Raw genomic sequence first — 56,274 nt, forward strand, 5'->3', positions numbered from 1 at the left:
TCGGCTCATCGGCTCATCGGCTCATCGGCTCATCGGCTCATCGGCTCATCGGCTCATCGGCTCATCGGCTCATCGGCTCATCGGCTCATCGGCTCAGGTCCGTGGTGTGAGCCCGTCAGACCTCGCGGTGCCGTCTGTCCGCCATCACACCAGCAGAACTTCCTCATCCGTCCCCGTGCCTTGAGATTTATGCGAGGCGCGCAAGCGCGGTGCGAAAATACCCTTGCGCTGCCCCGATCCATCCCCTAGAGAACGCGACATGCGCTGTGCCGACCCATGATGACAGCGCAACCCGGTGGGGTCATAGCTCAGATGGGAGAGCGCTTGAATGGCATTCAAGAGGTCGGGAGTTCGATCCTCCCTGGCTCCACCAATTTTCAGAACCACACTGGCAGGCCCTGAATCCTTGAATGACAAGGTGATATTGGTTCCAATCCCGCTCTCCAGATTTGAATGCAGGCGCAATCATGCTTGGAGGCGGGCCTGAGGCGATGTGTTGCCCCGCACCCTGCCTTCGACGGAGAGATGAGCCTCAAGTCTGCGTGGTGGCCGGTTTCTGCCCCTTTCTGTGACCTGCTTGCCGCAGCCCGGTTCGCGGTGCCTCAGTTTGCGTTGCAGCGGAGCCGACGAACACACCGCGAATCCCTGTTGGAACCGACGCGAACTTCCTTTGCGCAATTTGGTGAGACAGAGGTTGAAGCCTGCAGCCGAAAAGATCCTGAGGCCCGACCCGACTAACGGGCCGAAAAATTCGATGGGCCGAATTGCGGGGCTGGTGAGGTAAGGTCGGAACAAAGTGCGCGCATCGTGCACGGGATTTGTACGAATGTATTCAGATCTGGCGCGTTTGTTCGCGCAATTTTCTGAATTTACACTTGGGGACGCAGATCGAAGGAGCTAGATAATTGTTGAAAATCAATTTGTTGCGTGGTGACCCCGACAGGACTTGAACCTGTAACCTGCCCCTTAGGAGGGGGCTGCTCTATCCAGTTGAGCCACGGGGCCGATCACGCAGGCGGATCGCCCCCTGAATGCGGGGAAAATCCGGCGGGTGCAACAGATTCCAGCGCGGCGGATGCAGGATTTATCGACGGATCGAAGATGGGATCAGTTGCGGAGGGGACGAAATTTGGCCCACGGCCCCTCCGCCGATCCCTCGCGCCGGTTGAGAGCTTGCTGGCGCGGTGGACTATCCTGATAGCGCTAACATTATCAGCATATCTGCCCTTGGACAAGAGATTCCTTTGCCGCTAACAATAGGGGGCACCCAGACAGAAGGCACCACAAGTGACCAAGCCCCCGCTGAACGATCCGCGCCGCACCCTGACCCTCCGCGATGTCTCGGAGGCTTCGGGCGTCAGCGAGATGACGGTCAGCCGGGTGCTGCGCAACCGGGGTGACGTATCGGAAGGCACACGCGAAAAGGTGTTGGCCGCTGCAAGAGCGCTTGGCTATGTGCCCAACAAGATCGCGGGGGCGCTGGCCTCGCAGCGGGTTAATCTGGTCGGCGTCATCATCCCCTCCATGTCAAACATGGTCTTCCCAGAGGTGATGATGGGGATTTCGGAAACGCTGGAAGATACCGGCTTGCAGCCAGTGGTAGGGATTACCAATTACCTGCCCGATCGCGAAGAATCCGTGCTTTATGAGATGCTGAGCTGGCGCCCCTCGGGCGTTATCATCGCGGGGCTCGAACATAGCGAGGCCGCGCAGGCGATGCTGGAAAGCGCGGGCATCCCGATTGTGGAGATCATGGATATCGACGGCACACCCGTCGATAGCGGCGTCGGGATATCGCATCGGCGCGCCGGGCTGCAGATGGCCGAGGCGATCATCGCGGCGGGCTATCGCAAGATCGGCTTCCTTGGCACCAAGATGGCCGATGACCATCGCGCCCGCAAACGGCTGGAAGGCTTCCGCGAAGGGCTGGCCAAGGCGGGCATCACCCTGTCGGATGAGGAATATTACGCTGGGGGATCGGCGCTCTTGAAGGGGCGCGAGATGACCGAGGCGATTCTGCGGCGCAGCCCGGATCTCGATTTCCTGTATTATTCGAACGATATGATCGGCGCGGGCGGGCTGCTCTGGTGTCTGGAAAACGGCATAGATGTGCCGGGTCAGGTTGGCCTTGCCGGGTTTAATGGGGTGGAATTGCTGGACGGGTTGCCGCGCAAGCTGGCCACGATGGATGCCTGCCGCCGCGAGATCGGTATCCACGCCGCAGAGATCATCGCGGGGAAACGCCCGTCGGGTGTGATCGGGGGGGAGCGGATCGAGCTGTTCCCGACCTTGCAGCCGGGGGATACGATCCGCAAGATCTAAGGCCAAAGGCCCGGCATCAGCCGGGCCTTCTGCTGTTGCGGGTCAGTAGACCAGCCCGTCAAACAGGCCGAAGACGCCTGCGGTGGTGCCGAGGCTGCGGCTCTGGCCGCGATCATTGGCATAGCCGACAATCGCGTTATAGGTGCCCGGCCCGAAAGACCCGTCGATGCCGCTGCGATAGTAGCCGCGCGCGGCCAGCTGCTGCTGGATGCGGCGCCGGTCGGTCGGGCCATAGGCGTTGAAGGCCTGCGCTGCCGGGGTCGCATAGATGCTGGTGCGATAGACCGGCTGCGGCTTGGGCCGATGCGGGCGGTATTGCGGCTGCACATAGGCGGCGGGGGGCGCATAGACGGGCGGTGCGGCGTAGACCGGCGGCGGGGCATAGATCGGCTGATGCTGGCGGCGCGGCTGCTGACGGCGCACGTCATCCAGAATGCGGTCCACCACAATGGCGGCGGCCACGCCTTGCAGGAATTTCTGTTCATTCTTGCCAAGCGCCTGTGCCGGGGAGGGGGCCCCGAGCCCGATGGCCAGCGCCAGCGCGCCAAACAGGCCGGTTTTCAGAATGGTTTTCGCGGAGGTGACAGAAGGCAGCATGTCATGTCCTTTCGGTTGCGGGTTTCGCTGCTGCCAAGGTGGGGGATCTGCCCGTTGACAGGCAAAATCGGTCACGTGATATCTGATAACATCCCAATTTTGTTGCCTCACGGTTGCGCAAGTGCGATAGATTTGGCGTGTAACGCGTAACCGGAGTAATGGTGAAATGGCCGTATTTTCATACGAGGGGGGGACTTCTATCCCCAATCTCAAGAATGTTTTCATGGGCTATTTCTCCTGGAGCAAGGTTGCTGCAGGGTCTGCCGATCTTGGTGTTCCGACCGCGTTTCTCGGCTACGATTTTCACTTGCCCGATGCAAAATGGAACAGCGGCTTCGAGAAGACCGCCGTCGACGGCAACACGATTATGACGGCCGGCTTTTACGGCAACGGGCTTAAGCTCGACAAATCGGACAAGCTTAAATCCGGCACGGTGACAGCCCTTTATTTTGCCGAGATCGGCGGCGGTGACAGTTCCCTGCTGTACGATGTGCGGATCTCCGCCTCGACGATCAAGACCGCTGCCGGGACCTCCAGCATGTCGGATGATTACAAGATCATCAGCGACGCTTTCTCGGGTGACGATTTCATCATGCTTCGGGGCAACAGCATCAATGCGAGGAATGGAAACGATCTGATCTTCTGCTCGAATGATGACGAGTATGTCCTGGGCGGTGCCGGGCACGATGTCTTGGCCGGGATGGCGGGCGACGATCGACTTTATGGCGGGAACGGCAATGACGTGCTCTATGGAGATGGCGGCGCGGACAGGCTGTTGGGTGGCAAGGGCAATGACACGATCTGGGCGGGCACCGGCAATGACACGCTAAAGGGAGGGGCGGGCCGCGATGTCTTTCTGTTCGGCGGCAGTTTCGGCCGCGACGTGATCGGTGACTTCCAGGATGGCACAGACCGGATCGCTCTGTTGGGCGCAAGGTCAATGGCCGATGTCAATATCGTCTCGCTTGGCAATGGCCGCAGCCGCATCGAGGTTGATGGAGGTGGCTCCATCCTGATCAATGTCGGACAGGCGAAGCTCGGCAAGGCCGATTTCGTCTTTGGTCTGAAGGCGGCAGCGCTTCATGACGAGGGGCTGGAGACCTTCTTCGATCAATGGGATTATACCTGATTGCAGGATTGGTCGTGCTGGTCCCGATCCTGTGATCCGGACCCGCGCGCCCTGGCGATCGCTGGGCGCAAGGCCCACGGCTCATGGACCATCCATGCCATCAGGGCTATACGCCGGGCCCGTTCTGCTGTAGGGGCTGGCGTAAGGCTCCGATGATTCCGGGCGCGCCGAGGGCAGGGAGGCCCTGCGCGATGGGGAAAAGCAGGGCCGTCACGGGCCCTTCGCCCCATCTTTGGAACAGACATGACCGATATGAATATTGCGGCACCGCTGGCAGCGGCGCTTGCCGAAAAGGGCTATGAAAGCCTGACCCCCGTGCAACAGGCGGTGATTGCGCCCGAACTGGAAGGGCGCGACGCCCTCGTTTCGGCGCAGACCGGCTCGGGCAAGACCGTGGCCTTCGGCCTTGCCATGGCGCCTGAGGTTCTGGGTGGCGATGACATCCTCAAGCCTGCCGAGGCACCGCTGGCGCTGATCATCGCGCCGACGCGCGAATTGGCGCAGCAGGTCGCGCGCGAACTGGAATGGCTTTATGCCAAGGCAGGCGCGCAGATCGCAACCTGCGTGGGCGGCATGGATTACCGCACCGAGCGTCGCGCGCTGTCCTTTGGCGCGCATATCGTGGTCGGCACCCCGGGCCGTCTGCGCGACCATATCGAGCGCGGCAGCCTGGACATGTCGCTCTTGCATGTCGCGGTGCTGGACGAAGCCGACGAGATGCTGGATCTGGGCTTTGCCGAGGATCTGGAATTCATTCTGGGCGCAGCGCCCGCCGAACGCCGCACGTTGATGTTCTCGGCAACGGTGCCGAAAGAGATCGAAAAGCTGGCGGGCACCTTCCAGCGCGATGCCGTGCGCCTGCAAACGCAGGGCGAGGCGCGCCAGCATGGCGATATCGAATACCGCGCGATCAATGTCACCGCGCGGGACAAGGAACACGCGATCTTCAACATCCTGCGTTTCTACGAGGCGCAAACCGCCATCGTGTTCTGCAAGACCCGGATGAACGTGAATCATCTGCTGGCCCGGATGGGCAATCGCGGGTTCCAGGTCGTGGCGCTGTCGGGCGAACTGTCGCAATCCGAGCGGATGCATGCGCTGCAAGCGTTGCGCGATGGTCGGGCACGGGTCTGTATCGCAACCGATGTGGCCGCGCGCGGCATCGATCTGCCGGGGCTGGAACTGGTGGTCCATGCCGATCTGCCCTCGAACAGCGAAACGCTGCTGCACCGTTCGGGCCGAACCGGCCGCGCGGGCAACAAGGGCACCTCGGTGCTGATCGTGCCGCCCGCCGATTTCCGCAAGGCCAACCGTCTGTTGCAAGGCGCAAAGGTCACTGCAGAATGGGCGAAAGCACCCTCCGCAGATGAGGTGCAGGAAAAGGACGACGCCCGCCTGCTGGAACTGCCGCTGCTGTCGGACCGTCCCGGCGAAGAGGTGGCGCTGGCCAAGCAACTGGTGGAGCGTTACGGCGCGGATCATATGGCCGCAGCCTTCGTGCGGTTGTGGCGTGAGGGGCGCTCTGCCCCTGAGGTGCTGCAAGATGCCGTGGCACCTTCGCAGGCGGCCCCCTCCGCGCCGCGCGACCGCAATGCCTTTGGCGAAGCGGAATGGTTCCTGCTGTCGGTCGGCCATGAGGGCCGGGCCGAGGCACGTTGGTTGCTGCCCAAGATCTGTGACGGTTTCGGCATCACCAAGGCCGAAATCGGCGCGATCCGCGTGCAACAGACCGTGACCTTCGTGCAGATCGCCAAGGCCGTTGCCGGCAAGATCGGCGATCAGGTGGAACTGGAACCGGGTCTGACCATCAACCGTGTCGAGGGCGAGCCGCAATTCAACCAACGCCCGGAACGGGCCGAACGTCCGGCGCGGGCCCCGCGCGGTGACCGCCCCGAGCGGGCTGACCGCCCAGTGCGTGCCCCGCGCGCCGACAAGCCGGCCTATACGCCCAAACCTTCGCGCTTTGTCGAGGATGAGGGCGATGCGCCGCGCAAGCCCTATGCCCCGCGCGAGGACGGTGATCGCAAGCCTTACGCCAAGCGCGACGACAGCGAGCGCAAGCCCTATGCCCCGCGCGAGGAGGGTGCGCGCAAACCTTACGCCCCGCGTGAGGCGAGCGAGCGAAAGCCCTATGTGAAACGCGAAGACGGTGACCGTAAGCCTTACGCGCCGCGTGAAGGGGCGGACCGCAAGCCCTATGGCGCGCGTGAAGACGGTCCGCGCAAGCCTTATGCGGCCCGCGAAGATGGCCCGCGCAAGCCCTATGTCAAGCGTGAGGATGGCGACCGCAAGCCCTATGCCCGCCGCGATGGCGATGACGCTGCGGCCCCCCGCAAGCCCTATGTGAAACGGGACGCGGCTCCGGCGCATGACGAGGCCCCCAAGCGCGCCTATGCGCCGCGTGGCACCGGCGCCGAGGGGGGCGACCGTAAACCGCGCTGGAAAGCGGGTGATCGCAGCGAGGCCCCCGCACCGCGTTCCGCTGGCTTCAAATCGCATGGCGGCAGCAGCGACAAGCCGGGGCGTGCCTTCGGTGCCAAGTCGCACAAGACCGAAGGCAAGACCTTTGCCGCGAAGCCGGCCCGCGCCAAGCCCGCGCCAAAGCCGATTGACGCGCGCGACACCTCCAAGCGTTTTGTGCCGCCGAAAAAGAAGTAAGGTCCGACCCTAGCGGGGATGGACAGGAAAACGGGCGGGGTCAGTGGTGACCCCGCCCGTTTGTCGTTCACGCGGTACTTTGTGGTTCGCGCGGTATCGCGCCTGCGTTCCATGCCTGCGCCGATCGGCACCGGGCCCTTAGTCCGGGATCATTGCCTTGATACCCGCGACATGGGCGGCGCTGGCCGCCGTCGCATCCGTTGCGAGGGCCGCAACCTCGGTCATCAGGGTTTCAGGCGGGCAGATGCGGTCGATCAGGCCCCAGGCCAAGGCCTCGGCTGCCTCGATCCGGGCACCCGCCATCAAGATCATCTTGGCGCGGGCAGGTCCGATCAGCGTTGCCAGTCTGCCAGGGTCGGAGGGCTGCGGCAGGAAGCCGAGCTTCATCACCGGATAAAAGAACTTGGCCCCCGGCACCGCGAGCCGCAGATCACAGGCCAGTGCCATGCCCATGGCCCCCCCGGCCAGCGTGCCGTTCAGCGCGGCGATGGTCAGGCAGGGCAGGGCGGCAATCGCCCCCGACAGCCGCTCCCAGACCGGGTCGGTCGCAAGCCCCGCCCGCGCCTCGTCCAGATCGGCCCCGGCAGAAAACACCTTGCCGCTGCCGGTCAGCACGAAGACCCGCGCCGCTTCGCGCGCTGCTGCCTCCGCGGCTTGGGACAGGTCTTCCAGCATGGCGCGTGTCAGCGAATTGGCCTTGTCGGGCCGGTTCAGCGTGACGGTCCAGACCCCGCCATCCTTTGTGATGTCGATCATATCAGCCCTATTTCTTGACGAATATCGGGGTCACGCAGCGATATCTCTTGCCCGCAAAAACGGTCGGCAGCCGGATCACACATCCAGACCAGTGCCCTTGCGGGCCAATCGGCGGGGATGTGATCCTCCCATGCCAGTTGGCTGACAGGGTTGATGCGTGAATTGCGGATCTTCACCTGCATGTCGGTGGCGACGGTTCCGGGCGACAGGCCCATGACGCGCAGCCAGCTGCCTTCTTCTTCATGCAATGCGCGGGTCAGCATCGCCGCCCCGGCCTTGGAGGCGCAATAGGCGCTCCAGCCGTCCAGCGGTCGATGGGCCGCCCCAGATGACAGGGTCAGCACACTGGGGCGCTTCGCCCCGCGCAACAGCGGCAGCGCCGCGCGCATCCCGTGAAACACCCCGGTCAGGTTCACATCGATCAGACGGGCCCATGCGGCAGGGTCGGCCTCCCACAGACGGGCGATTGGATCGATGACGCCCGCATTGTTCACCAGCACATCCAGGCGTCCCCATTCGGCCCTGATCTGCGCAAAGGCGGCCTCGACCGCGGCCCATTCGGTGATGTCACAGGGCAAGGCGAGGATCTGCGGGCCGATTTCCTGCGCCAGTTGTGCAAGGGCTGTCGCATCGCGGGCGATCAGCGCGACCCGCGCCCCCGCATCGGCAAAATACCGCGCAGCAGTCGCGCCAATCCCCCGGCTGGCCCCGGTAATGGCAACAACTTGATCGCGCATCGCTTCGCTCTCCTTCCATCCGTTGCGAAAGGTTGTTACCCCATTGCGCAAGGCCCCGGAAAGCCCCGACAGTGACATGCGCCAGCGACGCGCAAGACATGTCGACATCTTGACCGGGCCAGAACGCTCACGGATGCTTCGCGCGATTTGAAGCAGGAAAGGATTGGATAATGCGTCAGTGGAAAATCTTGTGCACGACGGCTGTCGTGGCGCTGGTATCGGGCAATGCGGCTTTGGCCGATGTGACGCCGGAACAGGTCTGGGAGAACTGGAAGGCCGTCAGCACCTCTTATGGCCAGACGCTGACCACCGCCAGCGAGGCCCGCGAGGGCAATGCGCTGGTCGTGAAGGGCATCACCATGACCTCGAAGCAGGACGGGGCCGAGGCCACGATGCTGCTGGATCAGGCGATCTTCACCGATCAGGGCAATGGCTCGGTTGTCATGACCATGAGCGAAACCTCGAAGATGGAGGTGAAGACCCCGGCTGTTGAAGAGACCCCTGCGACCACCAGCCAGATCTCCATCGCCAATCCGGGCATGACCGTCACCGTTTCGGGCACGCCCGAGGCGATGCGCTATGAATTTGTCGGCCCTTCGGTCACGCTGAGCCTCGATTCCATCGATGGCGGTGGCGAAGTGCCGGACGACATGAAAGTCGAAGCGGTGCTGACCGGGCTGAAAGGCAGCTATGACATTGCCGGCACCACCGACAAGACCATCGCCTCCAACGCGACGCTGGACGGTCTGGCCATCGGTTTCAGCGGCTCTGACCCGGCGGAAGGCAGCAAAGTGAATGGCAGCGTGAACCTTGCCGGGATCGCCGCCACCTCCAATTCCGCGATGTTCGGCGATATGGCCAATATGGCGGCGGCGCTGAAGGCCGGCACCAAGATGGATGGTGACATCACCTATCAAAGCGCCAGCATGGACATCACCGTGGTTGATGCCTCTGGCGAGACCAAGGTGCAGGGCACCAATGCGGGCGGCGCGCTGAACTTTGCGATGGATGCGGCGCGTCTGGCCTATGGCGGCACGGTAAAGGATGCCTCGGTCACGCTGTCGGGCGGGCAACTGCCCTTCCCGCAGGTCAATCTGGCCTATAAGGAAGGTGCCTTCGATCTGGTGATGCCGCTGCAGAAAAGCGACACGCCTGCCGATTTCAGCTTCATGACCAAGATCGCCGATCTGACCATCTCGGACGAGGTCTGGGGCATGTTGGATCCGGCCGCGCAACTGCCGCGTGACCCGATCACCGTGCATCTCGACACGACCGGCAAGGTCAAGCTGAATGCCGATCTTATGGACGAGGCGGCGATGGGCCAGATGGAGGCAAATCCGGGCGAGTTGCACGCGCTGGACCTCAAGGCGCTGGAAGTGAAGTTCGGCGGCGCGCAGGTCACCGGCAACGGTGCGATGACCTTCGACAATACCGACCTTGCCACCTATGGCGGTGTGCCCGCCCCGACCGGCACTGTCGATCTGAAGGCCGTGGGGCTGAATGGCCTCTTGGACAAGCTGATGGCCATGGGTCTGGTCCCTGAGGATCAGATGATGGGCGCACGCATGATGCTGGGGATGTTCGCCAAGATGGTTGAGGGCGAGCCAGATACCATGACCTCCAAGGTGGAGTTCAAGGACAAGCATCTGTTCGTGAACGGGATGCAGCTGCAATGATTGTCATATGTCGTTTCTGCGCAAGCAGGGACGACAAACCGATGTAAGCTGATGACAGACGGGCCGCCCCATCGGGGCGGCCTTTTCCTTGGGATAGGGGTGGATGATGGCAGAAGTTTTCGCGGCATTGCACCGGGCGGTGGTGGACGGGATCGGCGCACGACTGTTCACGCTGTCGGTACAGGACGCGGCGGCGGGGCTGGCGCGGCGGGCCTATACCTCCGATCCGGTGCATTACCCGACCTCGGTCCCCAAGCCGATCCAGCATGATGACTGGAGCCGCCGCGTGCTGGTCGCAGGCGAAACCTTTGTCGCCAATACCACTGCCGAATTTGCGCCCTATTTCTTTGACCATGCCTTGATCAACAGCCTTGGCCTTCAGGCTGCGGTGAACGTGCCGGTGATCGTGGATGGTGCCGTCCTTGGCACGGTGAATGTGCTGGATGTCGAGGGGCATTTCACGCCGGAACGTGTCGCCACGCTTCAGGCACTGATTGATGCCCGGATGGTCGACCTTGCCCCGGCCATGCGGGCGGCGGGGCTGGGTGGCACGATCCATGAGGCCCGACTGGCCCGCCTGCGTGTCCGAATGGTGGAGGCGGGCGTGGATCTGGTGGCCCTGGCCCCCGGCGCGCATCTGCGCTGGCTGACCGGCCACGCGCCCTTCGCCGACGAACGCCCCTGCCTTGCGTTGATCGGGCATCGGATCGCCGGGTTCCTGGTGCCGGGGGTGAACGCATCCGATGTCCGGCAGCACAGCGACTGGCCGTTCTGGGAATGGGCGGATGCCGATGGGCCGGGGCGGGCCTTGGCGCAGGCCTTGGCCGAAATCGGGCCAGTTGCACGGCTGTCGCTGGATGAGACGATGCGCGCCGATCATGCGCTCATGCTGCTGGAGGCCCTGCCGGGTGTCGCGCGCGGCTTTGCAACCGAGACAGTGGGCTATTTGCGGCTGCGCAAGGATGCGGCAGAGATCGCGGCTTTGCGTGAAAATGCCCGCATTGCCGATCTGGCGCAGACCGCCTTGCGCGCGGCGATCCGCCCCGGCGTGACCGAGGCAGAGCTGGCCGACATCGCCCGCGCGGCATTTGCCGCCGAGGGCGCGGTGGCAGAGTTTACCATTGTCGGCACCGGGGCGAACGGGGCCTTCCCGCATCACCACACGGGCATGACACAGGTGCAGACGGGCGATGCCATCGTCTGCGATATCGGCGCGCACAAGGATGGCTATTATTCCGATATCACCCGCATGGCCTGCTGTGGCGCGATGCCCGATGGCTATGCCGAGGTGCATCAGGTGGTCGATGCGGCGGTTGAGGCGGCATTGGCGGCAATCCGCCCCGGTGTGCGGGCACGCGAGGTGGACGCAGCGGCGCGCGATGTCATCACCGCGGCGGGGTATGGGGACTTTTTCACCCATCGCACCGGCCATGGTGTGGGGCAGGAGATCCACGAGCCACCCTATATCACCGCCGTCGCGGATCTGGTGCTGGAACCCGGCATGGTCTTCACCATTGAGCCGGGAATCTATCTGCCCGACCGTTTCGGCATCCGGCTGGAAGAGGTCGCGCTGGTGACCGAGACCGGGCACGAGATCCTGTCGCGCCTCAGCCGCGCGGCCTTTGTGTCATAAGGCTTGCGCAAAGGCCGCGCGCGACTTAGCTCCTTGAACGACAAGGAAGGACGCCGCATGACCGATCTCGCCCAAATCACCGAAGCCATGCTTGATGCCGCCCGAAAGGCGGGGGCCGAATCCGCCGATGCGCTGGTGGTGCAGGGCACCTCGCTGTCGATCGACATCCGGGCGGGCGCGCTGGAACAGGCCGAACGCGCCGAGGGGATCGAACTGGGGCTGCGGGTCCTGATCGGCGGGCGGCAGGCCTGCGTCTCGGTCTCTGACACTTCTGCGCGCACGCTGTCGGATATGGCCGAACGCGCGGTCGCCATGGCGCGTGAGGCGCCGGAAGATCCCTATGCCGGTCTGGCCGATCCGGCCCAGATCGCGCGCGATTGGGATATTTCCGCCTATGATCTGGTCGATCAGGGCCCGGAACCTTCGGCCGAGGCACTGGAACGGGCCGCCCGCGCGGTGGAGGCCGCAGCCCTTGCCCATAAGGGCATCACGCAGGTGCAGGCCTCTGCCGGGTATGGGCGGCGGCAGATGTATCTGGCGGCCAGCAATGGCTTTGCGGGGGGCTATGCGCGCTCGGCGCTGTCGCAATCGGCGGTGGCATTCACCGGCGAAGGCACCGCGATGGAGCGCGATTATGCCGGGGAATCCCGCGTCTATGCCGCAGACATGCCCAAGCCTGAAAGCATCGGTGCCTTGGCTGCCGAACGCGCGCTGGCCCGCGCCGGTGCCCGCAAGCCTGCCACCGGCAGTTTCCCGGTGCTGTTTGACGAACGCATTTCGCAAAGCCTGATCGGGCATCTGCTGTCGGCAATCAACGGTGCCTCCATCGCGCGCGGCTCCAGTTGGTTGCGCGACGCCTTGGGCCAGCAGGTGCTGCCCAAGGGGTTCGACCTGATCGAAGACCCGCATCGCCCGCGCATTTCCGGCTCGCGCCCCTTTGATGCCGAAGGATTGCCGACGCAGCGGCGACTGGTGGTTGAGAATGGCGTGCTGACCGGCTGGACGCTGGATCTGGCCACTGCGCGCAAGCTGGGGCTGCAAAGCACGGCCAATGCCGCGCGCGGCACCACCGCGCCGCCCTCGCCCGCGACCTCGAATATCGACCTGACGCCGGGCACCGCCAGCCGCAAGCAATTGCTGGGCCAGATGGGCACCGGGCTGCTGGTCACCTCGCTGATCGGGTCGACCATCAACCCGACGACCGGCGCCTATTCGCGCGGTGCCTCGGGCTTCTGGGTTGAGGATGGCGAGATTGCCTATCCGGTGAATGAATGCACCATCGCGGGCAGCCTGCCCGAAATGCTGCGCGATTTCGTCGCCGCCAATGACGCCCGCCCGCATCTGGCGACGCGCGTGCCGTCGATTCTGATCGAGGGGATGACGCTTGCCGGAAAGTGATCTGGCCCTTCTGACCGAAGCCGCGCTGCAGGCCGGGCATATCGCGCGCGGCTTCTGGCGGCAGGCGCCGCAGGTCTGGGAAAAGCCGGGCCTCGGGCCGGTGACAGAGGCCGATCTGGCGGTGAACACCCATCTGCGCGGGGTCTTGCGCGCGGCCCGCCCCGATTACGGCTGGCTGTCGGAGGAAGATCCCGATGACACCGAGCGGCTACATGCCGGACGGGTCTTCGTGCTGGATCCGATTGACGGCACCCGCGCCTTCATCGCGGGCGAAGAAAGTTTCGCCATTTCCATCGCCGTGATCGAGGACGGGCTGCCGGTCACCGCGCTGGTCTATCTGCCCGCGCGCGATCGGCTTTACACCGCCACCGCCCATGGCCCGGCGCTTTGTGACGGCCAGCCTATTCAAGCCAGCACCCGCGCCGGGCTGGAAGGGGCCACCCTGCTTGCCACCAGCCCAACCATGGCACCGGACCATTGGCCCGGCGGCGTGCCGGAGGTGAAGCGCAGCTTTCGCGCCTCGCTGGCCTATCGGATGTGTCTGGTGGCAGAGGGGCGCTATGACGCCATGCTGACGCTGCGCCCGGCATGGGAATGGGATATCGCGGCGGGGGCGCTGATTGCGGCCCGCGCCGGTGCCGTGGTCACCGATCGGCAGGGGCACGCCTTGCAGTTCAACAATCCGCATCCGCAATCTGATGGGGTGATCGCCGCTCCTTTGGGCCTGCACAGCGCCTTGCGGGCGGGTCTGGATGGCTGAGGTCCTGAACCTCTATCTGCCGGATCATCTTCGGCAGGATCATGAGGCGGGCAAGGTCAATATCCTGTCGCAGCTTCTGGCGGCCCTGCCGGATTGGCAGCCGGTCTTTCACCCCGAGGCTGAGGGGCTGACCCAACCGCATGGCGGCTTTGGCCTGACCTACATGCAGGAGCCGCGCAGGCTGGCCACGCTGTGTCTGCGGCGGACCTATTGGTATCCGTTCTGGCGGATGGAGCGCACCAATGAACGCTGGAATTTCGAGGTGGCCCACAAGACCCCGAATTATCGCCGCATCCCGCCGCGCGCGCGGGCCTTCCACCAGAGGCTGGCCACACGGATTCTGGACGGGCGCGAGTTCCGGCGCGAGGGGTTTGTCTTCGTGCCGCTGCAAGGGCGGCTGAGCGATCACCGGTCTTTTCAGAGCATGAGCCCGATTGCCATGCTGGAAACCCTGCTGGAACGGCAGCCGCTGCCGCTGAAGGCAAACCTGCACCCGGCCGAGGTCTATACCGAGGCCGATCACGCCGCCCTGGCGCGGCTGGCAGCCCATCCCCGGTTCGAGCTGGTCAGCACCCCGTCCGGCGACCTGCTGGCGGCCTGCGATTTCGTTGCCTGCCAGAACTCATCCCTGGCCTTTCAGGCGATGATCCTTGGCAAAGGGGCCATGCTGTTTGCCGGGATCGATTTCCATCACCCGGCCGGATCGGTGCTGCGCGACGGGCTTGATCTGGCGCTGGAGAGGGGCGCGCTGCCCCCCGAACAGATGACGGAATATCTGTGGTGGTTCCTGAAGCAAGAGGCCATCGACGCGCAGGCCGAGGATGCCCCCGCCCGTATCCGCAGCCTGTTGAGCGCGCGGGGCTGGCCCTAGGCGCGGGGCCTGACCCGATGCGTGAAGCGCAAGCCGGGCAAAGTCGGGTAAGTCTTGCAAGATGTTCAAGCGCAGGCCTTGTGCGGTGCCTGCAATCCGAAAGCCCGGCCAAAAGAAAAGGCGGCCCGCTGCGGGGCCGCCTTTCTTTAGGACCTGTCAACGCCTGCGATCAGATCGCGGAATTGATCCAGTTGGCCAATGCGGCTTTCGGTGCGGCACCTGCCTTGTTGGAAACGACCTCGCCATCCTTGAAGATGAACAGTGCCGGGATCCCGCGCACGCCAAGCGCGGTCATGTTCTCGGGGTTCTCGTCCACGTTCACCTTGACGATCTTCACCTTGCCTTCCAGCTCGGCGGCAAGTTCCTCAAGGGCGGGGCCGATCTGACGGCACGGGCCGCACCATTCGGCCCAGAAATCCACGACGACCGGGATCGTCGACTGGCGCACTTCGGCGTCAAAGGTGGCATCGGTGACGGCAACGGTAGCGGCGCCCATGATCTTTCTCCAAGGCTATCTGTCGGGAAATGAACCTAAGGACGACCCTGCGCCGCGTCAAGCAGCCGCCGCCTGCAGGTCCGCCCCGCGTTTCCTGCATGGCTCGTGCACCGGGGCGCGTGGCGATGCAAGAAGCCCCTCCGCCCGGCTTCGCGGCATCCCCAGGGGAGGGAAGAGGGGCGAAGACGGTCGAAGGGGCGGGGGCCGGGGAGAGGAGGCCCCCCGGCGGCGCAGCTGGGCCTCAGAAGAAGCCGAGCTTGTTGGGCGAATAGCTGACCAACAGGTTCTTCGTCTCCTGATAGTGATCGAGCATCATCTTGTGGGTTTCACGCCCGATGCCGGATTGCTTGTAGCCGCCAAAAGCCGCACCCGCCGGATAGGCGTGGTAGCAGTTGGTCCAGACACGACCCGCCTCGATGCCGCGCCCGGCGCGATAGGCGGTGTTGGTGTCGCGGCTCCAGACGCCCGCGCCAAGGCCGAACACGGTGTCATTGGCGATCTCCAGCGCCTCGTCCAGCGTCTTGAAGGTGGTCACCGACACGACCGGCCCGAAGATCTCCTCCTGGAAGACCCGCATCTTGTTGTTGCCTTCAAAGATGGTGGGCTGGATGTAGAAGCCGTTCGACAGATCGCCGCCAAAGCTGTTGACCGACCCACCTGTCAGCACTTTCGCGCCTTCCTTGCGGCCGATCTCGAGATAGGAGCTGATCTTGTCATATTGCTCCTGGCTGGCCTGCGCGCCGATCATGGTGGAGGTGGCACGCGGGTCACCGGCCACGATGGCCTCAACGCGTTTGATCGCGCGTTCCATGAAGCGATCATAGATCGATTCCTGCACCAGTGCGCGCGACGGGCAGGTGCAGACCTCGCCCTGGTTCAGCGCGAACATCGCAAAGCCTTCCAGCGCCTTGTCGAGAAACGCATCATCCTCGTTCATCACATCGGCGAAAAAGACGTTGGGGGATTTGCCGCCCAGTTCCAGCGTGATGTTGGTCAGGTTGTCGGCGGCGGCCTTCATGATCATCTTGCCGACCGGGGTGGAGCCGGTGAAGGCGATCTTGGCGATCCGCTTGGAAGACGAAAGTGCTGCGCCCGCCTCTTCGCCGATGCCGTTCACGATGTTCAGCACGCCCGGCGGCAGCAGGTCTTCGATGAACTGCATCAGATACAGGATCGAGGCCGGGGTCTGTTCCGCCGGTTTCAGGACCACGCAGTTGCCGGCGGCCAGCGCAGGTGCCAGCTTCCATGCCGCCATCAGGATCGGGAAGTTCCACGGAATGATCTGGCCCACAACGCCCAGCGGCTCATGGAAGTGATAGGCCACGGTGTCATTGTCGATCTGCCCGATCGAGCCCTCCTGCGCGCGGATGGCACCGGCGAAGTAGCGGAAATGGTCGATGGTCAGCGGGATGTCGGCGGCCATGGTCTCGCGCAGCGGCTTGCCATTGTCCCAGGTCTCGGCAATCGCGATGGCCTCGAGGTTCTGCTCGATGCGGTCGGCGATCTTCAGCAGGATGTTGGAGCGTTCGGTGACGCTGGTTTCGCCCCATTTCTTGCGGGCGGCGTGGGCGGCATCCAGCGCGCGTTCGATATCGGCGGCATCCGAACGGGCAACCTCGCAGACCACGGCACCCGTGACCGGCGAGACGTTCTGCATGTAGCGGCCGGATTTCGGCGCGACCCATTCGCCGCCGATGAAGTTGTCATAGCGGGTCTTGAAGGGGGCGGCCTTCAGATCGAAGGTTTCAAGTTTGGTCATGGTTCTCTCCTCCTGAATAGCCGCTCTCCCTTGCGGCTGATGACTGTGATCTTGCGGGGGATCCGCTGCTCGGTCACCCCGGTCGGAACAGGGCAGGGGCGGGGTCTGTCGCAGATTTGAGACAGATCGGCGTGCCCAAAGCCCTGCTAGTTTCGTGCCCCCATCTTGCGATGGAAGGTGGCGCGGCTGATGCCAAGGCTGCGGGCCGCGGCCGAGGCATTGCCCTGATTGCGGGCCAGTGCGCGCAGGATCACGCCGCGTTCGCCGTCCTCCAGCCCGTCGGGGCCAGTCTGTCCCAGAAGGTCGGCGGCAGGCAGGGATTGCCGGCGCAGATCGCCGCGCAGCCCGAAATGCTGGCGCGCGGCACGGCTGGCGCCGATCACCAGATCATCGCCATCCACCGCCAGCAGCGCGCCTGCGCCCCGATCCAGACCCGGCACGAAAACCAGCCGGGCCTGCGGGAAATACGCGCGAAACAGATCGGCCTCGATCCGCCGCGCGGCCTCGGCCACCGACAGCGCGACAAGCTGCATCACCGCATCGGTGCAACCCGGATTGGCGGAAGATACATCCAGCACGGCGGTCAGCTGGCCCTCGGCATCATGGATTGGTGCCGAGCTGCAGCTGAGCCCGATATGGGCGGGCAGGAAATGCTGGTCGCGCAGGATGGTGACGGCGCGCCCTTCGGCGATGCAGGTGCCGATCCCGTTGGTGCCCGCCTCGCGTTCCGACCAGTCGGTGCCGGTCCAGAGACCGGCCTCGGCGAAATCGCGATCCTCGCCGGCATTGCCGCGCCGTTCCACCGGCACACCGTCGCGGTCGCTGAGGACAAGGCAGGTGCCAAGCCCACCCACGGCGCGGAACAGCCGGTCCAGCGTGGGGGCTGCGGTGCGGATCGTGGGTTCCATCGCGCTGCGCAGGCGGGCCAGTTCGGCGTCAGACATTCGGGCCGCGGCGCGGCGTGTGGCGGGGTCCAGCCCGTGCACCCGCACCGAGCGCGACCATGAGGCCGCGATGGGCGAGCGCGCAGCCTCGCCCGCCAGCAATGCCGCCTCGATCCGGGCGACATGTGTTCTGTGATCGGCAGTAATCATGCGTGCCTCCCCTGATCCGCATGGCGGGGATCAGAGTAGCGCAACCACCGGGCGCGTCATTCAGACCTTAGTCTAACATGGCGGAGAACCGCAGGCTCTTTCCTGCATCACGACGGGGGGGGCGAGACAGCGTCCCGCAGCAGAGTGCGGCGTGATCCGAGGGGGCGTCGCGCTTTGGAAGGGACGGGGAACGCAAAATCTGTGCCGTATCATGACGGCATCCGCCGCGCTGTGCCGAAATCGGATGCGGGCGATCCGGGGGACGAAGCCCGACAGGCCCGGGCGGCAAGGCAAAAGAACGGCTTTGAAGCGGAGCACCGGAGCGGATCTGCGCAGTTACCCCATGGCAGACGGGGTGCCGCAAGGCCGCATGTGGCGGCCCTGCGGAAAAGGGGTCATTCCGCTGCGGAATCCCAACCAGAGATCGCCTTGACCTCAAGAAATTCCTCGATCCCCCAATGGCCACCCTCACGCGCGCGGCCCGAGGCCTTGATGCCGCCGAAGGGGCTGCCCGCCGCGCGGGATTTGCCGTTCATCTCGACCATGCCGGCGCGAAGGGCGCGGGCCAGCCGGTTGCGGCGATTGCCGTCCTGGCTTTGGACATAGTTGGTCAGACCGTAAGGCGTGTCATTGGCAAGGCGCACCGCCTCTTCCTCGGTGTCAAAGGGTATGATCGCCAGCACCGGCCCGAAGATCTCTTCGCGCTCGATGGTCATGCCAGGGGTCACATCGGCAAAGACGGTGGGCTGCACATAGAAACCACGATTGAGATGTTCGGGGCGTCCCAAGCCCCCCGCCACTAGCCGCGCGCCCTCATCAATGCCCTTCTGGATATAGGACTGGATCTGGTTCCATTGCCGCTCATTCACCACGGGGCCGATATGGCGGCCATCCTGCGAGGGCGGGCCGACCTCGATGGAACGGGCAATGGCGGCGGCCTTTTCCACGGTCTGGTCATAGATCGACCGTTCCACCAGCATCCGCGAGGGCGCGTTGCAGGATTGGCCCGAATTGTTCATCATATGACGCACGCCGCGTTCTACCGCCTTGTCGTCGGCATCGGCAAAGATCAGGTTGGCCCCCTTGCCGCCCAGCTCCAGCGTGACGCGTTTCATCGTCTCGGCAGCGGCCTTGCTGATGGCGCGGCCCGCGCGGGTCGATCCGGTGAACGAGATCATCTCCACATCCGGGTGCTCCGACAGGCGGCTGCCCACGCCCGCACCATCGCCATTCACCAGATTGAACACGCCGGCAGGCAGACCAGCATCATGGCAGAATTCGGCAAAGAGCAGCGATGAAAGTGGGGCCTCTTCCGAGGGTTTCAGCACGCAGGGGCAGCCCGCCAACAGGGCCGGGATCACCTTCAGCGTGACCTGGTTCATTGGCCAGTTCCATGGCGTGATCAGGCCAACCACGCCAATCGGTTCCAGCGCGATGCGATCATTGGGGGCGTGTGGGCCCAACGGGCGGACCCATTCGATCTGATCGAAGGCGGTCAGGAAGTTCGAAAGATGCCAGGACAGGCTTGGCGCCTGGCTTTCGCGGGCCAGCTTGATCGGGGCGCCCATTTCCAGGCTGATCGCCTGGGCCATTTCCTCGGCCCGTGCCTCATATTGCGCAAGGATCGCTGCGACATAGGCGCGCCGTTCAGCGGGCGGCGTTGCGGCCCATGCCGGGAAGGCGGCTTTTGCTGCCGCCACCGCGCGGTCGCAATCGGCGGCCGACCCCAGCGAGATCACCGCGCAGGGCTCTTCCGTGGCCGGATCGATCACCGGATAATCGCGGGGCGCGAGCGGGGCCACCCATGCGCCGTTGATATAGAAGTCGCGTTTCTCGATCATGCTCTGGTCTCCGTCATGCCGCCACGTTCACGGCGCGCGCATGGTGACAGGCCGGATCGCGAGAGACAAGCCGCGTTTGATCAAATTGCGCTGCGCTGGCCAAAGACCTGCGGATCAGTAATTGACCCAGCTTTCGGGGTCATAGCCGAAGCGTTCCAGATCCTTGCCGCAAAGCGGGCGGGCAAGGGCTGCAAGCTCTGGCGTATAGATGCGGGCGGCGGTCTTGCTCGGGTTGCGCGGGCGTTCCAGCTGCGACATCACCCAGTCCTCGGGAAAGCCAAGCGGACGGGTCAGCGCCAGAAAGCCTTCCTGCAACTGATCCTCGATCCGCCAGATCGCGCTGTAATTCAGCCGGTCGACCATCAGCACTTGCGACTGGCTATCCCAATGATGGTCGCGCCGCCCCTCGGGGATGGTCGCGACATAGCGCAGGAAGGTGTCGAAGGGCACCAGCGTGCCGGCATCGCCCCCCGGCAGGCCATGCGCGCGCGCAAAGGCGCGCAGCGGCTTGAGCCGGGATTGCCGGATCGATCGCGGATAGGCGGAATCGCGACCATCGGGGCTTTTCAGATGGCCGTCATGGAACTTGTTCTTCCAGGCCGAGGCCAGCCGCCCATAGGGATTGCGCACGAAACCATAGGTTTCGTAGCGGTCGGGATGACGCAGGAAGTCGATGTAATCGCCCATTGGGGCCACCGGAAAGCGCCGCGCGATCTTCAGCATAGGCCAGCGCCCTTCTGACGGATCATCGCGCCCCAGATGCAGCCGGAAGCCTTCGGTCAAAAGCGCCCGGGTGAAGGTGGTCAGCACCTTGGGGTTCAGCATCACGGCCACATGCGCCGGGCGATGCAGGAACAGCTTGAACGGGCTGAAATGACGGTTGGGCAGCAGCATCTGATCTTTGTCCGACAGGGTGCTGTGTCGTTAGCATCGGGACAGCGGCCCGTCCAATGGCCTTCGCGCAGTCAGGAGATTTTCCGCGCAGGCCTGAAATCGGAGAAAACTTCTGCATTGCGCAAGCCGGATGGAGTTTCGGCCTTCTTTTGCCATCAAGCGGGTGCAGGGGGGTTCCAAATGCCGGATGAGGGTTTATGTTCCCTGCGAAACCCTGAGGAGCTGACGCAATGTCCATCCGTATCAACGATATCGCCCCTGATTTCACCGCGGATTCGACCGCCGGACAGATCAATTTCCATGACTGGCTTGGCGACAGCTACGCGATCATCTTCTCGCATCCGCGTGACTTTACGCCGGTCTGCACCACCGAATTTGGTGCCGTGGCGCAACTGGCCCCCGAATTTGCCAAGCGCAAGACCAAGGTGATCGGCGTCTCCGTCGACTCGGTCGAGGATCACGGCAAGTGGAAGCGCGATATCGAGGCCTTCGCGGGCAGCCCCGCCGACTTCCCGATCATCGACGATACCTCGCTGACGGTGGCCAAGGCCTATGACATGCTGCCGGCCGAATACTACCTGCCGACCGAGGGCCGCGCCCCGGCCCACACCGCCACCGTGCGCACGGTCTATATTGTCGGGCCGGACAAGAAGGTCCGTCTGACCATGACCTATCCGATGTCGGTGGGCCGCAACTTCGCCGAGATCCTGCGCGCGCTGGACGCGGTTCAGGCGACCGACGGCGTGCCGATTGCCACCCCTGCCAACTGGGTGCCGGGTCAGGACGTGATCGTGGCGCTGAGCCTGAACAACGAGCAGGCGCAGGAAAAGTTTGGCCCGCTTGACATCAAGCTGCCCTATCTGCGTTTCGCCAAGGCACCGACCAAGTAAGGCTTTGGCCAAGTAAGGCGATCCCGGCAGGCGACGCAATCTTTCGTCTGCTGGGGCCTTGCCATACAGATCATTTCGCACATGCAGAAATCCCGCGCCATTGGCGCGGGATTTTTCATGCCCGCGCCGAATGCCCTGCAAAACAAGGCGAAATATGGTGTGATCATTTAACGGGCAGCTTTGAAACAAGCCATGCATCTGCCGCATGGCGGCTTTGGCGACTCGGCGGATTGTGCAGGTGCAGCATTTGCCCCATGTTGGCGTTAACGGCGAAGGTCAGGGGACCCAAGCCCAACAAGAGAGAGATGAGGCACTGAAATGGCACATGTGATTTCCAACCGCGCTTCCGGCTTTTCCTTCGCCGAGACGGTTTCCAATGTTCTGAGCAATCTGCGCGCCGCCCGCGCCCGTCGTGCGATCTATGTCCGCACGCTGAATGAGCTGCGCATCCTGTCCGACCGCGACCTGTCCGATCTGGGCATCAGCCGTCTGCAGATCGAAGATCTGGCCTTTGAGGCCGCCTACGGCAAGTAAGACCCCCGAAGGCTCGGGGGCGGCTAGGATCCAGAAAACGGATCCGCGCCCTACCGATGTGAAAAGGCCCCTCGCGCAGCTGCGCCGGGGGCCTTTGTTATTGCTGGGGGGACGCTCCGGCGCGAGGTCTCAATTTCCCGCCGGCCAACATTTCGCTGGCAGCTTTGCGGGGCGGATCGGTCCGTCGATCAGAGCCATTCGAGCGGTTTTGGAAGCATGGCCAGCGGTGCATAATCGACCCTGAAAACCCGGCGCGGATTTGTTGTCTCTGAGGATGATGAGGCGTGCAAGGTGAGCATTTTGAGCACCAGCACATCGCCGCGACGCGCCACACAGTCCTCTTGCTCATACCGTTCAGCCTCTTCCCTGGCTGCCGCTGCCGGGACATAGCCGCCCATATGGCTCCCCAAGGCAATCCGCATGGTGCCGTCTGCAGCAGCGTTGTCATCCAGATGAACGCGCACGAAATACATTTGATCCAACAGTTCCCGAGGAGGTTCGCAGTGCCACTCGCGCCCTTTGTGGGTCCAGTTGGAAAACCCCGCAACCTCATGTCGATCCGCTACGGCGATGACGCGATCCTGATGCCACGGCACGGCCCAGTTATTCCCGGCAGTCTTGTTGAACGCGACAATCCGGGCGGGGATCAGATCCTTGTTGAACACCCGCATAAGCTTTCCGAGGTCGCTGTCACCGGACAAGGCCCGTTTCAGATCGGCGGACAGGGCAAGCCGCTCTCCCGGCTTCCCGCTCAGGTCTGTCGCGGTATCAAGGATCGAGAGATCATGAGCAGACAGCGCGCCTCTGAACCAATACCGCCCTTGCTTTTCGAACTCTTGCTGAATGGCAGAATGCTTCATCGGGAACCCCTGCAAAGTGTTGGCTGACCATTTCTGCACATGATCCGCTATAGCCAGCAATTGGCTCAATCCGTCGCCTCGCCTACCTCAGCACAAACGCACCCCAGAAGGAAGCACCCCACCTTTCAGCAGGGCGCGCTATCCCTCATTCCGGGGTGCTTTCGACGCCCACCGGCTCGCCCACCACCACGATCCGCAGGTCTTCGCGCTTGAACAGCCTTGCGGCCACGCGGCGGATGTCTTCCAGCGTGACGGCATTCACCTTGTCATTGCGGGTGGCCGAATAATCCGAGGGCAGGCCGATGCTTTGCATCCCGACAAGGATATTGGCGATCTGGCCATTGCCGTCAAAGCGCAGCGGATAGGCACCGGTCAGATAGGTCTTGGCATTGGCAAGTTCGGCCTCGGTCACGCCCTGCGCGGCCTTGGCCCATTCTTCCCGCAGGATCGAAATGGCCTCGGCGACCGTCTTGTTATCGGTTGAAAACTGCCCGGCCAGCAGGTCGGCCTGATCGAAATCGGCAAGCCATGTGCTGACACCATAGGTCAGCCCGCGCTTCTCGCGCAGCTCGGTCATCAGGCGTGAGCCGAAACGCTCGCCGCCCATGATCTCGTTCAGGATGAAGGCCGCGAAGTAATCGGGGTCGTCGCGTTCGATCCCGTTCTGGCCGAACAGCACCACCGCCTGCGGGGTGGGGAAGGGCACCACGGTGACGCCGCCGGTCAGCCCGACCGGGGCAGGGGCCACGGGCACCGCGCCGGTCGCGGGCAGACCGCCCAGCAACTGGTCCAGCAGCGTGCCAAGGTCTGCGGCGCTGATATCGCCGACGGCCGCGACATAGACCCGGTCGCGCGTCAGCGTGGCCTTATGGGCGGCCAGGATATCGTCACGGGTCAGCGCGGCCACGCTGTCCGGTGTGCCATCACCCGAAGTGCCATAAGGGTGATCGCCAAAGGCCAGCGCGTTGAAGCGGCGACTGGCAAGGGTGGCAGGATCCTTTTCATCGCTGCGCAGGCCGGACAGAACCTGACCACGCACCCGCTCCACCGCGTCAGTGTCAAAGCGCGGCGCGGTCAGCGCCAGGCGCAGCAGTTCCGCCGCCTGCGCGCGGTTCTCGGTCAGCATCCGGGCCGAGACCGAAACGCTGTCGATGCTGGCATTGAACTTGAAATCCGCCGCCAGCCCGTCACGGGTCTCGGCAAATTTCTGGGCGTTCATCTCTGCCGCGCCCTCCTCAATGAGGGCGGTCATCAGGTTCACCGCCCCGCGCTTGCCGGGCGCATCCACCGCGGTGCCGCCGCGAAAGCGGATTTCCAGCGCGGTGAAGGGGATCTCGTGTTCTTCGACCAGCCAGGCCTTGATGCCGCCGGGCGAGGTAACCTCTTGGATGGCGATCTCGGCCCGCAGGGGGGCTGCCAACACCAGCAGGACCGGCAGAATTGCAAGGCGGGGCAGAATATGGCGCAGCATCATTGTGCAGCCTCCTCATCGGTATCCATCAGCCAGCCGGTCACCGCATTACGGCGATCCAGCACCTTGCGGGCGGCGGCCATCACATCATCGGGCGTGACCTCTTGCAGCACCTTGGGCCAATCCTCGATATCCTGCAGCGTGAGGCCCACGGTCAGCGCCTCGCCATAGCGTTGCGCAAGGCCCTGCGCATCGTCGCGGCCATAGATTTCCGAGGCACGCAGCTGGGTGCGGATACGCTCAAACGCCGCCGGGTCGGGGCCGGATTTCAGGAAGTCCGCCACGATCTGGTCCATCGCGGCCTCGGCCGCCTCGGGGTTGACCCCCGGCAGCGGCACAAGGCCAAAGCCGAAGGTGCCGCTGTCCACCGCCGTGCCATCATAGAAGGCATAGGAATAGACCGCCTTGGGGTCCTGGAATTGCAGGCCCTTGGCAAACAGGCTGGTCGTGCCCGACCCGCCCAGCAATTCCGCTAGATAGAGCAGCGCCGCCGCCTCTTTCTGGTTACCGCTTTCGCGCTTGGGCGCGAGATAGGTGCGCATCATATAGGGCTGCGAGACGCGGGCATCCGCCATGGTGATGCGGCGCTCCGCCAGTTGCGGTGGCTCTTGCGGGCGGAGGCGCGGCGGCAGGTCGGCGGTCGGCTGCAACGGCCCGTAATGGGTTTCAGCCATGGCGCGCACTGCATCGGGCGTCACATCGCCCGCCACCACCAGCACCGCATTGTTGGGCGCGTAATAGGTCTTGTAAAACGCCTCGGCGTCCCTGCGGTTCAGCGCCTCGATCTCGTGGCGCCATCCGATCACCGGCACCCCATAAGGGTGGTTCAGATATTGCGCGGCGCGGGTCTGTTCTTGAAACAGGCTGCGCGGATCGCTGTCGGTGCGCTGGTTGCGTTCCTCAAGGATCACGTTGCGTTCGGTCGCAACCACGTCATCGGTCAGTTGCAGATCGCGCATCCGGTCTGCCTCGATCGTCATCATGAGGTCCAGCCGATCCGCCGCAACCCTTTGGTAATAGGCGGTATAATCCCAGCTGGTAAAGGCGTTGTCATTGCCGCCCTGTGCCTCGACGATGCGCGAGAATTCACCCGCTGCCAGATCATCGGTGGCCTTGAACATCAGATGTTCAAAGAAATGGGCGATGCCGGAATGGCCGGGGGGCTCGTCGGCGGCACCGACCTTATACCACATCATCTGCACCGCGACCGGGGCGCGGTGATCCTCGATCACCACGACCTCAAGACCATTGTCCAGGGTGAAGCGGCTGACGGGCGCTGCGAGCGCGGCGGGGGCGGTGACAGCAAGAAAAGCTGTCCCGAGGAGGAGTTGGCGCATGAATGGCTCCGACTTGCACTGCCCCATAGCTACGCGAGGGGCAGGCAGGGTCAAGCCGGGGTGACGCGGAGTTTACTGCTTGGCAACTGGCGGGGCAGAGGGATTGCCCGCCCCGGCGCGACGCCAACGCTCCAGCTCGGCGTGTTGGTCCAGCGACATCGGTGCATAGGCGCGGTAATAGACGTTCACGTCAAAGATGCGTTCCAGCAGGCGACCGTCATTCTTGCGACGGAATTCCAGATCCTCGGCGGCAAGGGTCTGGCGGATGCCGGCGGCCACACCATTGCGGGTGGCATAGGCGACCAGCGCCGCATCATTGCTGCCCGCGCCCGGCTTGCCGCCAAGCGCCACAACGGCATCGGCAAGCGGGGTCGGGTCAGTGATATTGCTGCCGCCCGGTGTAGGGGTGGGCAGGGCCTGCAGATTCGGCGGCATTTGCAGCGGCTTGGGCGGCAGGATGGCAAATTCGTCAGGGCCGTCGCCGGTCGAGCGCAGGTTCATCAATTGCGGCTCGTCCGATCCGCCACAGGCGGCAAGGGCCAGCATCAAAGCCGCCGCCAGATATGCCCTCGGGTTCGCCCGCATTGCCCACTCCCGCAAGTTCCGTGTTCGTCTTAGCGCATTGGTCATGGCGCGTCACGGGGTCTTTCGGCGCGGGGCAGCGGCTTTCTGCCCGGATTTCGCGCCCGGCTTCACCGCAGGCTTGCCGCCCGCCTTGTTGCCCGCCGTTTTGGGGCCGCGATCCTTGCCGCCAAAGATCACCAAGCCGAAGGCCCCGGCAAAGATCGCGATATCGGCGACGTTGAACGCATAGGGGTTTTCAAAACCACAGCAGGTCATGTTCAGGAAGTCGGCGACGGCACCATAGGCCACGCGGTCCACCACATTGCCAAGCGCGCCGCCGATCAGCACACCCGCGCTGATCTGCATCCAGCGGCCATGGCCCCCCCGGCGGATCCAGATCCAGACCCAGGCGGTGATCACCAGCGACATCACGATGATGAACCAGCGCATGAACTCGCTGGCGCTGGACAGCAGGCCGAAATTCACCCCCTGATTCCACGCCATGCGGAAATTCAGCAAGGGCGGCAGCACGTCGATCTCGTGCCGGTTCTTCAGGTCCAGTCCAAAGACCACAGCCAGCTTCGTGATCTGGTCGATCACGAAGATCAGGGTGGCGACAAGGGCCATGCGCCGCATCGGATCAGTGCCGGAAATGGCGTATGCCGGTGAAGACCATGGCAAGGCCACGCTCATCGGCGGCGGCGATCACCTCGTCATCGCGCATCGAGCCGCCGGGCTGGATGATCGCGGTGGCACCGGCCTCGGCTGCGGTGATCAGCCCATCGGCAAACGGGAAGAACGCATCCGACGCCACGACTGATCCCTGGGTCAGCGGCGCGCCAAGGCCAAGCGCCTCGGCCATGTCCTGCGCCTTGCGGGCGGCGATCCGGGTGCTGTCGACGCGGCTCATCTGGCCCGCGCCCACACCGACGGTCGCGCCATCCTTCACATAGATGATGGCGTTGGATTTCACATGTTTCGCGACGGTCCATGCAAAGAGCAGATCGCGCAATTCGGCCTCGGTCGGCTGGCGCTTGGTCACGACCTTCAGGTCGGCCATGGCCAGCGCGCCATTGTCGCGATCTTGCACCAGAAAGCCCCCGGCGACCTGTTTCCACGCCAGCCCCTTGGCCTTCGGGTCGGGCAGGCGGCCCGTGGTCAGCAGTCGCAGGTTCTTCTTGGTGGCAAAGACCGCGCGGGCCTCGGGCGTGGCTTCCGGCGCGATCACCACTTCGGTGAAGATGCCGGTGATTTCGCGGGCGGTTGCCTCATCCAGCGTCTGGTTCAGCGCGATGATACCGCCAAAGGCCGAGGTGCGGTCGCAATCAAAGGCGCGGGCATAGGCCTCGGCCAAAGTCGCGCCCGTCGCCACGCCACAGGGATTGGCGTGTTTGATGATGGCGCAGGCCGGGCCTTGCGCCGGGTCGAACTCCGCCACCAGCTCAAAGGCTGCATCGGTGTCGTTGATATTGTTGTAGGACAGTTCCTTGCCCTGCCATTGCTGCGCCGTGGCCACGCCGGGGCGCTGCGTGCCATCGGTGTAGAAGGCCGCTTTCTGATGCGGGTTTTCGCCATAGCGCAGGGTTTGGGCAATCTGGCCGGCAAAGGCGCGACGGCGCGGGGCTTCTTCCTTCAGCGCGCCCGCCATCCAGGCGGATACGGCCGCATCATAGGCGGCGGTGCGGCTATAGGCGGTCAGCGCCAGCCGCTGGCGGAACGCATAGGATGTCGCGCCATCATGGGTCTTCAACTCGGTCAGCAGGGCGTCGTAATCCTGCGGATCGGTGACGACATTGACAAATTTATGGTTCTTGGAGGCCGCGCGGATCATCGCCGGGCCGCCGATATCGATATTCTCGATGCAATCGGCATAGGATGCACCGCGCGCCACGGTTTGCTCGAACGGATAAAGGTTCACCACCAGCAGGTCGATCGGCTCGATCCCGTGGGCGGCCATGGCGACCAGATGCTCGTCATCATCGCGCAGCGCCAGAAGCCCGCCATGCACCATCGGGTGCAGGGTCTTCACGCGGCCATCCATCATCTCGGGAAAGCCGGTCACCTCGGCCACATCGCGCACCGCAAGGCCCGCCTGACGCAGCGCGGCAGAGGTGCCGCCGGTCGAGATCAACTCCACCCCCTGCGCGGCAAGGGCGCGGGCGAAATCCACCAGCCCTGTTTTGTCGGACACCGAAATCAACGCACGCCCCACGGGGACAAGGTTCACGGGCGGGGTGGCGGAGGCGCTGTGCATGGATCTCTCCTGATCAGGGGCGGGAGGCTGCGTCTTCCCGGTCAAGGTCGCGGATGGCGAGCGGAGTATCCTGTGCCTTCGCCAAGGTCCAGCCGATACGGCCTTCGAAATCCCGCAAATTCGCGGTCAGCAGGATCTGTTTTGTCGCACGCGGCATCAAACGGCCCTTTTCCAGATAGACCGAAGGCTCCAGCGTCAGTTTTGCCTGCCCATCATGGCGGAACACCCAGATCTCGCCAGAGCGCAACGCGATGGACACGGCGGTTCCGCCCATGTCCAGCGCGGCATCGGTATCGGGGTGCAGATGGAAGCGCAGGCTGAAGCCGATCCCGTCCTTTTGCCGCCCGAGCAGGGTGCCAAGGCGGGCGCGGTCTGACGCGGTGTCGGCGGTCAGCATGTCGACGCCGTTCAGGTGCCGACCGTCATGCGACAGCGTCAGGTCGCGCAGATGGGTCAGGCCATGGGTGCCGCGCCAGCCATCATGACCGGCCAGCAGATGCGGGCCATCCTCGGTGCCGGTCGGGTCCAGCACGGTGATGCCCGCCAGATCCACCAGCACCTCGCGCCCGTCGCGGGCAAAGCGCGATGACGAATAGCCGTCCACGGCCAGGGTCGAATGGCTTTGCGTGGCGCGGCTGGCGCGGTGCCAGTCTGCCCCGAAGGGCGCGCCAGAGCCGCAATTGACCACCACGGGGCGCCGCCCCGAGGTCAGCTCGAAGGCAAGGGTCGAGGCATGGGCCGAGGCCCCTGCCAGACCCTGCGGCGGCGATGTTGCATCGATGATGACCGAAGACCGCCCGCCCGACAGCCGGATGAAGCCCATGGCGGGCCCGGGATGCGGCGCGGGCTTCACGCCGGAATTGGCAAGGGCGTGATCCAGCCGACCCTCCAACCCCCGCCCGCCGCCGTGAAAACGGGCAAGGCCCCCATCGGCATGGCGCAGCGCACGCAGCGTGGGCGCGATCCGTGCAATCGCCGCCAGATGGGCGGCGGGCACGATGCGTCCGGCATCGGACAGCGCCTGCGCGGCCCAGGTCAGCAGGGTGAAAACCTCAAGCAATTCCTCTGGGTTGCGGGTCGGGATGCCGCCCTGGGCGTCCACCTCGCGCTCGCATTCGCGGGCAAGGGCGGCGGCGGCCGGATCGACGTGGTTCTCCATCCCGATCAGGGCAAGGCCCGCATAGATCAGCCCGGTCAGCGCCTCGAACCGGGGCAGGCCGGGCGATGCCGCCTGCCAGCGGCGCGACAGGAACAGGGTCTGTTGCGACAGGGAATGGTAATAGGCCAACGCGCGCTGACGGTCCTGCCCGGTCAGCAGCAGGATCGCGTGGTTGATCCAGCGGATCAGGCGCCGTCCGGTCAGATCGGGCGACCAGCCCATGCCCTGACCCTTGCCGTAGCGGTTGATCCAGTCAAAGGTCCAGTCCTGCGCGCGTTTGCGCGACACCGGATCACCGACCGCCGCGAGATCATCCAGCCAGGCAAAGCCCTGCAACTCGGCCTCGAAGGTCGGGCTGGGGCGGGTGATGTCCCAGATGCCGATGCCCGGTGCCTCGACCAGATGGCCCGCGAACAGGAAGTTTCCGGCGACCAGTTGCTTGCCGCGCGCGAACAGGCCGATGGTGCGCGGTTCGGGCTGGCTGACAAAGCCTGCGGCGGGTTCGGCGCGGGCAGCACGGCGCGCGGCCAGACGGTTCATCGCCTGCACCCAAGCCTCTTGCCACCATGCGCTGCGCGTCACGCCTGCCATGCCTTACCTGCCGCCCGTTCCGGGTATTCTTGCCGCCGCACCATAGCGGCGGGGCTGGGCGCTGTCACCGCAAAAGCCTGTGTGAGCGGGGATCGGCCAATGGGCTCACGGGGCTGGACCTCTGCCGCCGGGCGGGGCAGGTTGCGCCGCAAACAGGAGGTGCGCCATGAAGCCCGCAGTGATTTTCGATCTCGATGGAACCCTGATCGACAGCGTCCCCGATATCCATGCCAGTGCGAATCGGGTCTTTGCCGCCCATGGCCAGACATTCACCCCCGATGAGGTCCGCGGCTTTGTCGGGCGCGGCGCGCCCAATCTGCTGGCGCGTCTGGCCGAGTCGCGCGGATTGCCATCCGGAGGTGCGTTTCAGGATGCCCTTCTGGCGGATTTTCTGACCGTTTACGAGACAGCGCAGGATCTGACCCGCCTTTATCCCGGTGTGCAGCAGGCGCTGGCGGATCTGGAGGCCAGCGGTGCGCGGCTGGCGATCTGCACCAACAAACCCCTTGGGCCCACCCGCGCCGTGCTGCGCCATTTCGGGCTGGATGCGGTGTTCCCGGTGGTGATCGGGGGCGATTCCCTTGCCGTGAAGAAGCCCGATCCCGCGCCACTGATGGCGGCCCTGGATCAGCTAGGCGGCGGCCCCGCCGTGTTTGTCGGGGATAGCGAGGTGGACGCCGAAACTGCGCAGGCGGCGCGGCTGCCCTTCCTGCTTTATACCGAAGGCTATCGCAAAACTCCGATCAGCGCCCTGCCGCATGACGTGGCGTTTGACGATTTCGCGCAGCTTCCCCGGCTGGTTGCAGGGCTTATCCCCGCGTGAGGCGGGCCATGAAGAAGCCATCCATCCCGCCGCGATCCGCCCAGTAATCGGGGCGCAGGCGCAGCCCGCCTTCCGGCGTGATCCAGCCGGGCTCGATGCCGGGCAGATCGGGCCGCTCCACCTTGAGATCGGGATGGCGGGCAAGGGCTGCGGTCAATTGCGCCTCGCCCTCGTCGGGCAGCAGCGAGCAGGTGCAATAGACCAGCCGCCCGCCGGGCTTCAGCCATGTCAGCGCGCGGTCGACAAGCGCGGCTTGCAGCGCGGTCAGGTCGGCCAGTTCCGAGCCATCCTTGACGAAGGGCAGATCGGGGTGGCGGCGGATGGTGCCGGTGGCGCTGCAGGGCGCATCGAGCAGGATCGCGTCAAAGGCCCCATCGGGCTGCCAATGCAGCGCGTCGGCCACAACGATCTGCGCGGTCAGCCCGGTGCGGGCCAGATTGTCGCGCAGCCGGGCAAGGCGCGGCTCCGATATATCCAGCGCGGTGACATCCGCGCCCGTGGCGGCCAGTTGCAGGGTCTTGCCGCCGGGGGCTGCACAGAGATCCAGCACGCGCTCGCCCGGTTTTGCGCCCAGAAGCGGCGCGGCAAGGGCTGCGGCGGCATCCTGCACCCACCATGCGCCGTCACCATAGCCGGGCAGGGCAGAGACCTGCGTGCCCGGACCCATGCGCAGGCTGCCGCTGGGCAGGGTATCGCCGCCGAGGTCAGGCACCGCGCGCCGCAAGGTCAGGTCGATGGGCGCGGGTTGGGCCTGCACCGCCTCGATGGCCGAGACCACCTCGCGGCCATAGGTGTCAACCAAGGGCTTGCGCAGCCAATAGGGCAGGCGCTGCGGCGGCAGCTTGGCAAAAGGGGCCTCCAGCGCCGCCACCTTGCGCAGCACCGCATTCACCAGCCCAGATAGCGCACCATGTTTGCGATGCGGGCGGATCAGGTTCACTGCTTCATTCACCACACCATGCGCGGCCTCGCCCGATGCCAGTTCTACCGTGCCAAGGCGCAGCACGTTCAGCACCGTCAGCGGCGGGGCCTTGCGCAGAAACGGCTTCAACACGCGGTCTGTCTGTTCGATCTGGCGCAGCACCTGCGCGGCCAGCCGTTGCGTGCGGGCACGGTCGCCGGGCGACAGATCTGCCAGAGGGGCCTCGATCTGCGACAGCAACTGCCCTTCACCCAGCACCGCATCCAGCATCTGCACCGCTGCCGCCCTTGCCGTCATGACCCGCCCACCCTTGTTGTGATCCGTCCGGGCCGTATATCATGCAACACATCCCTGCAAGGAATGCGACCATGACGGACAAGACGCGAGACCTTCCCCCAGAGACCAATCTGCCCCCTGCGGCGCAGCGGGCCTTGGCCGAGGCCGAGGCGCGGCGCGCTGCCGCCAAGCCGCTGGATCTGCCGACGGAACTGGGCGGGCGCGATGGCCCGGAAGCCGTGCGCTATGGAGATTGGGAAAAGAAGGGCCTGGCCGTCGATTTCTGACCGCAAGGTCCGGTGTGACCGCAAGGCCCGCCCTGAAGGCAAGGCCCGGGCTGAAAGCAAGGCCATGACGGGATGAGCGGCAGGGCCTTAAAGGCCCAGCACATCCATCATGTCATATTCGCCCGGCGCGCGATCCTGCCCCCAAAGTGCGGCCTTGATCGCACCGCGCGCAAAGATCGTGCGATCGGTCGCAATATGGCGCAGCACGATCCTTTCGCCGGGGCTGGCAAACAGCACGTCATGTTCGCCCACGATATCGCCGCCCCGAATGGCGGTGAAACCGATATCCCCGGCCTTGCGGGCGCCGGTGATGCCATCGCGCCCCGAATCGCGCACATCCGCCAGTGTCACGCCCCGGCCTTCGGCTGCCGCCTCGCCCAGCATCAGCGCGGTGCCAGAGGGCGCATCGACCTTCTTGTTGTGATGCGCCTCGATGATCTCGATATCCCATTCTGCATCAAGGGCGGCGGCCACCTTCTGCGTCAGCTGCACCAGAAGATTGACGCCAAGGCTCATATTGCCGGCGCGGATGATGACGGCATGACGGGCGGCGGCGGTAACCTTTGCCAGGTGGCTGGCCTCCATTCCGGTGGTGCCGATCACATGAACGGCGCGGGCCTGCGCGGCGAGTGCCGCAAATTCCACCGTCGCATCCGGGGTGGAAAAGTCGATCACGGCCTGCGCCCTGGAAAACGCCTCGAGCGCGTCATCCGTCACGATAATGCCGGTGGGCTGGCCGCCGATCATCTCTGCGACATCGCGACCGATGAAGGAATTGCCCGCGCGTGTCACCGCGCCGACCAGACGGCATTTGTCGGAGGCCAGAACGCCGCGCAGCAACATCTGCCCCATCCGCCCAGAGGCGCCCGTGATGACAATGCCTGGCAAATCGCCCATCATGCTTCTCCATGTGCTGTTCCTTGCCATGTAGCGCGCAGCCGCACAGGGGAAAAGCCCGCCATTGTGGTCAGAGCACGCAAACCCGCCCGCCATTGCGGGTGAGGCTGTAAGGAAACCACGCCTTTGCGGGCAGAACCCGCAAAACAGCCCGCCGATGCGGGTGGGCCTTGACAGAAAGCCCGCCGTTGCGGGCGGGGCCGGAAACGCTTAGATGGGGACCATGTCGAAAAACCGCTTCTCCTCGGGCGATGGCCCCTCGCAACGTCAGCTTCGCGTCGGCGAACTGATCCGGCGCACCCTGTCTGACGTTCTGAACCGGGCCGATATCCACGACCCGGAGCTGAACCGCATGTCGATCACCGTGGGCGAGGTGCGTTGTTCACCCGATCTCAAGGTGGCGACGGTCTATGTCATGCCGTTGATGGGCTCGGTAAAGGTCGAAGAGGCGATTGCGGCGCTTGCGCGCAACAAGCACGAATTGCGCCGCCATGTCAGCGCACAGTTGACTTTGAAATATGCGCCCGATCTGCGGTTCCGGCCTGATGGCACCTTTGACCAGCTGGATGAGACGCGCCGCCTTTTTGCCGATGAAAAGGTGCGCCGCGATCTGGATCAGCCGGAAGCCGATGACGAAGACGATGCGTAAGCTGCTGGCGGCGCTGGCCTTTCTGGTCATGCCCGCGATGGCTGTGGCGCAAGACGCGCCCTGCCGCCAGACCGAATTTGACGGTGTGGCCTTCACCTTGTGCGAGGTCACGGCAGGGCAGGACCTGCGCCTGTTCCATTCTGATGCGTCGGGCCGGTTGCTGGGCAGTTTCGGCGCAGTTGACAGGCAATTGCAGACCGAGGGCAAGGCGCTGGCCTTCGCGATGAATGCCGGCATGTATCACCCTGATCGCAGTCCGGTCGGGCTTTACGTCGAGCAGGGCAGGGAGGCGCACGGGATTGTGCTGCCCGCCTCCAAGGGCAATTTCGGGCTGCTGCCCAATGGCGTCTTCTGCATCAAGCAAGATGGTTTTGCCGTGATCGAATCGAATGAATTTGATCGCAACAATCCGGCCTGCCGCTTTGCCACCCAATCGGGGCCGATGCTGGTGATCGATGGCAAGCTGCATCCGCGGTTCATTCCCGGTGGCGACAGCCGCTATATCCGCAATGGGGTTGGCGTCAGCGCCGATGGACGCCGGGCGATCTTTGCGATTTCCGAGGATTCGGTGAATTTCGACACCTTGGGGCGGCTTTACCGCGATGCGCTGCAGATGCCCAACGCGCTTTACTTCGATGGCAAGGTTTCGCGGCTCTATGCGCCTGCGCTGCGGCGGTTCGATCTGGGCCTGCCGATGGGGCCGATTGTCGGGCTTGCGGTTCCCAAGCCTTGACGCCGCAGCCTTGACGGCGACCGGAGGCACGGCTAGCAGGCGGCCTTCGCAGGCAGGAGGCGGTAATGGCGCGCACGAAAAAGGGTCGGGCAGTTTCGGGTTGGGTCGTGATCGACAAACCCGCAGGCGTGACCTCCACCGCCGTGGTGAACAAGGTGAAATGGGCGTTTCAGGCGCAGAAGGCCGGCCATGCGGGCACGCTGGATCCGGCGGCGACCGGGGTTCTGGCCGTGGCGCTGGGCGAGGCGACCAAGACCGTGCCCTATATCACCGATGCGCTGAAATGCTATCGCTTCCGCGTCACGCTGGGTTCTGCCACCACCACCGATGATGCCGAGGGCGAGGTGATCGCGCGATCTGACGCGCGCCCGAGCGATGCCGAGATCGCGGCGGCGCTGGCCGCTTTCCGGGGCGAGATCATGCAGGTGCCGCCGCAGTTTTCCGCCGTGAAGGTCGAGGGTGAGCGCGCCTATGATCTGGCCCGCGAAGGCGTGGAAATGGAACTGGCGGCGCGTCCCCTCTGGGTCGAGGCGCTGGAGATGGTGGCGCGTCCTGATGCCGATCATGTCGAGCTGGAAATGACCTGCGGTAAGGGCGGCTATGTCCGCTCCATCGCGCGGGATCTGGGGCAGGCGCTCGGCTGTCTTGGCCATGTGACGTGGCTGCGTCGTGTCTGGTCCGGCCCGTTTGACGCCGACAAGGGCGCGAGCCTTGAGCGGATCGATGAACTGGCCCGGACCCCGGAGATTGACGCGCTGCTGCTGCCGCTGGAACTGGGGCTGGCTGATCTGCCGCAGGTCCAAGCCACGCCTGAAGGGGCTGCGCGCCTGCGCAACGGCAATCCGGGGATGGTTCTGGCCAGCCTGGAATTCGGCGATGAGGCCTGGGCCAGCTATCAGGGCCGCCCACTGGCGGTGGGGCAATACCGCAGCGGCGAGTTGCACCCGAAACGCGTGTTCAATCTGGATTGAAGGATCTGCGCGGATAAAGGGGCTGCCGAGACCTGCTGCATTGCATCCGTCCGCTCAGGTGGTGCTCAGGCGGCAGTCAGGCGGATGGTGGACAGGTCAATCCCGCCGCCATTCGCCAATGTGGCCAGCCGCATCCCGTCCAGATGCAACTCCACATCGGGGGAATTGGCGATCTTGTGCAGCGTCAGCACCGGATCGGGATGCGCCTTGGCGTCATAGATCACCTCCAGCTCATCCTGTCTCGCGTCGAAATCGGCAATATAGGCTCCCGATCCTTCGGTCAGCCAATCGCCCAGTTGAAAGCGATCCGCCCCCGCGCCGCCGGTACCGATATCGCCATTGCCCAAGACCAGCAGGTCATTGCCGGCGCCGCCATTGAGGAAATCTGTCTCATCCTCGATGCGACCCGGCACATGGCCCACCAGCGTGTCATTGCCGAAATCGCCGTCCAGCGTGTCCTTGCCCGCGCCGCCATAAAGCAGGTCATCACCATAGCCGCCCTGCAGCCAGTCATTGCCTGCGCCACCGTAAAGCGTGTCCTGCCCGCTGCCGCCCATCAGGCTGTCATGGCCCGCCGCGCCAAACAGCCGGTCCGCGCCGTTTTCACCTGCCAGAAGGTCGTGGCCCTTGCCGCCCCGCAGGCTGTCATGACCATCGCCGCCCCGCAGTTCATCATCGCCATCGCGCCCCAGAAGCAGGTCATTGCCGCGCTCGCCCTCCAGCCGGTCGGCACCGCGCCCGCCATCCAGCGTGTCATGGCCGCCCCGCCCGACGATCTGGTCATCCCCCTGCAAGCCCTTGATGCTGTCATCGCCCTCGCCCCCGCCGATCCGGTCATCGCGCAGCGTGCCCAACCGGATGGCATCAGGCTTGGTGGCGCCCGCAGCCTGCCGCGTCTCGGGTTCGAAATCCTGCCCGCTTGCCCCATCGCGATGCAGATCCTGTTGGGGAGAGCGCTCCGCCGCGTCGTCGGCAGGGTCGCGGATCAGATCCAGCATGTCAGGGCGGTCGGCATGGCCCTGATCCTCGGCCTCGCGGTCGGGATCCTCGGCATCGGAATGCGCGGTATTGTCCTTTGCGAAAAGCCCGTCGATCACCAGCCCTGCGCCAAGCGCACCGATCAAGCCGAACAATCCCAACATCCCTGCGTCCTCCGAACCCGTCGGTCAATGGCGGCCCGCGCCCCCTGCGCCGGATCCAGCAGCGGGCGTGGCGTTAACCAATATTTACGGTAACATACCGCGATCAATGGATAATTTCTGAATCCATCATGGCATGAAAGTGGCGGCGGAGTCACTTGGGCATGGCGGATATTTCGGATTTTGGTAAAAGACGCTGTATTTCCAAGGGGCGCGGCTTGCCCCTGTCAGATCTGTGCCAGATCTGCGCCGGATTTGCCGCGACTATCGCGTGGTCCTGATGCGCCAGGCAGCCGACCTCTGCCGGGGCTTTGCAATCGGGCGGATTTGCCCTATATGCGCGCATCCGCCGGAATCATTCAGGTTCCTGCGGCAAGGGCCCTGCTGGACGACATCCCGGCTTGTGCCGTCACTTTATACCCCGAAAGGAGATCCCGATGTCGATCACCGTGGAAGAAAAAGCCCGTCTGATCAAGGAATACGCGACCAAGGAAGGTGACACCGGCTCGCCGGAAGTCCAGGTTGCGATCCTGTCGTCGCGCATCGCGACGCTGACCGAGCATTTCAAGACCCACAAGAAGGACAACCACTCCCGTCGTGGCCTTCTGATGCAAGTGGCCCTGCGCCGCAAGCTGCTGGACTACCTGAAGTCCAAGGACGAGGCACGCTATGCGTCGCTGATCGCCCGTCTGGGCCTGCGTCGCTGAGCCGACCAGAGGTTTCAACAAAACGCCCGTGCCGCAAGGTGCGGGCGTTTTGCGTTGCACCTATGCCCCCCGCAATTTGTCTCGCCACAATGCGCCTCGTTGTGCCAGCAGTCTTTGCGCGGGTATCCCTGCGCTGCGCCGCCCTCCCTGGGCTGTGGCAACTCCACCCTTCCCAAACGGCCACTTTTCCTGTATGGGCCGCGCATCTGTGACGTGAGGTCTGCCCCCGGGCCGCATGCATAAGGATTGGGGGCGGCGGCAATGGGGCCGCCATAAACGGGAGACACGGGGATGGGCCTCGTGGGGGCTCCCATGAGGATGATAGATGTTCCATATCACGAAAAAGTCGATCCAGTGGGGCGATGAGACGCTGACCCTGGAGACCGGAAAGGTTGCGCGTCAGGCGGATGGCTCCGTCATTGCCACGCTGGGCGAAACCAGCGTCATGGCGAACGTGACCTTCGCCAAGCAGGCGAAACCCGGTCAGGACTTCTTCCCGCTGACCGTGCATTACCAAGAGAAATACTACGCTGCCGGCAAGATCCCGGGCGGCTTCTTCAAGCGCGAGGCGCGCCCGTCAGAAAAAGAGACGCTGGTCTCGCGTCTGATCGACCGCCCCTGCCGTCCGCTGTTCGTCGAAGGCTTCAAGAACGAAGTTCTGGTTATGGCGACCGTGCTGTCCTGCGATCTGGTGAATGATCCCGATATCGTTGCGATGATCGCGGCCTCTGCCGCGCTGACCATCTCGGGCGTGCCGTTCATGGGGCCGATCGGGGCTGCCCGCGTGGGCTTCTCCAATGGCGCTTATGTGCTGAACCCGTCGATGGACGACATGACGCAACTCCGCAAGAACCCGGAGCAGCGTCTAGACCTCGTGATCGCAGGCACCAAGACCGCCGTGATGATGGTGGAATCGGAAGCCTATGAGCTGACCGAGGAAGAGATGCTGGGCGCCGTGAAATTCGGCCATGACGCGATGCAGCCGGTGATCGATCTGATCCTCGATTTCGCGGAAGAAAGCGCCAAAGAGCCCTTCGACTTCGCACCGCCGGATTACGCCGATCTCTATGCCAAGGTGAAAGCCGCAGGCGAGACCGAGATGCGCGCAGCCTTCGCGATCAAGGACAAGCAAGAACGCACCAATGCGATCTCGGCTGCCGTGTCCACGATCAAGGGTGCCCTGTCGGAAGAAGATCTGGCCGATATCAACCTCGGCTCGGCGATCAAGAAGCTGGAAAGCTCGATCCTGCGCGGCGACATCATCAATGGTGGCGCCCGGATCGATGGCCGCGACACCAAGACCGTGCGCCCGATCGTTGCCGAAACCGGCGTGCTGACCCGCGCCCATGGCTCGGCGCTGTTCACCCGTGGCGAGACGCAGGGCCTTGTGGTCACCACGCTGGGCACTGGCGAAGATGAGCAGATCATCGACGCGCTGAACGGCAACTACCGTTCCAACTTCCTGCTGCATTACAACTTCCCGCCCTATTCGGTGGGCGAAGTTGGCCGCGTGGGTTCGCCCGGCCGCCGCGAGATCGGCCATGGCAAACTGGCATGGCGCGCGCTGCAGGCGGTTCTGCCGGCTGCGACCGATTTCCCCTACACCATCCGCGTGGTGTCCGAGATCACCGAATCCAACGGCTCGTCCTCGATGGCCTCGGTCTGCGGCGGTTCGCTGTCGATGATGGATGCCGGTGTGCCGCTGAAAGCCCCGGTGGCCGGTGTGGCCATGGGCCTGATCCTGGAAGATGATGGCCGCTGGGCTGTGCTGACCGACATTCTGGGCGACGAGGATCACCTCGGCGACATGGACTTCAAGGTTGCAGGCACCGAGGCTGGCATCACCACGATGCAGATGGACATCAAGGTGGCCGGCATCACCCCGGAAATCATGGCGCAGGCGCTGGAACAGGCCAAGGATGGCCGTCTCCATATCCTGGCTGAGATGAACAAGTCGCTGTCGGCCCCGCAAGGCTTCAGCGAATACGCGCCGAAGATCGAGACCCTGAACATCCCGACCGACAAGATCCGCGAAGTGATCGGCTCGGGCGGCAAGGTGATCCGCGAGATCGTCGAACTGTCGGGTGCCAAGGTCGACATCAATGATGACGGCATGATCAAGATTGCCTCGTCCTCGGCCGAAGCGATCAAGAAGGCCTATGACATGATCTGGTCGATCGTGGCAGAGCCGGAAGAAGGTCAGGTCTATACCGGCAAGGTCGTGAAACTGGTCGATTTCGGTGCCTTCGTGAACTTCTTCGGCAAGCGTGACGGTCTGGTCCATGTGTCCCAGATCGCCAACAAGCGCCTGAACCACCCGAACGAGATCCTGAAAGAAGGCCAGGAAGTGAAGGTGAAACTTCTGGGCTTTGACGATCGCGGCAAGGTGCGCCTTGGCATGAAGATGGTCGACCAGGAGACCGGCGAGGAAATCGCACCCGAGAAGAAAGAGCGTGAGGAATCGGCCGAAGGCTGATCGCGTATTCCACGGCTAAGACAAAGGCCCCGGCGATCTGCCGGGGCCTTTTGCATTCGGATGTCAGGAATGGTGTTCCGGCTCAGCAGGGAGGGTGTTCCGGTTCTGCCCAAGCAGGATCTGCCCAAACGAGGTCGGCCTTGTGGGCTGCCGCATTGGGACTGCCGCTTTGCTGCGGGCGTGTTCAAGCTCTGGCGCGGCTTCGCCCGGGGCGGGCAGATGCGGGCGTCAGGCCCTATGCGTCCCATCGGCATCACGGGCGCGCCCGGCCTGTGTCGCCACGAACAGCAGGCATAGCGACAACCCCGCCCATGTGCCCCGGAACCCCGCATGTTCGGCGATGAACCCGATGGAGGACGGCGCGACAAGGATGCCCGCATAGCCGACCATTGCCACAGTGGCGAGGCCCGCGCCCGGGCTCATGCCGCGCAGATTGCCCGCCGCCGACAGCATGATCGGCACGGTATTGGCAATGCCCAGACCCGCCAGTGCAAAGGCCGCCAGCGCAAGAACATGGCTCGGCGCGACCGAGGCTGCAAGCAGCGCCGCCGCTGCAATCAGTGCCGAGACGCGCAGGGTGCGCACTGCGCCAAAGCGGTTGCGCACCGCATCACCGGCAAAGCGCATCACCGCCATGCTGGCCGAGAACAGCGCAAAGCCCAGGCCCGACCATTCGGTCGACAGACCCAGCTCATTAATGAGGAACAGCGCCGACCAGTCCATGATCGCGCCTTCGGGCACCATGCACATCAGCGCGGTCAGCCCCAACAGCCAGACAATCGGGCTGCGCGGCAACAGGGGATGCTTTTCGGCGGCCTCGGCAGGCGCTTGCGGGCCACGCCACAGATGGCGCGCCGCCAGCACCACGATCAGCCCCATCACCAGGGCGATGGCCAGTGATTGCCCCTCGCGCCCGAAGACCTTCAGTGCCACACCGCCCAGGCTGCCGCCCAGGAAGCCGCCAAGGCTCCAGAAGCCGTGGGATGAGGACATGATCGCCCGGCCAAGCCCGCGTTCCACCTCGACCGCATTGGCGTTCATCGCCACATCCATCGTGCCCGCCAGCGCCCCGAAGGCCATCATGGCCAGCGCGAGCAATGGCAACGAGGGTGCGAAGATCACCGCAGGCAACACCGGCACCAGACCCGCTGCAAACAGGATCAGCACCGGGACGGAGCCAAAGCGCTGGATCAGGCGACCTGCAAACAGCATGGCAGCAATCGCCCCAAGACCAAGGCCGAGGATCAGCAGGCCCATCATCGCCTCGCCAATGTCATGGCGCGGCAAAAGCAGGGGGATCTGGGGTGCCCATGCCCCCATCAACATTCCATTGACCAGAAACATCCCTGCTACAGCCCAGCGGCCGCGCATCACCGATTGCATTGAATCCTCCAAAACGCTTTGAACTGCGTGCATAACTGCTGTTTGCGCTATCGAAAAGCCCTGGCCGTATCACAGAAGATTACGCCGGGTTTCACCTGCAGGATGTGCGGCTCAGGTGCCGCGCGGCTTGGCGCGCGTGGTCGGATCGGCCTCGCGCGGGTCTTCCGGCCAGGGGTGTCGCGGGTAGCGCCCGCGCATGTCGCGGCGCACATCGGCATAGGAATTGGTCCAGAATCCCGGCAGATCGGCGGTGACCTGAACCGGCTTGCCGCCCGGCGACAGCAGAGTGATCTTCAAGGGCAGGTGCTTCGGACCCACGGTGGGATGCTGCGTCACCCCGAACAGCTCTTGCAGGCGCAGCTCGATCCCCGGCACCTCATCCTCGTAATCGATCGGCACCCTTCGCCCCAAGGGGGTTTCAAAATGCGGGGGCGCAAGCCGATCGATCAACTGCACGCCCTCCCATCCCAGAAGGGTGCGGATCGGCTCCACCAGATCCAGTGCCTTCAGATCGGCCTCGCTGCGGCGCCCTTCCAGCCAGGGCAGCAGCGCCTCGCCCGCCAGCAAAGCGGGCTCGGTGATATCCGGCAATTCCATGCCGTCGCCCCGGCAGAGCGCAACCCTGCGGGCCAGCCGCCTTGCTGCAGGCGACCAGTTCAACCCGATCTGGCGCAGCCCATCCAGCGCCGCGCGGGCGATCCGGTCGGCGGGCGCATCGGTCCAATGCCGGTCATCCAGCACCAGCGCGCCCAGAACCTCCTGCCGCCTTGCCAGCACCCGGCCATCCCGGCGCGACCATTCGCAAACCTCGCGCCACACAATCTGTGGTGCGAAGATCGTGCGCAGTTCAGGCTCGGACAGCGGGGCGGCCTGCCGGATCTCGGCCTCGCGCAGATCGCCATCCAGATCGGTCGCAACCAGCAGCCGCGCGGCGGATAGCGGCAGGCCGGTCGCCATATGCGCGCCCTTGCCGCCTGACAGGATCCAGCGCGGCGTATCGCCCTTGCGGCGCAGCCCGATCCGGTCGGGATAGGCCAGTGCTGCCATCTGACCAAGCGAGAGGTTCTTTGGCGCATCGGGCACCGCCCGGGCCAGCCGCCTGGCCTCGGCCCGGATGCGCTCGATACTGCCGCGATGCGCCTCGGCAAAGCGGGACGGATCCTTGATCGCGGCTATGCGGGGGGCAAGGTCGGGGGGCGCACCCCGCAGCGGGTCGCGTTCGGCCAGAAGCGCGGCCAGGGTCGCGGCCGCGATGCCGCCCCCCGCCCGCAACAGCATATGGCCAAGGCGCGGATGCAGTGGCAGCGCCGAAAGGGCGCGCCCGTGATCGGTGATGCGGCCCTGCGGGTCCAATGCTTCCAGCGCGGTCAGCAACGCCTGTGCCTCGGCCAGAACACCGGGATGCGGCGGGGTCAGGAAGGGCAGGTCGGCACTGCCCCAGACCGCAAGTTCCAAGGCCAGCGCGGTCAGATCGCCCGAGGCGATCTCGGGCGGCGGAAAGGCGGCCAGCCCGCCTTCCTCGCCCTTGGACCACAGTCGGTAACAGGTCCCCTCGGCCACGCGCCCGGCGCGGCCCCGGCGCTGTTCGGCCTCGGCGCGCGTCACCCGTTCGGTGACCAGCCGCGCCATGCCGGAAGGCGCATCATAGCGCGCGCGCCGCGCGCGCCCGCCATCGACCACCACCCGGATATCGGGGATCGTCAGCGAGGTTTCCGCGATGGAGGTGGCAAGGACGATCTTGCGCAGCCCCGGCGCGGGCGGGGCAAGGGCCGCGCGCTGTGCGGCAAATTCCATCGCGCCGAACAGGGGGCGGACCTCAAAGCCGCGCAGCCCTTTCAGCAGGCCTTCAACCCGGCGGATCTCGCCCTCGCCCGGCAGGAAGGCGAGGATGCCACCCTCCGGGCATTCCACGGCGGCTTGCGTGATCAGCGCGGCCATGGCCTGATCGAAGCGCGCCCGCGCCTCAAGCGGGCGGGGCAGCCAGCGGGTTTCCACCGGATAGGCGCGGCCCGCGCTGGTGATCAGGGGTGCCTCCCCCAGCAATGCCGCCACGGGCGCTGCATCCAGCGTGGCCGACATCACCACCAGAACCAGATCGTCGCGCAGGGCCGCGCGCACCTCCAGCGCCAGCGCCAGCCCCAGATCGGCGTTCAGGCTGCGTTCGTGAAATTCGTCGAAGATCAGGGCCCCCACGCCGTCCAGCCCCGGATCGGTTTGCAGCATCCGGGTCAGGATGCCTTCGGTGACCACCTCGATCCGGGTGGCGCGGCTGATCTTTGCCTCGCCGCGGATGCGGTAGCCGACAATTTGTCCAACCTCTTGCCCCAGGGTTTCGGCCATGCGCTCGGCGGCGGCGCGGGCGGCAAGGCGGCGGGGTTCCAGCATGATGATGCGGCCCGTGACCAGCCCGGCCTCAAGGATCGCCAGCGGCACGCGTGTCGTCTTGCCCGCCCCCGGCGGGGCCTGCAGAACGGCCTGCCCACCGGCCCGCAGGGCGGCCAGCAGATCGGGCAGGGCATCGTCAATGGGAAGCGGGTTCTGCGTCATAGGGCGTGAGTGCCGGGAAAGCGGGCCGGGTGCAAGTCTTTGGCTACGGCGGTGCGGGGGCAGGGGGCAGGCCAAAACGCCCGAGTTGACACGGCATCAGGCCGATTTGCGCCAGTCTTCCAGAAAGGCACGCGTGCAGGTCACCACATGGGCGAAGCGGTCGCCGCCCAGATGCACGCCACCATACCAGCGGGTGACCACCACGACCACATCGTTCAGCCCCTCGCGTTCCAGCATCCGCAGGATCACGGCGGCGGCCCCGCTTTCGCCGTCATCATCCTTCAGCGGCCCGCCTTCCGACAGGATGCAGGCCCAGCTGTGATGGGTGGCCTTGGCGAATTTCCGCACCCGTTTCAAATCATTGATGAAGGCAGTGCAATCGGCCCGGCTGGTCGCCGCGCGCCCCGAGACAGCATAGCGCGAGCCACGATCGCGCAGCACATCCTCGATCTGCAATTTCCGCGCGGGTCCCGACATCGGCGGCCCTACTGTGCTGCGGAAAGCTGTGACAGCCGGGCAACCACCGCTGCCACCTGCGCCCGGCGCTGGCCATTGGGGGGGTGCGAGCCCAGGAAGGCATCGCCCGGATCGGGCAGCCGATCGAAAAATCCGGTGCCGCGCACCGGATCAAACCCTGCGCGCCAGGCGATCTCGGCACCAAGGGCATCGGCCTCCAGCTCAAAGGATTTAGAATAGCGCCGCGCGCCCAATTGGGCACCCATTTCCTGCAACTGCTTCATCGTGGCCTCATCCGCCCCGGTCACCGTGCCATAAACCGCGCCCAGCATGGCCCCGCGTGCCGCAGTTTCCTGACGGCGCGGGATATGGCCCAGAATGTGATGCGCCGCTTCATGGCCCAGCACGAAGGCCAGTTCATCGGCATTGCGGGCATCGGCGATCAGCGACAGGGTGAAGATCACCAGCGGGCGCCCCGTCTCGTCCACGGTCTGAAAGGCATTGGGTTCCATCTCGGGGCGCGGATCGACGCGGATGTCAAAGGCGCAATTGGTGCCGGCGCGCGCCAGATCGCGGCAGGCGGCCTCGGCCATCGGCTCCACCCGGGTCATCACTTCGACAAAGGCGCGCGCGGCTTCGGCGGCCGGCAGGACGGGGGCATCGGGGGATGCCGGGGCCTGAGGCACCGGCGCAGGGGCAGGGGCCAGATCCGCCCCGGGGGCGCATCCCGCCAGCGCGACCGCCGTGACCAAGATCAGCATCCACCGCATCGCGCTGCCCCTTTTGCCGCTATCTGCCGTATCTAGGTCCAAGCCGCGTCGGCGAAAAGCCCTAGTTGCAAGCCTTGGCTCGTTCCCGATCACGGCATGTTTCACTTTCGCGCCAGATCGCGATACTCTGCCCCCGCTTTGGCGTTGCGCATGGGGCCAGGCCTGCTAGGCTTTGCTGATGTTTACCATCGAGCACGAATTTGACGCCACGGTCATCACCCTCATCGATGAGGGCAGCGTGACCTTGCAGGAAGATATCACCATCTCGGCCTTTGAGGAGTGCATCACGCTGGAACAGGTGCACCCGATCACGCAAGAGCCGATGCTCATCACACTGTCCATGGTGCAGTTGCGCGATCTGATGGCGGCGCTGGATCTGCCCGAAGGCAGTTACCGGCTGGAACGGCGCGGCGGCTGAGGCGGGCGCGATCCCGCCTCAAGGCATGGCCGTCACGTCGCTGTCGTCGCGGCACTGTGCTGAAACCTCCGCGGTCAGATGGCTGCCGAATGCCGGGCCTTGCTCTGATCATAGGCGTCGAAGGCGCGGGCGATCATCCGGGTCAATGGCCGTGCCTCGGGCGGGATGGAAAATCCATCCGCATCCAGCCGCAGCATGGTGCCAAATTGCGCCTTGGCGCGCGCAAACATTGCCTGCAACTGTGGCTCGGACGTATCAAAACGGCGGATCATCTCGGTCGTGCTGACGCGGAAATCGCACATCAATGCCTCGATGATGCGGCCGCGCAGCCGGTCCTCGCCGCTGAACACATGGCCACGATGCGTGGTGAACTGCCCCGCCCGCACCGCGCGGGTATATTCCGAGGTGCCAGAGACATTCTGCGCAAAGCCTTGCGGAAAGCGCGAGATGGACGAGGCACCAAGGCCCACCAGCACCTCGGACGGATCATCGGTATAGCCCTGAAAATTGCGGCGCAGCCGGCCCGTACGGGCCGCGATGGCCAGGCTGTCTTCGGGGCGCGCGAAATGGTCGATCCCGATGGCCTCATAGCCATCCCATTCAAACAGCTGCGCCGCCGTTTCCGACAGGCGCAGACGTTCCTGCGGGGTCGGGATTGCGTCTGACGGGATCAGCTGCTGGCGCCGGCTCATCCATGGCACATGGGCATAGCCGTAAAGCGCCACCCGGTCGGGCGCGAGGCTCAGCAGCTTTTGCACCGAATCCGCGATCCTGGCCGGGCTTTGAAACGGCAGACCATAAAGGATATCGGCATTCAGACTGTTCACGCCGCGGTCGCGGATCATCAGCGCCACATCGCGCGTCAGCTCATAGGGCTGGATCCGGCCAATGGTCTTCTGGATCTCTGGGTCGAAATCCTGCACCCCGATGGAGGCGCGGTTCATCCCCGCACCTGCCAGTGCATCGAGCCGTGCCGCGTCGATCTCATCCGGGTCGATCTCGACCGAGAACTCGGCCCCCGGCGCAAGCGGTGCCACATCGAACACCGCCCCCGCCAGATCGCGGATCAGACTGGGTTGCAGCAGGGTGGGCGTGCCGCCGCCCCAATGCAGTCGTGACAGCCGCACGCCCGCTGCGAGATGGCGCTTTAACAGGGCAAGTTCCGCCTTCAATGTCTCGACATAAGCGATCACCGGATCATCGCTGGAGGTGCCCTGCGTGCGGCAGGCGCAGAACCAGCACAATCTGCGGCAGAATGGCACATGCAGGTAAAGCGAGATCTCGGCACCGGGCGGGATCGCCTCGATCCAGCTGCTAAACAAGGCCGGATCAACGGCATTTCCGAATTGCGGTGCCGTCGGATAGCTGGTGTAGCGGGGCACCCTTGCATCGAACAATCCAAGGCGGGCGAGTTGCGATTCCTGTTCCATGCCGGTAAGGTGACCGGAACGCCGCGCGAAGGCATTGATGTAAATCAAGATCAGGAAACCGTGATGCAGATGCAGGATATGCAGCTCACGCATCTCGAGTGCGGAACATGCCCCATTCGCCATCGGGCCGTTTGCGCCCGATGTGATGCAGACGAATTGGCCCAACTGGCGCAGATCAAATATTATCGCAGCTATCAGGCCGGACAAACCATTATCTGGTCAGGTGACCGGATGGATTTTGTGGCCTCGGTGGTGACCGGCATCGCCACATTGACCCAGACGCTGGAAGATGGCCGCCGCCAGATGGTCGGGCTGCTGTTGCCGTCGGATTTCGTGGGCCGCCCGGGCCGGTCGAACGCGGCCTATGACGTGACAGCCACGACCGATCTGGTCATGTGCTGTTTCCGCAAGAAACCGTTCGAGGACATAATGGTGACCACGCCCCATGTTGCGCAGCGTCTGCTGGAAATGACGCTGGACGAGCTGGACGCCGCGCGGGAATGGATGCTGCTGCTGGGCCGCAAGACCGCGCGGGAAAAGATCGCATCCTTGCTGGCCATCATCGCGCGGCGTGATGCGACGCTGCGGCTGAAGGCGACCAAGGGGGCCATCGTCTTTGACCTGCCGCTGACGCGCGAGGAAATGGCGGATTATCTGGGTCTGACACTGGAAACCGTCAGCCGCCAGATCTCGGCGCTGAAACGCGACGGTGTTATCCAGCTGGAAGGCAAGCGCCACGTCACCATCCCCGATTTCGACCAATTGCTGGAAGAAGCGGGTGACGATAGCGATGGCGGGCCACTGAACTGACTGAACTGAGCGCCCGAGGCGATGCGAAAAGGGGCAAGGGCCTTGCGGCTCTGCCCCTTTGATTTGTCTGGCCGTTTGGCCTTTCGGGACCTCTGGTTTGCTGGCGCTTTCCGCTTGTCGCAACCCGCTGGTTCTGCGGGTCCTTTGGGTCTGTGGAAGTCAGTGCGCCATCAGCACCGGGATCTCGGCCTCTTCCAGCATGTTGCGGGTGGCACCGCCAAGGATCGCCTCGCGGAAGCGCGAATGGCCGTAGCCGCCCATCACCAGCAGATCGGCATCGAAATCACGCAGATGCCGCGCAAGGATGTCCGAGACCTGCGGCATGGTCCGCGCCAGAACCGAGACCTCGGCCTTCACACCGTGCCGCACCAGCATCTGGCACAGCGCGCCGCCGGGGTCTGACCGTTCCGGCCCGTGCTGCGGCGGGTCGATCACCGCGATATCGACGCGTTTGGCGGATTTCAGCAAAGGCAGGGCGCGGCGCACGGCCACCATGGCCTCGCGGCTCTGGTTCCAGCCGATCACCACGCGCTCCGGCAACTGGGGCATCACGGTCGGGCCGGGCAGGACCAGAACCGGTGCTTGCCCCTCGAACAAGGCGGCCTCCAGCGTGGCCTCGGTCTCGATGCCCTTGCCCTCGCCATAGGGGCGCTGCAGCACCACCAGATCGGCAAAGCGCGCGCGCAATGCCACCAGATCGCTGAGCGCTGCAACCTGTGTCATCGCGCTGTCCAGAGACCAGCGCAGCGTCGCGGGCTGGTTTTCCAGGGCTGCGCGAGCTGCCGCCTCGGCGGCGCGGGCATCGGCTTCGGCCCGGTCCAGCGCCACCTGCATGAAGACGCCGCCACCGCCCAGATAGGAATAGCCCGCCTGTGTGCGGTCCACACCCAGTGCCAGAACGTCCAGATGTGCGTCCAGAAGCAGCGCCATATGCGCCGCGCCGGAAATCGCGACCTCTGCCTCTTCGGGGGACGTCACGATTGTCGTCAGAGACTTGTAAGCCATCTCAACACCTCCTCGGGTTGCCGAATTGTGCCACGAGGCTACGGAAGACGCCACAGTGCCGCATTGACCTCGATCAAAAGCAGCTAGGGCACCGCTTGACATGGATCAAGGCCCCGACCTGCGCCTTCTGCGAAAGCGGATGGGTCAAGAAGTGCCCGCGCCCCGCCGCGAAGGGGGGGATTCGGGTCAGGACGAAGGGACGCAAAATGTGGGATTACGTTAAACTGGTCGTGCTGAGCGCGATCGCGGTCTTTGCCGCGATAGCCGCGCAGTATGGGCACGACCTCGCCTATTCGGTGAACGCGATCGTCGTCATGCTTGCAGCCGCCGCTACCTTCATCTGGGTGTTGCGCCGCATGTATGAGCCGGTCACGGTTGACCCCGATACATACAATGACGGCGTGGTGCGCGCCGGTGTCATCGCAACCGCCTTCTGGGGTATCGTGGGCTTTCTGGTCGGCGTGGTCATCGCCTTTCAGCTGGCCTTTCCGGCGCTGAACATTCCGGGGGTCGAGGGCATTCTGAACTTCGGGCGGCTGCGCCCGCTGCACACCTCGGCGGTGATCTTCGCCTTTGGCGGCAATGCCCTCATCATGTCGGCCTTCTACATCGTGCAGCGCACCTGTGCCACGCGCCTCTGGGGCGGCAATCTGGGCTGGTTCGTGTTCTGGGGCTGGCAGCTGATGATCGTTCTGGCCGCGACCTCGTATCTCTTGGGCGGCACGCAGGGCAAGGAATATGCCGAGACCGTCTGGTATATCGATATCTGGATCGCCGTGGTCTGGGTCGCCTTCCTTGTGGTCTTTGTCGGCACGCTGGTCCTGCGGAAAGAGCCGCATATCTATGTGGCAAACTGGTTCCTGCTGTCGATGATCATCACGGTCGCGATGCTGCATATCGTGAACAACCTGGCCGTGCCGGTCTCGATCTTCTCGTCGCGCTCGGTCTCCGCCTTTGGCGGCGTGCAGGACGCCATGACGCAATGGTGGTATGGCCATAATGCGGTGGGCTTCTTCCTGACCGCAGGCTTTCTGGGCATGATGTATTACTTCGTGCCGAAACAGGCCGAACGCCCGGTCTACAGCTACAAACTGTCGATCATCCACTTCTGGGCGCTGATCTTCCTCTATATCTGGGCCGGTCCCCACCATTTGCACTACACCGCGCTGCCTGAATGGGCTGCAACGCTGGGTATGGTGTTCTCGGTCATGCTGTGGATGCCGTCCTGGGGGGGCATGATCAACGGGCTGATGACGCTGTCGGGGGCCTGGGACAAGCTGCGCACCGATCCGATCATCCGCATGATGGTGGTTTCCATCGGCTTTTACGGCATGTCGACCTTTGAAGGCCCGATGATGTCGATCAAGGCGGTGAACTCGCTGTCGCATTACACTGACTGGACCATCGGCCATGTCCATTCCGGTGCGCTGGGCTGGAACGGCATGATCACCTTCGGGGCGCTCTACTTCCTGACGCCGCGCCTGTGGAACCGCGACGGGCTTTACAGCCTGCGTCTGGTCAGCTGGCATTTCTGGCTCGCCACCATCGGGATCGTCCTTTACGCGGCCTCGATGTGGGTGACCGGCATCATGGAAGGCCTGATGTGGCGTGAGGTCGATGCAAACGGCTTCCTTGTGAATGCCTTCGCCGACACCGTGGCCGCCAAATTCCCGATGTATGTGGTGCGCGGTCTGGGCGGGGTGATGTTCCTGCTGGGCGCGATCATCATGTGCTACAATCTGTGGATGACCGTGCGTGCACAGCCTGCCAAGGCTGTGTCCCCCGCGGCCGTCCCCGCTGAATGAGAGGAGGGGACGCAAAATGGCTTTCCTCGACAAACACAAGGCAATCGAAACCCACGCGACGCTGTTGATGGTGCTGTCCTTTCTGGTCGTCACCATCGGGGGCCTCGTGCAGATCGTGCCGCTGTTCTACCTGGAGAACACCATCGAGAAGGTTGACGGGGTCCGCCCCTACAGCCCGCTCGAACTGGCGGGACGCGAGATCTATATCCGCGAGGGGTGCTATGTCTGCCACAGCCAGATGATCCGCCCGATGCGGGACGAGGTCGAACGCTATGGCCATTACAGCCTTGCGGCGGAATCGATGTATGACCATCCGTTCCAATGGGGATCCAAACGCACCGGGCCGGATCTGGCCCGGGTGGGTGGGCGCTATTCGGATGAATGGCATGTCGATCACCTGATCAATCCGCAATCCGTGGTGCCGGAATCGGTGATGCCGAAATACGAGTATCTCATGACGACCAGGCTGGACGGCCGCTATATCGCCGACAGCATGAAGGCCAACCGTCTGGTCGGGGTGCCCTATAGCGACGAGATGCTGGAAAACGCGGTGGCCGATTTCACCGCGCAGGCAGATCCGAACGCCGATACCGACGGGCTGCTGGCACGTTACCCCAAGGCCAATGTCAGCAATTTCGATGGCCAGGCCGATCTGACCGAAATGGATGCGCTGGTCTCGTATCTGCAAGTTCTGGGCACGATGGTCGATTTCTCGACCTTCCAGCCCGACCCGAGCCGGTAAGGAGGAACGGATATGGATACCTATTCCCTGCTGCGCCAGTTCGCCGACAGCTGGATGCTGATGCTGATGACGCTGCTGTTCGTGGGGGTCGTGGTCTACGCCTTCCGCCCCGGCAGCCGGAAACTGCAGGACGATGCCGCCAATTCCATCTTCCGCAACGAGAAGCGCCCCGCGCCGCGCGATGCGGAAACGGGCAGCCGCAACACCAAGGAGGCGTGACCGATGTGCGCCAAACAGATCAAGAAACCCGGCGAGGTTCCGACCACCGGGCATGAATGGGACGGCATTCAGGAATTCGACAATCCGATGCCGCGCTGGTGGCTTTGGACCTTTTATCTGACCATCATCTGGTCCATCGGCTATTGCATCTTCTATCCGGCATGGCCGCTGGTCAGCGGTGCCACGCAGGGTCTTTGGGGCCAGACGGCGGCGGGCGATCCCCGTCTGGCTGTGGCCGAAGAGATCAAGCGTTTCGATGATGCCAATGCGCCGATCAAGGCAAAGCTGGTGGCGGCAGATCTGAATGCCATCGCCACCGACCCGGAGCTGGACACCTATGCCAGATCGGCGGGGGCTGCCGTCTTCAAGACATGGTGCGCGCAGTGCCATGGTGCGGGGGCGGCGGGCAACAAGGGCTATCCGAACCTGCTGGATGACGATTGGCTCTGGGGCGGGGATATGGCCGCGATCCACACCACGGTCACCCATGGCATCCGCAACACGGCAGATCCGGATGCGCGCTACTCGGAAATGCCGAAATTCGGTGCCGACGCTTTGCTGGAGAAACCCCAGATCGAAGAGGTCGTCGAACATGTGCTGGCCATTTCGGGGCAAGAGCATGACGCGGCTAAGGCCGCAGCCGGGGCCACGGTCTTTGCGGACAATTGCTCCAGTTGCCATGGCGAGGCCGGTCATGGCGACCGCGAACAGGGCGCGCCGAACCTGACGGATGCGGTCTGGCTCTATGGTGGCGACCGTGCGGCGATCACCGACAGCGTGTTCAACGCCCGTTTCGGCGTCATGCCGAACTGGAACAGCCGCTTGACCGAAGACGAGATCCGCGCGGTTTCGGTCTATGTCCATGGGCTGGGCGGCGGCGAGTAATCTCCGTCCGAGACGTCGAAAAGGTCCCGGTCAATCCGGGGCCTTTTTGCTATGGCGCAGGTGTCAACAAAGACAGGTGGTGCTTGGGACGGCCCCGCCCGGCTGACCCCGTGCGCAGGGTCCGGCTCGGGCGGGTCGCTCGCGTTGCTAAAGTGTGCCGGAGGCCGGCGCAGGCGGTCGGGACAGGCGGTCTTGCCCTGACGTTCTGTTTCGTCGGTCTCGTTCAGGCACCCATGTGTGGGCAGTCTTGTGGGATGGTCTTGCAAGCGCCATCTTGCCGGGCGGCCTTGCCTGGGGTTTTGGTCCGTGGTCCGTGGTCCGTGGTCCGTGGTCCGTGGTCCGTGGTCCGTGGTCCGTGGTCCGTGGTCCGTGGTCCGTGGTCCGTGGGGCCGTGGTCAATGGTCGCGGAGAAAGTCATCCTCGACCTGGCTGACATCGACGCCCATTGCATCCAGCCCCGCCTCAAGATTTTCGGCCAGATGCGGCATCCCCATCAGATATTGGTCGGTCGGGGCCGCGCGTTCGCTGAAGGCGGTCTGCACGGCCTCGGGAAAATCCGCAGCCTCGAACACCCCGCGCCCGACCCAGGCCAGCGCCACAAGATGCGCCTGCTCATCCTCGTTCAGACCCTGAATGAAGGCGTGCAACTCGCGCTCGCCCATATTCCCCTCGCGGGACTGGTAGATGATATGGACGACCTTGGCGGGACTGATTTCAAGCATGGGGAACCTCCTACCCAGATGGTGCGCCCATCGGGGCCTTGAGGCAAGGGCCTGACTGACGCAGGGGGCGGGGAGGGGCGATCGTGTCGCGTATTGCGGCGCACAGGGCGTCAGGTCGCTCAAGCGACGCAAAACCGCGTTCGACTATCCATGCATCCCCGCGCGCAGGGCATCAGGCCATCTGCGCGCGGGGAACGGCTGCTGGCGCGGGACTTGACCACTTGCCTATCCGCCACCCATACATATGGGTAGGGGAGGATTGACGGCGCATTCGCCAGGGACGAGCCCAGGCTCGGCCGGGTGGACTGCTTTGGCCATGTAGAAAGAGCCGGACCTCGCGCCGATCTTTACCGCATTGCCATGATTGCCGACGATGCTCCCTCGGTAACGGGTGCCAGCGCATGGGGCCAGCACCGCCATGGGACGTGTTTCGTATGTCGCAATATCTACGCCTCTCGGCGCTTATCGGAAGTGTGATCGGGCTGTGCCTCAGCCTGCTTGCGGTAATCTGGCTGGATCACGCCTGGATCCTCGCGCTGATCTTCCTGTTCCTCAGCCTTGTCGGCCTGCGCGATATGCGCCAGACCCGCCATGCCGTGCTGCGCAACTATCCGATCATCGGGCATTTTCGCTATTTCTTTGAGGAGATCCGCCCCGAGATCCGGCAATATCTGATCGAAGGGGATGAGGATGAGGTGCCGTTCTCCCGCGAACAGCGCGAGATCGTTTATCAGCGCGCCAAGAATGTGGAAGACAAGCGCCCCTTCGGCACCAAGAAGCGGGTCTATGACAGCGGCTATCAGTGGCTGACCCATTCGATCCGGCCGCGCAAGATCGAAAGCTATGACTTCCGTGTCACCATCGGTGGACCCGATTGCAAACAGCCCTATGAAGCATCGATCTACAACGTCTCGGCCATGAGCTTTGGCGCATTGTCGGCCAATGCCATCCTGGCGCTGAATGGCGGGGCCAAGAAGGGCGGCTTTGCCCATGACACAGGCGAGGGCGGCATCAGCCGCTATCACCGGCAGGGAGGGGGCGATCTGATCTGGGAACTGGGCTCGGGCTATTTCGGGGCGCGCGACGAGAACGGGCGCTTTGATCCCGTGCGCTTTGCCGAGTTGGCCAGCCAGCCACAGGTGAAGATGGTGGAGCTGAAGCTGTCGCAGGGCGCAAAGCCGGGGCAGGGCGGTATGCTGCCCGGTGCCAAGATCACACCCGAGATTGCCGAGGCGCGCGGCGTGCCGATGGGCGTCGATTGCATCTCGCCCGCTTCGCATTCGGCATTTTCGACCCCGATCGAGATGATGCATTTCATCGCCAAGATGCGCGATCTGTCGGGGGGCAAGCCTGCGGGGTTCAAGCTCTGCATCGGGCATCGGCGCGAATTCATGTGTATCGTGAAGGCCATGCTGGAAACCGGCATCACCCCCGATTTCATCGTGATCGATGGCAAGGAAGGTGGCACCGGGGCGGCCCCGATGGAATTTGCCAATCATATGGGGATGCCCCTGGTCGAAGGCCTGACCTTTGCCCATAATACCCTGCGCGGGGCGGGGCTGCGGCATGGCATTCGCCTTGGGGCCTCGGGCAAGCTGATCCATGCCTTTGACATCGCGAAGGCGCTTGCACTGGGCGCGGATTGGGCCAATTCGGCGCGCGGTTTCATGTTCGCGGTCGGCTGCATTCAGGCGCAAAGCTGCCACACCAACCATTGTCCAACCGGCGTTGCCACGCAGGATCCGGCCCGACAAAAGGCGCTGGTTGTGCCCGACAAGGCGGAACGGGTCTATAATTTCCACAAGAACACGCTCAAGGCGCTGGGTGAAATGGCTGCGGCGGCCGGGCTGGTGCATCCGTCGGGCTTTTTGCCGCATCACCTGCTGATGCGCGAGAAGGACCGCGATATGGTCACCGGCGATGAGGTCTATCCGTATATGCCGGAAGGTTTCCTGCTGCGCGAGGATGATGACCGTTTCGGCTATCTCAAGCGCTGGCGCCGGGCCAGTGCCAGCCAGTTCGAGCCGCTGGATGACGGGGTCTGAGCCATCCGCAGGATGGCCACGATACTGACGGCCTGCGGAGAACCTTCCCGCAGGCCCTTCTTGTTTCGGGGGCCTGTCTTGCAGCCCGACCGTGAGACTTACTGCGCAGAAAGCCAAGATTCCTTGGGCATTTGATTCAGGTCAAGGCAGCCCCGCGTGAAACAGGGTCAGATCAGCCATCCGGGCAGCAATGCCGGATAGGGCACCACCGTCTGATCCTGTTCGCGCGTTTCCTGAAGACGGTGGTGCCGCCTTTTTGGCTTGTTCCGGACCTTCCATCTGCCAAAGCAGCAGCCCGGCCCCGTGCCGGGCCGCTGCGTTTTTGGCGCACTGGACCGGCTGACCCGAAGGCAAAGGGCAGGTGGGAAAGACCGCGATACATGCACGAAATGTCGCAGGGGCGAAGGTGTATCCGCGATGTGGTTTTTGACTCAGGTCAAGGTGGCGGCACGGCGCGTGGGGCATATCGGGGTCAAGACCCAATCCCGAGACCCAAGCCACGAGCCAGCCGGAGCCCGCCCCCGTGTCCAGCCCAGAGACCGAGCCATCGCTTTACGCCGCCCGCGAACCGATCTTTCCCAGACGGGTCAAAGGCACGTTCCGAACCCTGAAATGGTGGCTGATGGCCGTCATGCTCGGGCTTTATTACCTCGCACCTTGGATCCGCTGGGATCGCGGGCCGGAACTGCCCGATCAGGCGATTCTGCTGGATCTGGCGAATCGGCGCTTCTTCTTTTTCATGATCGAGATCTGGCCACACGAGTTCTATTTCGTCGCGGGCCTTTTGATCATGGCGGGGCTGGGGCTGTTCCTGTTCACCTCGGCCGCCGGGCGGGTCTGGTGCGGCTATGGCTGCCCGCAGACCGTCTGGACCGA

The 56,274-nt window shown here is 64.3% G+C and carries 50 protein-coding genes and 2 tRNA genes (1 of these 52 only partly in view); 26 read left to right on the plus strand and 26 right to left on the minus strand.

What is annotated here, in order from left to right:
- Positions 1–297 precede the first annotated feature (297 nt).
- Positions 298–373 (plus strand) — tRNA-Ala (locus GBJ34_RS16190).
- A 555-nt stretch (positions 374–928) separates the two neighbouring features.
- Here the strand turns inward: GBJ34_RS16190 and GBJ34_RS16195 are convergent.
- Positions 929–1,005, minus strand: a tRNA-Arg gene (locus GBJ34_RS16195).
- A gap of 282 nt (positions 1,006–1,287) precedes the next feature.
- On the opposite strand from GBJ34_RS16195, the gene GBJ34_RS16200 reads away from it, so the two are divergent.
- Positions 1,288–2,322: a LacI family DNA-binding transcriptional regulator gene (locus GBJ34_RS16200; RefSeq protein ID WP_151720241.1), complete on the plus strand. Its 1,035-nt coding sequence runs from the start codon at positions 1,288–1,290 to the stop codon at positions 2,320–2,322.
- Between the two features lie 42 nt (positions 2,323–2,364).
- Here the strand turns inward: GBJ34_RS16200 and GBJ34_RS16205 are convergent, their stop codons facing one another.
- Positions 2,365–2,919: a peptidoglycan-binding domain-containing protein gene (locus tag GBJ34_RS16205; protein ID WP_151720242.1), complete on the minus strand. Its 555-nt coding sequence runs from the start codon at positions 2,917–2,919 to the stop codon at positions 2,365–2,367.
- Between the two features lie 223 nt (positions 2,920–3,142).
- Here GBJ34_RS16205 and GBJ34_RS16210 point away from each other — a divergent pair, with 223 nt between their 5' ends.
- Positions 3,143–4,048 (plus strand): calcium-binding protein, encoded by a 906-nt coding sequence (locus GBJ34_RS16210; RefSeq protein ID WP_192931259.1) that lies wholly within the window; start codon positions 3,143–3,145, stop codon positions 4,046–4,048.
- 243 nt (positions 4,049–4,291) lie between these two features.
- Positions 4,292–6,706 carry a DEAD/DEAH box helicase gene (locus GBJ34_RS16215; RefSeq protein ID WP_192931260.1) on the plus strand — a complete coding sequence of 805 codons (2,415 nt, stop codon included), beginning with the start codon at positions 4,292–4,294 and terminating at the stop codon, positions 6,704–6,706.
- Positions 6,707–6,844: 138 nt separating this feature from the next.
- Here the strand turns inward: GBJ34_RS16215 and GBJ34_RS16220 are convergent, their stop codons facing one another.
- On the minus strand, positions 6,845–7,462 hold the full coding sequence (locus GBJ34_RS16220; RefSeq protein WP_151720244.1) for an enoyl-CoA hydratase/isomerase family protein: 618 nt from the start codon (positions 7,460–7,462) through the stop codon (positions 6,845–6,847).
- Positions 7,459–8,199, minus strand: a complete 741-nt coding sequence (locus GBJ34_RS16225) for an SDR family oxidoreductase (protein ID WP_151720245.1) — start codon at positions 8,197–8,199, stop codon at positions 7,459–7,461. The genes GBJ34_RS16220 and GBJ34_RS16225 overlap by 4 nt, the downstream gene beginning before the upstream one ends.
- Positions 8,200–8,369: 170 nt before the next feature.
- On the opposite strand from GBJ34_RS16225, the gene GBJ34_RS16230 reads away from it, so the two are divergent.
- From GBJ34_RS16230 to GBJ34_RS16250, 5 genes are all read left to right on the plus strand, one after another.
- Complete coding sequence (locus GBJ34_RS16230; RefSeq protein ID WP_151720246.1) at positions 8,370–9,875, plus strand: DUF2125 domain-containing protein; 1,506 nt, start codon at positions 8,370–8,372, stop codon at positions 9,873–9,875.
- A 103-nt stretch (positions 9,876–9,978) separates the two neighbouring features.
- On the plus strand, positions 9,979–11,508 hold the full coding sequence (locus tag GBJ34_RS16235; RefSeq protein WP_151720247.1) for a M24 family metallopeptidase: 1,530 nt from the start codon (positions 9,979–9,981) through the stop codon (positions 11,506–11,508).
- Positions 11,509–11,565: 57 nt separating this feature from the next.
- On the plus strand, positions 11,566–12,906 hold the full coding sequence (locus GBJ34_RS16240; protein WP_151720248.1) for a TldD/PmbA family protein: 1,341 nt from the start codon (positions 11,566–11,568) through the stop codon (positions 12,904–12,906).
- Positions 12,893–13,666: a 3'(2'),5'-bisphosphate nucleotidase CysQ gene (locus tag GBJ34_RS16245; protein ID WP_151720249.1), complete on the plus strand. Its 774-nt coding sequence runs from the start codon at positions 12,893–12,895 to the stop codon at positions 13,664–13,666. Before GBJ34_RS16240 ends, GBJ34_RS16245 begins: the two co-directional genes overlap by 14 nt.
- A complete protein-coding gene (locus GBJ34_RS16250; protein WP_151720250.1) occupies positions 13,659–14,537 on the plus strand; it encodes a hypothetical protein in 879 nt (292 codons plus the stop codon). Before GBJ34_RS16245 ends, GBJ34_RS16250 begins: the two co-directional genes overlap by 8 nt.
- 169 nt (positions 14,538–14,706) lie before the next feature.
- Here the strand turns inward: GBJ34_RS16250 and trxA are convergent, their stop codons facing one another.
- From trxA to GBJ34_RS16275, 5 genes are all read right to left on the minus strand, one after another.
- Positions 14,707–15,033 (minus strand): thioredoxin, encoded by a 327-nt coding sequence (gene trxA / locus GBJ34_RS16255; protein ID WP_151720251.1) that lies wholly within the window; start codon positions 15,031–15,033, stop codon positions 14,707–14,709.
- Between the two features lie 241 nt (positions 15,034–15,274).
- Positions 15,275–16,792 (minus strand): aldehyde dehydrogenase, encoded by a 1,518-nt coding sequence (gene adh, locus GBJ34_RS16260; RefSeq protein WP_151720252.1) that lies wholly within the window; start codon positions 16,790–16,792, stop codon positions 15,275–15,277.
- 146 nt (positions 16,793–16,938) lie between these two features.
- Positions 16,939–17,886 (minus strand): GAF domain-containing protein, encoded by a 948-nt coding sequence (locus GBJ34_RS16265; protein WP_151720253.1) that lies wholly within the window; start codon positions 17,884–17,886, stop codon positions 16,939–16,941.
- Between the two features lie 395 nt (positions 17,887–18,281).
- Positions 18,282–19,727 (minus strand): aldehyde dehydrogenase family protein, encoded by a 1,446-nt coding sequence (locus tag GBJ34_RS16270; protein WP_151720254.1) that lies wholly within the window; start codon positions 19,725–19,727, stop codon positions 18,282–18,284.
- 114 nt (positions 19,728–19,841) lie between these two features.
- Complete coding sequence (locus tag GBJ34_RS16275; protein WP_151720255.1) at positions 19,842–20,621, minus strand: sulfotransferase family 2 domain-containing protein; 780 nt, start codon at positions 20,619–20,621, stop codon at positions 19,842–19,844.
- 230 nt (positions 20,622–20,851) lie between these two features.
- On the opposite strand from GBJ34_RS16275, the gene GBJ34_RS16280 reads away from it, so the two are divergent.
- Both GBJ34_RS16280 and GBJ34_RS16285 read left to right on the plus strand, forming a co-directional pair.
- Entirely contained in the window at positions 20,852–21,511 is a 660-nt protein-coding gene (locus tag GBJ34_RS16280; RefSeq protein WP_151720256.1) for a peroxiredoxin, read from the plus strand.
- A gap of 318 nt (positions 21,512–21,829) precedes the next feature.
- Positions 21,830–22,045 (plus strand): DUF1127 domain-containing protein, encoded by a 216-nt coding sequence (locus GBJ34_RS16285; protein WP_151720257.1) that lies wholly within the window; start codon positions 21,830–21,832, stop codon positions 22,043–22,045.
- A 188-nt stretch (positions 22,046–22,233) separates the two neighbouring features.
- Here GBJ34_RS16285 and GBJ34_RS16290 read toward each other — a convergent pair whose 3' ends face one another.
- From GBJ34_RS16290 to GBJ34_RS16320, 7 genes are all read right to left on the minus strand, one after another.
- On the minus strand, positions 22,234–22,974 hold the full coding sequence (locus tag GBJ34_RS16290) for a phytanoyl-CoA dioxygenase family protein (RefSeq protein ID WP_151720258.1): 741 nt from the start codon (positions 22,972–22,974) through the stop codon (positions 22,234–22,236).
- A gap of 76 nt (positions 22,975–23,050) precedes the next feature.
- Positions 23,051–24,376 carry a M16 family metallopeptidase gene (locus GBJ34_RS16295; RefSeq protein ID WP_151720304.1) on the minus strand — a complete coding sequence of 442 codons (1,326 nt, stop codon included), beginning with the start codon at positions 24,374–24,376 and terminating at the stop codon, positions 23,051–23,053.
- On the minus strand, positions 24,376–25,713 hold the full coding sequence (locus tag GBJ34_RS16300) for a M16 family metallopeptidase (protein WP_151720259.1): 1,338 nt from the start codon (positions 25,711–25,713) through the stop codon (positions 24,376–24,378). The genes GBJ34_RS16295 and GBJ34_RS16300 overlap by 1 nt, the downstream gene beginning before the upstream one ends.
- Before the next feature lie 72 nt (positions 25,714–25,785).
- Entirely contained in the window at positions 25,786–26,298 is a 513-nt protein-coding gene (locus GBJ34_RS16305) for a DUF3035 domain-containing protein (RefSeq protein ID WP_151720260.1), read from the minus strand.
- A gap of 51 nt (positions 26,299–26,349) precedes the next feature.
- A complete protein-coding gene (lspA, locus tag GBJ34_RS16310) occupies positions 26,350–26,913 on the minus strand; it encodes a signal peptidase II (protein WP_151720261.1) in 564 nt (187 codons plus the stop codon).
- 4 nt (positions 26,914–26,917) lie between these two features.
- The gene (gene purH / locus GBJ34_RS16315) at positions 26,918–28,531 is read right to left on the minus strand and encodes a bifunctional phosphoribosylaminoimidazolecarboxamide formyltransferase/IMP cyclohydrolase (protein WP_151720262.1); all 1,614 of its coding nucleotides are present in this window, start codon (positions 28,529–28,531) and stop codon (positions 26,918–26,920) included.
- Between the two features lie 13 nt (positions 28,532–28,544).
- Positions 28,545–30,281 (minus strand): heparinase II/III family protein, encoded by a 1,737-nt coding sequence (locus tag GBJ34_RS16320; RefSeq protein WP_226341239.1) that lies wholly within the window; start codon positions 30,279–30,281, stop codon positions 28,545–28,547.
- A gap of 166 nt (positions 30,282–30,447) precedes the next feature.
- Here GBJ34_RS16320 and gph point away from each other — a divergent pair, with 166 nt between their 5' ends.
- Complete coding sequence (gene gph / locus GBJ34_RS16325; protein WP_151720263.1) at positions 30,448–31,104, plus strand: phosphoglycolate phosphatase; 657 nt, start codon at positions 30,448–30,450, stop codon at positions 31,102–31,104.
- Here gph and GBJ34_RS16330 read toward each other — a convergent pair.
- On the minus strand, positions 31,091–32,323 hold the full coding sequence (locus GBJ34_RS16330; RefSeq protein ID WP_151720264.1) for an RsmB/NOP family class I SAM-dependent RNA methyltransferase: 1,233 nt from the start codon (positions 32,321–32,323) through the stop codon (positions 31,091–31,093). The two genes, gph and GBJ34_RS16330, sit on opposite strands and share 14 nt — an antisense overlap.
- A gap of 71 nt (positions 32,324–32,394) precedes the next feature.
- On the opposite strand from GBJ34_RS16330, the gene GBJ34_RS16335 reads away from it, so the two are divergent.
- Complete coding sequence (locus GBJ34_RS16335; protein WP_151720265.1) at positions 32,395–32,589, plus strand: DUF1674 domain-containing protein; 195 nt, start codon at positions 32,395–32,397, stop codon at positions 32,587–32,589.
- Positions 32,590–32,676: 87 nt separating this feature from the next.
- Here GBJ34_RS16335 and dapB read toward each other — a convergent pair whose 3' ends face one another.
- A complete protein-coding gene (dapB, locus tag GBJ34_RS16340; protein ID WP_151720266.1) occupies positions 32,677–33,486 on the minus strand; it encodes a 4-hydroxy-tetrahydrodipicolinate reductase in 810 nt (269 codons plus the stop codon).
- A gap of 214 nt (positions 33,487–33,700) precedes the next feature.
- Between dapB and rbfA the strand changes: the two genes are divergently transcribed.
- The 3 genes from rbfA to truB all read left to right on the plus strand — a co-directional run bounded on the left by rbfA (position 33,701) and on the right by truB (position 35,839).
- Positions 33,701–34,135 carry a 30S ribosome-binding factor RbfA gene (rbfA, locus tag GBJ34_RS16345; protein ID WP_151720267.1) on the plus strand — a complete coding sequence of 145 codons (435 nt, stop codon included), beginning with the start codon at positions 33,701–33,703 and terminating at the stop codon, positions 34,133–34,135.
- Entirely contained in the window at positions 34,128–34,868 is a 741-nt protein-coding gene (locus GBJ34_RS16350) for a phosphodiester glycosidase family protein (protein WP_404811440.1), read from the plus strand. The genes rbfA and GBJ34_RS16350 overlap by 8 nt, the downstream gene beginning before the upstream one ends.
- A 65-nt stretch (positions 34,869–34,933) precedes the next feature.
- On the plus strand, positions 34,934–35,839 hold the full coding sequence (gene truB, locus GBJ34_RS16355) for a tRNA pseudouridine(55) synthase TruB (protein WP_151720269.1): 906 nt from the start codon (positions 34,934–34,936) through the stop codon (positions 35,837–35,839).
- 65 nt (positions 35,840–35,904) lie between these two features.
- Here the strand turns inward: truB and GBJ34_RS16360 are convergent, their stop codons facing one another.
- On the minus strand, positions 35,905–36,981 hold the full coding sequence (locus tag GBJ34_RS16360) for a calcium-binding protein (RefSeq protein WP_151720270.1): 1,077 nt from the start codon (positions 36,979–36,981) through the stop codon (positions 35,905–35,907).
- 434 nt (positions 36,982–37,415) lie between these two features.
- Between GBJ34_RS16360 and rpsO the strand changes: the two genes are divergently transcribed.
- Together rpsO and pnp are read left to right on the plus strand one after the other, a co-directional pair.
- Positions 37,416–37,685, plus strand: a complete 270-nt coding sequence (gene rpsO / locus GBJ34_RS16365) for a 30S ribosomal protein S15 (protein WP_151720271.1) — start codon at positions 37,416–37,418, stop codon at positions 37,683–37,685.
- Between the two features lie 325 nt (positions 37,686–38,010).
- A complete protein-coding gene (pnp, locus tag GBJ34_RS16370) occupies positions 38,011–40,161 on the plus strand; it encodes a polyribonucleotide nucleotidyltransferase (protein ID WP_151720272.1) in 2,151 nt (716 codons plus the stop codon).
- Positions 40,162–40,389: 228 nt separating this feature from the next.
- Here pnp and GBJ34_RS16375 read toward each other — a convergent pair whose 3' ends face one another.
- From GBJ34_RS16375 to GBJ34_RS16390, 4 genes are all read right to left on the minus strand, one after another.
- Entirely contained in the window at positions 40,390–41,544 is a 1,155-nt protein-coding gene (locus GBJ34_RS16375; RefSeq protein WP_151720273.1) for an MFS transporter, read from the minus strand.
- 111 nt (positions 41,545–41,655) lie between these two features.
- Positions 41,656–44,091, minus strand: coding sequence for an ATP-dependent helicase HrpB (gene hrpB / locus GBJ34_RS16380; RefSeq protein ID WP_151720274.1), 2,436 nt, complete (start codon positions 44,089–44,091; stop codon positions 41,656–41,658).
- Positions 44,092–44,187: 96 nt separating this feature from the next.
- Positions 44,188–44,568 carry a YigZ family protein gene (locus tag GBJ34_RS16385; protein WP_151720275.1) on the minus strand — a complete coding sequence of 127 codons (381 nt, stop codon included), beginning with the start codon at positions 44,566–44,568 and terminating at the stop codon, positions 44,188–44,190.
- 8 nt (positions 44,569–44,576) lie between these two features.
- On the minus strand, positions 44,577–45,317 hold the full coding sequence (locus GBJ34_RS16390) for a M48 family metallopeptidase (RefSeq protein ID WP_151720276.1): 741 nt from the start codon (positions 45,315–45,317) through the stop codon (positions 44,577–44,579).
- A 178-nt stretch (positions 45,318–45,495) separates the two neighbouring features.
- On the opposite strand from GBJ34_RS16390, the gene GBJ34_RS16395 reads away from it, so the two are divergent.
- Positions 45,496–45,735: a hypothetical protein gene (locus tag GBJ34_RS16395; protein ID WP_151720277.1), complete on the plus strand. Its 240-nt coding sequence runs from the start codon at positions 45,496–45,498 to the stop codon at positions 45,733–45,735.
- Positions 45,736–45,809: 74 nt separating this feature from the next.
- Here the strand turns inward: GBJ34_RS16395 and hemN are convergent, their stop codons facing one another.
- On the minus strand, positions 45,810–47,165 hold the full coding sequence (hemN, locus tag GBJ34_RS16400; RefSeq protein ID WP_151720306.1) for an oxygen-independent coproporphyrinogen III oxidase: 1,356 nt from the start codon (positions 47,163–47,165) through the stop codon (positions 45,810–45,812).
- A gap of 63 nt (positions 47,166–47,228) precedes the next feature.
- Between hemN and fnrL the strand changes: the two genes are divergently transcribed.
- Positions 47,229–47,975: a transcriptional regulator FnrL gene (gene fnrL / locus GBJ34_RS16405; RefSeq protein WP_151720278.1), complete on the plus strand. Its 747-nt coding sequence runs from the start codon at positions 47,229–47,231 to the stop codon at positions 47,973–47,975.
- A gap of 159 nt (positions 47,976–48,134) precedes the next feature.
- On the opposite strand, the gene GBJ34_RS16410 is transcribed toward fnrL, so the two are convergent.
- Entirely contained in the window at positions 48,135–48,980 is an 846-nt protein-coding gene (locus GBJ34_RS16410) for a universal stress protein (protein WP_151720279.1), read from the minus strand.
- 206 nt (positions 48,981–49,186) lie between these two features.
- Here GBJ34_RS16410 and ccoN point away from each other — a divergent pair, with 206 nt between their 5' ends.
- From ccoN to ccoP, 4 genes are read left to right on the plus strand one after another with little or no spacing between them, the layout of a single operon-like run.
- On the plus strand, positions 49,187–50,785 hold the full coding sequence (gene ccoN / locus GBJ34_RS16415; protein WP_151720280.1) for a cytochrome-c oxidase, cbb3-type subunit I: 1,599 nt from the start codon (positions 49,187–49,189) through the stop codon (positions 50,783–50,785).
- A gap of 16 nt (positions 50,786–50,801) precedes the next feature.
- Complete coding sequence (gene ccoO, locus GBJ34_RS16420) at positions 50,802–51,527, plus strand: cytochrome-c oxidase, cbb3-type subunit II (RefSeq protein WP_151720281.1); 726 nt, start codon at positions 50,802–50,804, stop codon at positions 51,525–51,527.
- Between the two features lie 12 nt (positions 51,528–51,539).
- The gene (locus tag GBJ34_RS16425) at positions 51,540–51,746 is read left to right on the plus strand and encodes a cbb3-type cytochrome c oxidase subunit 3 (RefSeq protein WP_151720282.1); all 207 of its coding nucleotides are present in this window, start codon (positions 51,540–51,542) and stop codon (positions 51,744–51,746) included.
- 3 nt (positions 51,747–51,749) lie between these two features.
- On the plus strand, positions 51,750–52,631 hold the full coding sequence (gene ccoP, locus GBJ34_RS16430; protein WP_151720283.1) for a cytochrome-c oxidase, cbb3-type subunit III: 882 nt from the start codon (positions 51,750–51,752) through the stop codon (positions 52,629–52,631).
- Positions 52,632–53,026: 395 nt separating this feature from the next.
- Here the strand turns inward: ccoP and GBJ34_RS16440 are convergent, their stop codons facing one another.
- Positions 53,027–53,353, minus strand: a complete 327-nt coding sequence (locus GBJ34_RS16440) for a DUF3775 domain-containing protein (protein ID WP_151720285.1) — start codon at positions 53,351–53,353, stop codon at positions 53,027–53,029.
- 434 nt (positions 53,354–53,787) lie between these two features.
- Here GBJ34_RS16440 and GBJ34_RS16445 point away from each other — a divergent pair, with 434 nt between their 5' ends.
- On the plus strand, positions 53,788–55,398 hold the full coding sequence (locus GBJ34_RS16445; protein ID WP_151720286.1) for an FMN-binding glutamate synthase family protein: 1,611 nt from the start codon (positions 53,788–53,790) through the stop codon (positions 55,396–55,398).
- 523 nt (positions 55,399–55,921) lie between these two features.
- Positions 55,922–56,274, plus strand: partial view of a cytochrome c oxidase accessory protein CcoG gene (gene ccoG, locus GBJ34_RS16450; protein ID WP_151720287.1) — the 5' end (the start) only. 1,093 nt of this gene lie beyond the right edge of the window; 353 of the gene's 1,446 nt are visible here — the first part of the coding sequence; it begins with the start codon at positions 55,922–55,924; its stop codon lies off the right edge, out of view.

Origin of the sequence: Gemmobacter serpentinus (genome assembly GCF_008973825.1) — a bacterium.
Classification (GTDB): domain Bacteria; phylum Pseudomonadota; class Alphaproteobacteria; order Rhodobacterales; family Rhodobacteraceae; genus Gemmobacter; species Gemmobacter serpentinus.

What these genes read in the sequence shown, in the direction of transcription:
- GBJ34_RS16205 (WP_151720242.1), bottom strand. Translation starts at nt 2,919, where the DNA reads ATGCTGCCTTCTGTCACCTCCGCGAAAACCATTCTGAAAACCGGCCTG.
- GBJ34_RS16210 (WP_192931259.1), top strand. Translation starts at nt 3,143, where the DNA reads ATGGGCTATTTCTCCTGGAGCAAGGTTGCTGCAGGGTCTGCCGATCTT.
- GBJ34_RS16215 (WP_192931260.1), top strand. Translation starts at nt 4,292, where the DNA reads ATGACCGATATGAATATTGCGGCACCGCTGGCAGCGGCGCTTGCCGAA.
- GBJ34_RS16220 (WP_151720244.1), bottom strand. Translation starts at nt 7,462, where the DNA reads ATGATCGACATCACAAAGGATGGCGGGGTCTGGACCGTCACGCTGAAC.
- GBJ34_RS16225 (WP_151720245.1), bottom strand. Translation starts at nt 8,199, where the DNA reads ATGCGCGATCAAGTTGTTGCCATTACCGGGGCCAGCCGGGGGATTGGC.
- GBJ34_RS16230 (WP_151720246.1), top strand. Translation starts at nt 8,370, where the DNA reads ATGCGTCAGTGGAAAATCTTGTGCACGACGGCTGTCGTGGCGCTGGTA.
- GBJ34_RS16235 (WP_151720247.1), top strand. Translation starts at nt 9,979, where the DNA reads ATGATGGCAGAAGTTTTCGCGGCATTGCACCGGGCGGTGGTGGACGGG.
- GBJ34_RS16240 (WP_151720248.1), top strand. Translation starts at nt 11,566, where the DNA reads ATGACCGATCTCGCCCAAATCACCGAAGCCATGCTTGATGCCGCCCGA.
- GBJ34_RS16250 (WP_151720250.1), top strand. Translation starts at nt 13,659, where the DNA reads ATGGCTGAGGTCCTGAACCTCTATCTGCCGGATCATCTTCGGCAGGAT.
- trxA (WP_151720251.1), bottom strand. Translation starts at nt 15,033, where the DNA reads ATGGGCGCCGCTACCGTTGCCGTCACCGATGCCACCTTTGACGCCGAA.
- adh (WP_151720252.1), bottom strand. Translation starts at nt 16,792, where the DNA reads ATGACCAAACTTGAAACCTTCGATCTGAAGGCCGCCCCCTTCAAGACC.
- GBJ34_RS16265 (WP_151720253.1), bottom strand. Translation starts at nt 17,886, where the DNA reads ATGATTACTGCCGATCACAGAACACATGTCGCCCGGATCGAGGCGGCA.
- GBJ34_RS16270 (WP_151720254.1), bottom strand. Translation starts at nt 19,727, where the DNA reads ATGATCGAGAAACGCGACTTCTATATCAACGGCGCATGGGTGGCCCCG.
- GBJ34_RS16275 (WP_151720255.1), bottom strand. Translation starts at nt 20,621, where the DNA reads ATGCTGCTGCCCAACCGTCATTTCAGCCCGTTCAAGCTGTTCCTGCAT.
- GBJ34_RS16280 (WP_151720256.1), top strand. Translation starts at nt 20,852, where the DNA reads ATGTCCATCCGTATCAACGATATCGCCCCTGATTTCACCGCGGATTCG.
- GBJ34_RS16285 (WP_151720257.1), top strand. Translation starts at nt 21,830, where the DNA reads ATGGCACATGTGATTTCCAACCGCGCTTCCGGCTTTTCCTTCGCCGAG.
- GBJ34_RS16295 (WP_151720304.1), bottom strand. Translation starts at nt 24,376, where the DNA reads ATGCTGCGCCATATTCTGCCCCGCCTTGCAATTCTGCCGGTCCTGCTG.
- GBJ34_RS16300 (WP_151720259.1), bottom strand. Translation starts at nt 25,713, where the DNA reads ATGCGCCAACTCCTCCTCGGGACAGCTTTTCTTGCTGTCACCGCCCCC.
- GBJ34_RS16305 (WP_151720260.1), bottom strand. Translation starts at nt 26,298, where the DNA reads ATGCGGGCGAACCCGAGGGCATATCTGGCGGCGGCTTTGATGCTGGCC.
- lspA (WP_151720261.1), bottom strand. Translation starts at nt 26,913, where the DNA reads ATGCGGCGCATGGCCCTTGTCGCCACCCTGATCTTCGTGATCGACCAG.
- purH (WP_151720262.1), bottom strand. Translation starts at nt 28,531, where the DNA reads ATGCACAGCGCCTCCGCCACCCCGCCCGTGAACCTTGTCCCCGTGGGG.
- GBJ34_RS16320 (WP_226341239.1), bottom strand. Translation starts at nt 30,281, where the DNA reads ATGGCAGGCGTGACGCGCAGCGCATGGTGGCAAGAGGCTTGGGTGCAG.
- gph (WP_151720263.1), top strand. Translation starts at nt 30,448, where the DNA reads ATGAAGCCCGCAGTGATTTTCGATCTCGATGGAACCCTGATCGACAGC.
- GBJ34_RS16330 (WP_151720264.1), bottom strand. Translation starts at nt 32,323, where the DNA reads ATGACGGCAAGGGCGGCAGCGGTGCAGATGCTGGATGCGGTGCTGGGT.
- GBJ34_RS16335 (WP_151720265.1), top strand. Translation starts at nt 32,395, where the DNA reads ATGACGGACAAGACGCGAGACCTTCCCCCAGAGACCAATCTGCCCCCT.
- dapB (WP_151720266.1), bottom strand. Translation starts at nt 33,486, where the DNA reads ATGGGCGATTTGCCAGGCATTGTCATCACGGGCGCCTCTGGGCGGATG.
- rbfA (WP_151720267.1), top strand. Translation starts at nt 33,701, where the DNA reads ATGGGGACCATGTCGAAAAACCGCTTCTCCTCGGGCGATGGCCCCTCG.
- GBJ34_RS16350 (WP_404811440.1), top strand. Translation starts at nt 34,128, where the DNA reads ATGCGTAAGCTGCTGGCGGCGCTGGCCTTTCTGGTCATGCCCGCGATG.
- truB (WP_151720269.1), top strand. Translation starts at nt 34,934, where the DNA reads ATGGCGCGCACGAAAAAGGGTCGGGCAGTTTCGGGTTGGGTCGTGATC.
- GBJ34_RS16360 (WP_151720270.1), bottom strand. Translation starts at nt 36,981, where the DNA reads ATGTTGGGATTGTTCGGCTTGATCGGTGCGCTTGGCGCAGGGCTGGTG.
- rpsO (WP_151720271.1), top strand. Translation starts at nt 37,416, where the DNA reads ATGTCGATCACCGTGGAAGAAAAAGCCCGTCTGATCAAGGAATACGCG.
- pnp (WP_151720272.1), top strand. Translation starts at nt 38,011, where the DNA reads ATGTTCCATATCACGAAAAAGTCGATCCAGTGGGGCGATGAGACGCTG.
- GBJ34_RS16375 (WP_151720273.1), bottom strand. Translation starts at nt 41,544, where the DNA reads ATGCAATCGGTGATGCGCGGCCGCTGGGCTGTAGCAGGGATGTTTCTG.
- hrpB (WP_151720274.1), bottom strand. Translation starts at nt 44,091, where the DNA reads ATGACGCAGAACCCGCTTCCCATTGACGATGCCCTGCCCGATCTGCTG.
- GBJ34_RS16385 (WP_151720275.1), bottom strand. Translation starts at nt 44,568, where the DNA reads ATGTCGGGACCCGCGCGGAAATTGCAGATCGAGGATGTGCTGCGCGAT.
- GBJ34_RS16390 (WP_151720276.1), bottom strand. Translation starts at nt 45,317, where the DNA reads ATGCGGTGGATGCTGATCTTGGTCACGGCGGTCGCGCTGGCGGGATGC.
- GBJ34_RS16395 (WP_151720277.1), top strand. Translation starts at nt 45,496, where the DNA reads ATGTTTACCATCGAGCACGAATTTGACGCCACGGTCATCACCCTCATC.
- hemN (WP_151720306.1), bottom strand. Translation starts at nt 47,165, where the DNA reads ATGGAACAGGAATCGCAACTCGCCCGCCTTGGATTGTTCGATGCAAGG.
- fnrL (WP_151720278.1), top strand. Translation starts at nt 47,229, where the DNA reads ATGCAGATGCAGGATATGCAGCTCACGCATCTCGAGTGCGGAACATGC.
- GBJ34_RS16410 (WP_151720279.1), bottom strand. Translation starts at nt 48,980, where the DNA reads ATGGCTTACAAGTCTCTGACGACAATCGTGACGTCCCCCGAAGAGGCA.
- ccoN (WP_151720280.1), top strand. Translation starts at nt 49,187, where the DNA reads ATGTGGGATTACGTTAAACTGGTCGTGCTGAGCGCGATCGCGGTCTTT.
- ccoO (WP_151720281.1), top strand. Translation starts at nt 50,802, where the DNA reads ATGGCTTTCCTCGACAAACACAAGGCAATCGAAACCCACGCGACGCTG.
- GBJ34_RS16425 (WP_151720282.1), top strand. Translation starts at nt 51,540, where the DNA reads ATGGATACCTATTCCCTGCTGCGCCAGTTCGCCGACAGCTGGATGCTG.
- ccoP (WP_151720283.1), top strand. Translation starts at nt 51,750, where the DNA reads ATGTGCGCCAAACAGATCAAGAAACCCGGCGAGGTTCCGACCACCGGG.
- GBJ34_RS16440 (WP_151720285.1), bottom strand. Translation starts at nt 53,353, where the DNA reads ATGCTTGAAATCAGTCCCGCCAAGGTCGTCCATATCATCTACCAGTCC.
- GBJ34_RS16445 (WP_151720286.1), top strand. Translation starts at nt 53,788, where the DNA reads ATGTCGCAATATCTACGCCTCTCGGCGCTTATCGGAAGTGTGATCGGG.